This is a genomic window from Streptomyces albipurpureus (assembly GCF_023701525.1).
GTDB classification, from domain to species: domain Bacteria; phylum Actinomycetota; class Actinomycetes; order Streptomycetales; family Streptomycetaceae; genus Streptomyces; species Streptomyces albipurpureus.
The window spans coordinates 1-56233 of sequence record NZ_JAMQAW010000005.1 but is presented as its reverse complement, the minus strand read 5'-3'; the positions used below and the strand labels follow the sequence as shown (position 1 = coordinate 56233).

The following is a 56233-nucleotide window of genomic DNA, read 5'->3' as shown; positions in this document are numbered from 1 at the left end:
GCCTTTCAGCGCCGATGGTACTGCAGGGGGGACCCTGTGGGAGAGTAGGACACCGCCGAACAATCATTGTGTGAGGGCCCTGTACCAATTGGTACAGGGCCCTTTCGCGTTTACCTGGCCTCATCGCCGACGCTCATTCCACAAAAGGCCCTGCTCATCGCGGGGATAACCCTTGGACGCGCCATACCCCTGTGCCCTTCACCCTAGTGGCTGAGGCTAAGCTCAAGCAGTAACGTCAGCACGTTCCCCACAGGAGGCCCCCGGGTGGAGGTCCAAGAGACCCGCGTTCAGACGGACCGGGTACTCACCATCCCCAACATCCTCAGCATGGCCCGCCTTGCCGGCGTACCGCTCTTCCTGTGGCTGATCCTCCGCCCCGAGTTCGGTGGGCCGAAGAGCGATGGTTGGGCGTTGCTGGTACTGATGCTGAGCGGGATCAGTGACTATCTCGACGGGAAGCTCGCCCGGAGCTGGAACCAGGTCAGCAAACTTGGGCGCCTTCTCGATCCGGCCGCGGACAGGTTGTACATCCTGTCCACTCTCGTGGGTCTCACATGGCGCGACATCCTGCCCCTGTGGCTCACCGCGGCCCTTTTGGCACGCGAGGTGATGCTGTTGGTGATGGTGGGAATCCTCCGTCGGCACGGTTATCCACCACCCCAGGTGAACTTCCTCGGCAAGGCCGCCACCTTCAACCTGATGTACGCCTTCCCCTTGCTACTGCTGAGTGACGGAACTGGATGGCTTGCGTCACTCGCTGCTATTTTCGGATGGGCCTTCGCCGGATGGGGTACAACTCTGTATTGGTGGGCAGGGATGCTGTATGTGGTCCAGGTCCGCCGACTTGTCAAGGCGGACGCAATGGCCGATTGACCTCGTCGATGCGGAGCCGTGCAGTGTGGCCGGCCGCGCATGACGCCAAGAGGGCCTCTTTGGACGAGTGAAGTCGGCTGACCGTCGTCTCTCAAGGAGGACGCTTCCGACATGAAGGCCGTCGTAATGGCCGGTGGCGAAGGCACCCGGCTTCGCCCCATGACTTCAAGCATGCCCAAGCCACTCCTACCGGTCGTGAATAGGCCGATCATGGAGCATGTGCTGAGGCTGTTGAAGCGGCACGGGCTCACTGAGACCGTTGTCACCGTGCAGTTCCTCGCCTCCCTGGTGAAGAACTACTTCGGTGATGGAGAAGAGCTCGGAATGGAGCTCACCTATGCCAATGAGGAGAAGCCACTCGGCACCGCAGGCAGTGTGAAGAATGCCGAGGAAGCGCTGAAGGACGACACATTCCTCGTCATCTCCGGTGATGCCCTCACCGACTTTGATCTCACCGATCTGATCGCCTTCCACAAGGAGAAGGGCGCACTGGTCACCGTATGTCTGACCCGTGTACCCAATCCGCTGGAATTTGGCATCACCATCGTCGATGAAGCTGGAAAGGTCGAACGTTTCCTGGAGAAACCAACCTGGGGTCAGGTCTTCTCGGACACCGTGAACACAGGGATCTATGTCATGGAGCCCGAGGTCTTCGACTATGTCGAGGCCGATACCTCCGTTGACTGGTCCGGAGATGTGTTCCCGCAGCTCATGAAGGACGGCAAGCCGATCTACGGCTATATCGCCGAGGGCTACTGGGAGGACGTCGGCACCCATGAGAGCTATGTGAAGGCCCAGGCCGATGTCCTTGAGGGCAAGGTCGACGTGGAGATCGACGGATTTGAGATCTCTCCCGGAGTGTGGGTTGCCGAGGGCGCCGAGGTGCACCCCGACGCCGTACTCCGCGGGCCGCTCTACATCGGTGACTACGCCAAGGTCGAAGCCGATGTGGAGATGCGGGAGCACACCGTCGTCGGCTCCAATGTCGTCGTGAAGACCGGCGCCTTTCTCCATCGGGCCGTCATCCACGACAACGTCTACATCGGAGAGCACTGCAATCTGCGCGGTTGCGTGATCGGCAAGAACACCGACATCATGCGGTCCGCTCGGATCGAGGACGGCGCCGTCATCGGCGATGAGTGTCTCATCGGTGAAGAATCGATCGTGCAGGGCAATGTGCGGGTGTACCCGTTCAAGACGATCGAGGCCGGAGCCTTCGTCAACACCTCCGTCATCTGGGAGTCGAGGGGACAGGCGCACCTCTTCGGTACCAGAGGGGTCTCCGGGATCCTCAACGTGGAGATCACACCGGAGCTGGCCGTCCGTCTCGCCGGGGCGTACGCGACGACCCTGAAGAAGGGGTCCACCGTCACCACGGCCCGTGACCACTCTCGGGGTGCCCGAGCGTTGAAACGTGCCATGATCTCCGCGCTCCAGGCCAGTGCCATCGACGTAAGGGACCTGGAGAACGTGCCACTACCCGTGGCTCGCCAGCAGACCGCGCGCGGTAGCGCCGGCGGGATCATGATTCGTACCTCGCCGGGAGTCCCGGACTCGGTCGACATCATGTTCTTCGACGAGCGCGGCGCCGACCTCTCCCAAGGAGGCCAGCGCAAGCTGGATCGCGTCTACGCGCGCCAGGAGTATCGACGGGCCTTCCCGGGCGAGATCGGGGACCTGTACTTCCCGGCCAGCGTCTTCGATTCGTACACCGGCTCGCTGCTGCGCAACGTGGACACCACCGGTATCGCCGAGTCAGGGCTGAAGGTCGTCGTCGATGCCTCCAACGGCAGCGCGGGGCTCGTTCTCCCCAGTCTGCTGGGACGGCTCGGGGTTGACGCCTTGACCATCAATCCAGGACTCGACGAGGCCAGGCCCACCGAAACGGCGGAGACACGCCGTGCCGGTCTGGTCCGTCTCGGAGAGATCGTGGCGTCCGCCCGGGCCGCCTTCGGCGTACGGTTCGACCCCGTCGGCGAGCGGCTCTCGCTCGTGGACGAACGCGGCCGAATCGTCGAGGACGATCGTGCGCTGCTGGTCCTGCTCGACCTGGTCGCCGCCGAGCGACGCAGTGGGAGGGTGGCGCTACCGGTGACCACCACCCGCATCGCGGAGCAGGTGGCGGCCTACCACGGCACCCAGGTGGAGTGGACGACGACCTCACCGGACGATCTCACCAGGGTGGGCCGTGAGGAGACCACGATCTTCGGTGGTGATGGGCGCGGCGGATTCATCGTGCCGGAGTTCAGCAGCGTGTTCGACGGTACGGCGGCCCTGGTGCGGTTGGTGGGCCTGGTGGCCCGTACCCAACTCACGTTGAGTCAGATCGACGCACGGATTCCCCGTGCGCATGTCCTCAAGCGGGATGTCGCCACTCCATGGGCGGTCAAGGGGCTCGTCATGAGGAGCGTCGTCGAGGCCGCCGGTGAGCGACAGGTGGACACCACCGACGGTGTGCGCGTGGTCGAACCCGACGGGCGATGGGTGATGGTGCTGCCGGATCCATCGGAGGCTGTCACTCATTTGTGGGCAGAAGGCCCCGATGACGCTTCGGCCCAGGCACTCCTCAACGAGTGGTCCGCGGTCGTGGACAGCGCAGGTCAGTAACCGTGTGACCGGTATGTCGGGGGCTGCTGACCGGTGGCCCCCGACATACCCGTAGGGCCATTCGGCGGTAACCCGCACTCCGTGCGACGATGTGCGGCATGTCGCAGCAGCACCCTGTTCGGAGCACCGGCTCTCCACCCGTACGGCCGGTACGCCCTGATGCCTCGATGTCGCTGCTGACCAATGTCATGGAGCACAGCCTCGACGAGGGGTATGCGGAGGCCGCCGCGCGCAGGGAGGCGGACGGGCGGCTGCCACGAACGTTGCGGGCCAAGCTCGGGCTGGCCGCAGGGCTGGTGCTGGCGGCCATGGTCGTCACCGTCGGCGCGGCAGAAGCCCGGATATCGGCACCGGTGGTCGCCAAGGAGCGCGAGGAACTCATCGACCGCATCGACGCCGAGACGTCCGATGCGGATGCGCTGGAGCGCAGCGTCGAGGGACTCCGCGATGAGGTGGAGGAGCGACAGCGCAAAGCGCTGAACGCCAAGGGCGGCGACCAGGAGCGGCTGGTGGGGCTACTGGCCGGGGCGACCGATGTCGAGGGCCCTGGGATCAGCCTCGTCATCGATGACGCCAAGGGCACCGCCCAGGGCGGCGGCGGTCCCCGGGAAAGTAGCGGCTTCAGCGATACGGGCCGCCTGCGGGACCGCGATATGCAACGAATTGTCAATGGGTTGTGGGAGTCCGGTGCCGAGGCCGTGGCGATCAACGGGCAGCGGTTGACCGCCCTCTCGGCGATCCGAGCCGCGGGCGACGCCATACTGGTGGACAACAGGCCGCTGGTACCGCCCTACACGGTGCTGGCCGTGGGAGACGGCAATCGGCTGAGCACCACGTTCCAGGACAGCGCGGACGGCCAGTACCTCCACGCGCTGCGAGAGAACTTCAGTATCCGTTTCACCGTCTCCACCAAGGACAAGGTACGTCTGCCGGCTGCTCCGAGCCTGATCGTACGTACAGCAGAGCCGAAGACCGCCGACGCCCAGGGCCGTGGGCAGGGGACGGCGGAAACAGGGAAGGGCACATCGTGATCGCCGTACTGGGCCTCGTCGTGGGAGTCGTGGCCGGACTGTTGGTCCGGCCCGAAGTGCCGGCGGTGGTCGAGCCCTATCTGCCGATCGCCGTGGTCGCGGCGCTGGACGCCGTGTTCGGCGGGCTTCGGGCCATGCTTGACGGGATCTTCGTGGACAAGGTCTTCGTGGTCTCCTTCCTGTCGAACGTGGTGGTGGCCGCGCTGATCGTCTTCCTGGGCGACAAGCTGGGTGTCGGTGCCCAACTCTCCACGGGCGTTGTGGTCGTCCTCGGCATCCGGATCTTCTCCAACGCTGCCGCGATCCGCCGGCACGTGTTCCGGGCGTGAGGGGGTGAAGGGCGAGATGAACAGCGACCGCATGCCGCTGCCCGAGGAATCGGGTGAGCCTCGTGACCTGGGCACCGAACTGCCCCCGCCGCCGCGTGAACCAACTCAGCTGACAGGCCGTCAGCGGTTGATCGCCGGTCTCTGGCCGCCGAGGTTGACGCGTGCTCAATTGACTGTCGCCGTGCTGCTGTTTGTGCTCGGTCTGGGCCTGGCGATCCAGGTCCGCTCGAACAATGACGACAGTGCGCTGCGCGGAGCCCGGCAGGAGGACCTCGTACGCATCCTCGACGAGCTGGACAACCGCAATCAACGCCTTGAGGACGAGAAGCAGCGCCTGGGGGCGCAGCGCACGGAGTTGGAGAACAGCTCCGACCGCGCGGAAGAGGCACGCAAGCAGACGGAGCAGAAGGAGCAGCAACTCGGCATCCTGGCCGGGACCGTCGCCGCCCAGGGGCCGGGGATCACCCTGACGATCGAGGACGGTTCCGGCGCGGTGGAGCCTGACATGCTGCTCGACGCGATCCAGGAGCTGCGAGCCGCCGGAGCGGAGGCGATCCAGGTGAATGATCACAGAGTGGTTGCCGGTTCCTACTTCACCGGTGCGGGTGGTGACATCGAGGTGGACGGGAACCGGATTGCCGCGCCGTACATCTTCAAAGTCATCGGCAAGCCGCAGGATCTGGAGCCGGCGCTGAACATCCCGGGCGGTGTGGTGCAGACACTGGAGAAGGAGCAGGCCACGGCTACCGTGGCCCGCTCTGAGAAGATCATCGTGGATGTCTTGCGACGTGCCGAGCAGCCTGACTACGCTCGGTCGTCAGCGCAGTGAGCCGGGGGTGCATGAGGGCCCGCCGGCCAGGGCAAGACCTTGCAAGGGGTCGGCGCACCAAACCTGTGCCGCGTGGTGGAAACTGTCTGACGGTTACGGACGTTGTGAAGATGTCCGGGTCGGCAGGTGTGATCATTGAGGGTTCGTCCTGCCCCACGGGCGGGTCTATTTCGGTCAAGGGGAATCGCCCGTGAAGTTGTTTGCGAAGTTGTTCGGCAAGAGCGGACGCGAGGATGGCGGGAACGCCAGGCATCGCGCGCGTCGTCGTGGCCAGGAAGAGGAGCAGAGCGCGGAGCGCCCGCTCTTCCGGGACGAGGTGGCAGGTACGGGCGGCGGCGGTCAGGGCGAGTCGGTTGACCCTGCCGGTGCTGGACGCATAGGTTTCGGTGAATCATCAGCCTCAAGTACGGGTGGAGGGTTTACCCCCGACCCGTATGCGACCAACCCCCATGGGGGCCAGCCGCGGCAGGAGGATACGTCCATGTCAGCCGTGACGGTTTGTACGAGGTGTGGGCACCGCAACGCGGCGTCCAGCAGGTTCTGCTCGAACTGTGGCGCCCCGCTGCGCGGCGGTGCTCCCGCCGAGCGTCCTTCGGAGACGACGTCCACGATCTCCATCTCGGGGCTTGAGGCGTATGACTCCGAGGTGACGGGCCAGACGCAGCTCCCCTCCCTCTCCCCCGAGGCCCAGGCCGCGGTCGACGCCCTTCCGTTCGGTTCGGCTCTGCTGGTGGTGCGCCGCGGTCCTAACTCGGGAAGCCGCTTCCTGCTGGATGGCGAGCTGACCACGGCCGGTCGCCATCCGCAGAGCGACATCTTCCTCGACGACGTGACCGTGTCCCGGCGCCATGTGGAGTTCCGTCGTGGTCCTGACGGTAGCTTCAGCGTCGCTGACGTCGGCAGTCTCAACGGGACGTACGTCAATCGCGAGCGGATCGACTCGGTCTATCTGGCCAACGGCGACGAGGTCCAGATCGGCAAGTACCGTCTGGTCTTCTACGCGAACCAGCGGGGCGTGTAACCCGTCAGGGAAGGTACATGCGAACACCGACGGGCGGTGTCGGTCGCGACACCGCCACCGGGGACCGGCTGATGAGCATCGGTACGGTACTCGGTCAGCTGCGTGATGAGTTTCCTGAGATCACCATCTCCAAGATTCGCTTCCTGGAGGCGGAGGGGCTGGTCGAGCCACGCCGCACACCGTCCGGGTATCGGAAATTCAGTTCCGAGGACGTGGAGCGGCTGGCTCAGATCCTGCGGATACAGCGAGATCACTATCTGCCGTTGAAAGTCATCCGTGAGCACCTCGACGCGGTGGCCCGCGGTGAGCAGACACTGCTGCCCCCGCAGACCTCGCAGCGGGAGCAGCCTGATGCCTCGTGGGAGGCGGCTGTCGAGCCCCGTACGGCCGCCAGAGTGGGCCGTACGGAGCTTTTGGCTGCCGCCGGGGTGAGTGAGCAGGAACTGGCCGAGTGGGAGTCCTACGGCCTTCTCACGCAGGATGGCGATGGTGGGTACGACGCAGAGTCGGTCACTGTTGCCCAGCTTGTTGTCGAACTGGGCAGATTTGGTCTTGAGCCCCGGCATCTTCGCGCCATGAAGGCCGCGGCGGACCGGGAGGCCTCCTTGGTCGAGCAGGTCGTTGCACCCTTGCGGCGGCATCGCAATCCGCAGACCAGAGCGCATGCCGAAGCCACCGCGAATGAGCTGGCAACCCTGTCCGTACGGCTCCACGCGGCCCTGATGAGGACCGCTCTTGGAGTGCGCCTTCACTGATCTTGGACGTGCCCGACTACCCAAAGGGGTCGGGCACGTCCTAGGGTTGCTGTGTGAACGAGCTCGACGTTGTGGGTGTCCGGGTGGAAATGCCCTCCAACCAACCGATCGTGCTCCTGCGTGAAGTGGGAGGCGATCGGTACCTCCCCATTTGGATCGGTCCCGGGGAGGCGACCGCTATTGCGTTCGCCCAGCAGGGGATGGCTCCGGCCAGGCCGCTGACGCATGACCTCTTCAAGGATGTCTTGGAGGCGGTGGGGCAGGAACTCACCGAGGTCCGCATCACTGACCTGCGAGAAGGGGTCTTCTATGCGGAACTGGTCTTCGCCAGCGGAGTCGAGGTGAGCGCGCGTCCATCGGACGCCATAGCGCTTGCCCTGCGCACCGGCACGCCTATCTTCGGCAGTGACGGGGTGCTCGACGACGCGGGGATCGCCATTCCTGATGAGCAGGAGGACGAGGTGGAGAAGTTCCGCGAGTTCCTCGATCAGATCTCTCCCGAGGACTTCGGAACCAACAGTCAGTGACGCTCAAGCGGTGTTCTTCGTCGCTGGGCGGCACTGCCCTCACGAGAGGTGTCGCTTGGGTGGAGGGTCCGTCCAGAGAGCGGATTAACCATGGCATTTTCACACCATTCGAGTAGCGTTTCCCCGAATTGGGGCATGCGAAACCACTCTCAGGGTGATTATCACTCGGCGTGCCGAGTGTGGCGATCGTTGACGCACCCCTGGTGACTGCCTACCTTTCGAGTGGGCAGGTCAAGGAGGAGGTCGGCGTGAGAAGCAGCGGCGGCAGTGCGGTTGGGGGCGCCCTCGGCCGACGTCTGGGGGAGAGCGGACCGTATCCGCTCCGGGAGAGCGCGCCGGAGCCATCGGCGGAGGTGGTGGGGTACCGCGGGCCGACCGCGTGTGCCGCGGCGGGGATCACCTATCGACAGCTCGACTACTGGGGGCGTACCGGGCTGGTTGAGCCCAGTGTCCGTGCTGCCCCCGGGGCGGGGGCGCAGCGGCTCTACAGCTTTCGCGATGTGGTCGTCCTCAAGATCGTGAAGCGTTTCCTCGATACCGGTGTGGCCCTGCAGAACATTCGCACCGCGGTCCAGCACCTGCGTGCTCGGGAGGTCTGCGACCTGGAGCGCATGACGCTGATGAGCGATGGTGCGACGGTCTATGAGTGCTCATCGCCCGATGAGGTGGTCAACCTGCTCCAGGGCGGGCAGGGGATCTTCGGAATCGCCGTCGGTGTGGTCTGGTGCGATGTGGAGGCGGCTCTGTCCCAGCTGCACGGTGAGCGGATCGACACCGGAGAGACCCTCGTCGGCAACAACCCGGCCGATGAACTGGCCAGACGCAGACGGGATCGCGCGGTCTGATCCATCCGAGCCTGGGCGCCGCCACAGAGCGCCGCCCGGGCTTTTGTCATAGGCGTAGGGCAGCATCGAGGATGTGAGATCCACACCGACGATCCTCCATCTTGATATGGACGCCTTCTACGCCGCGGTAGAGCAGGCGGCCAAGCCGAGCCTGCGCGGAAAACCGGTGATCGTCGGTGGGCTCGGCCCGCGCGGAGTCGTCGCGACGGCGTCGTACGAGGCAAGACGGTTCGGGGCGCACTCCGCGATGCCGATGGCGTACGCCCGACGGCTCGCTCCGAACGCGGCGTATCTGGTGCCCCGGTTCTCGCTCTACCGCGCGGTGAGTGATCAGGTCATGGAGTTGCTGGGGCGACTGTCCCCGCTGGTGGAGCCCTTGAGCCTGGATGAGGCGTTCGTCGATCTGGAGGCGGGCGGTACGGCCGATGACTCACGGTCCGCGCGGGCGGCCGGTGAGTCGCTGCGCGCGGACATCCTCGCCGCGACCGGGCTGGCGGGGTCGGTGGGGCTCGCCGGTTCCAAAATGCTGGCGAAGATCGCGTCCGAGCAGGCCAAGCCGAACGGTCTGGTGCTGATAGAGCCGGGCACGGAGCGTGAACTACTGGGCCCCTTGTCGGTGCGCACCCTGCCCGGAATCGGCCCGGCGACCGGAGAGCACCTACGGCGGGCCGGGATCACGATCTGCTCCGAGCTCGCGGCGGCCGGTGAGGATGAGCTGGTGCGGCTGCTGGGCAGGGCACACGGCACATCACTCCATCGCATGGCGCTCGGCTATGACGACCGGCCCGTGGTGGCCGAGCGGGACACGAAATCGGTGTCGGTGGAGGACACCTTCGATGTGGATCTGCACGACCGGATCAGGATCAGGACCGAAGTGGAACGGCTTGCCGAGCGTTGTGTTCGGCGGTTGAGGGAGTCCGGGCACTCGGGGCGCACCATCGTGCTGAAGGTGCGCCGGTACGACTTCTCGACTCTGACCAGGTCCGAGACCCTGCGTGGGCCCACGGACGACACCGCGGTGGTTCGGGAGGCCGCAGGCCGGTTGCTGGAGGGTGTGGAGACGACCGGAGGGGTGCGCTTGCTGGGAGTCGGAGTGACCGGGCTCGCCGACTACACCCAGGAGGACCTCTTCGCGCAGGCCGCCACCGCCCGGGAGGAGCGCGAGCTCGATCGGTTGGGCACGGCCAGCCGTGGGCGGCGGAGGGAGAGCGACCCGCCATCGCACGAGAGCGGCCATCGGGAGCATCCCGTACAGCGGGCGCCCTTCGAACGGCACGAGGACGCCCAACGACGGCCCGGGCTCGTACCGCCAGATGGGCAAGGTGCGCGGACCGGTGAGGGCGTCCTTCGGCCGGATGGGGCCGATCGAGCCGGTATGAGGCAGGAGCCATCAGCGGCGGCACCGGCCGCTGTGGAGGGCGTACCCCCATCCGTCTCACCGTCTGCCGACGCGAGGACGGGGGCGGACGACAGCGCAGCCAGACCCGGCGATGGGTCTTCGGTTGGCCCGGGAGCCGCCGAGCCCGGGGGCGGGCCGGTGCCTGCGGCGGCGCGGGCGGAGACTCCGGGGGAAGCCGAAGATCCATCGCCGGCCGCGGCCGAGGGCCTGCCGGCCGCGACGCTCGCCGACCGGCGCTGGCAGGCCGGTCACGATGTGCGCCATGCCGAGTACGGGCCGGGTTGGGTGCAGGGCAGCGGCCTCGGCCGGGTCACCGTACGGTTCGAGCAGCCGGGCTCCCCACCCGGCCGGGTACGCACCTTCTGGGTGGACGATCCGGCCCTGGCGGGCGCTGAGCCGCTGCCGCTGGTTGGCGTGGTGCCCGGCGAAGACGGTGGAGGGAGCACTCACCGTGTTCCGCACGGTGCTCAGGGCGCTCGGGTGCCTCCTTCGTCCCGGCCTGCGACGCGACCGAAGGAACGGTCCGCCGAAGACTCCGCGGCGGATGGTTCGGACGGGGTGGCGGGCGACTCGGGCGCGGCGGAGAGTTCAAGCCCGTAGTGGTGGTAGAGCTGGAGCTCCTGCTCCGGAGACAGATGGCGGCCGACCCCGAAATCCGGTGCGTCCTTGATCAGGGAACGCTCATAGGGGACATGGAGGATGTCATCGGCGAAGGTGCTGGGCTCCAGCGGAACGAACGCGTCCCGGCTGAAGAGTCCGGTGCGGACAGCCGCCCATTCGGGTGTGCCGGTGGCATCGTCCAGATACACCTCGTCCACGGTGCCGATCTTGGCGCCCTGGCTGTCGAACGCCTTACGGCCGATCAGGCGGCGTGGATCGATATCGGTCTGCACGGGTCCTCCAGGAGTTAGCAAACTGCTCTATGGGCCACTAAAAAACACGAAAGTGCACAAATCCCTTGTCGGCCACTTGAGCGATGGCCGAGAAGGCGCGCTGGTAGGCTGACTAGCGGCTGCTGATCCCATGCGGGAGAGTCCACCGGGCAGGACGACGGTGGCGCCGAAGGAGCAAATCCTCCCCGGAATCTCTCAGGCACCCTGTACCGCATGGACGAGGTCACTCTGGAAAGCAGGGCGGGCGTCGGACGGCATCCGCTCTCACCGACGGTGAAAGCCGGAGCGCTGCGTAGTGGCGATCCGGTGAAGCTCTCAGGTTGAGATGACAGAGGGGGAGGCCGTCCAGGGCATCCTCGTGATGCCCCTCACAGGTCGTGTCAGACCAGGAGGCCTCCTACATGACCGCCAACCGCATTTCGCTCGCACAGCTGGAGCGAGGCACCCCCTTTGAGCAGCGCCACATCGGACCCGATGCTGAGGCGCAGGCCAAGATGCTGGCGCAGGTGGGTTACGGCTCGCTGGACGAGTTGACCGCCGCCGCGGTCCCCGACGTGATCAAGAGCACCGAGGCGCTGAACCTGCCCGATGGCCGCTCCGAAGCTGAGGTGCTGACCGAGCTGCGCAGCCTCGCCGAGCGGAACAAGGTGCTGGCGCCGATGATCGGCCTCGGCTACTACGGGACGTTCACCCCGCCGGTCATCCTGCGCAATGTCATGGAGAACCCCTCCTGGTACACCGCGTACACCCCGTACCAGCCCGAGATCTCCCAGGGCCGGCTTGAGGCACTGCTGAACTTCCAGACCGTTGTCGCCGACCTGACCGGTCTGCCCACCTCCGGCGCCTCACTGCTGGACGAGAGCACCGCCGCCGCCGAGGCCATGTCCCTCGCCCGCCGGGTCGGCAAGGTCAAGGGCGGCGTCTTCCTCGTCGACGCCGATACGCTGCCCCAGACGATCGCCGTGATCCACACCCGCGCGGAGCCGACCGGTGTCGAGGTCGTCACCGCCGACCTCAGCGACGGCATCCCCGCCGACATCGCCGAGCGCGGTGTCTTCGGCGTGCTGCTCCAGTACCCCGGCGCGTCCGGAGCGGTACGGGACATCGCTCCCGTCATCGAACAGGCCCATGGCCTCGGCGCGATCGTCACCGTCGCCGCCGACCTCCTGGCACTCACCCTGCTGACCCCGCCCGGTGAGCTGGGCGCCGACATCGCGGTGGGAACCACCCAGCGCTTCGGCGTCCCGATGGGCTTCGGCGGACCGCACGCGGGCTATATGGCGGTACGGGAGAAGTTCGCGCGCAGCCTGCCCGGGCGGCTCGTCGGAGTCTCCGTCGACGCCGACGGCAACAAGGCGTACCGGCTTGCGCTCCAGACCCGTGAGCAGCACATCCGTCGGGAGAAGGCCACCAGCAACATCTGTACCGCACAGGTGCTGCTGGCCGTGATGGCCGGTATGTACGCCGTCTACCACGGCCCCGACGGTCTGCGATCGATCGCCCAGCGCACCCACCGCTACGCCTCGCTTCTCGCCGAGGGGCTGAAGGCCAGCGGAGTCGAGGTCGTGCACGGCGCCTACTTCGACACCCTGACCGTGCGCGTTCCGGGGCGCGCCGCCGCCGCGGTGGCCGCCGCGCGTGAAGACGGCGTCAACCTGTACCTCGTCGATGACTCCCATGTCTCCGTCGCCTGTGACGAGACCACCACCCGGGCGCACGTCATCGCCGTGTGGGCGGCGTTCGGTGTGGACGCCGATGTCGAGGCCCTCGACGCCGCCACCGTGGACGCCCTACCGCGGGGGCTGCTGCGCACGAGCGACTACATGACCCACCCGGTCTTCCACCAGTACCGCTCCGAGACCGCGATGCTGCGCTATCTGCGCCGGCTCTCCGACCGCGACTACGCGCTGGACCGCGGCATGATCCCGCTCGGCTCGTGCACCATGAAGCTGAACGCGACCACCGAGATGGAGCCGGTCACCTGGCCCGAGTTCGGGCAGATCCACCCCTTCGCCCCGGTCGACCAGGCCGCGGGATACCTCACCCTCATCCGTGAGCTGGAAGAGCGTCTCGCCGAGGTCACCGGCTACGACAGCGTCTCCATCCAGCCCAATGCCGGTTCCCAGGGTGAACTCGCGGGACTGCTCGCGGTCCGGGCGTACCACCGTGCCAATGGCGACCAGCAGCGCACGGTCTGTCTCATCCCGTCCTCCGCACACGGCACCAACGCGGCCAGTGCGGTGATGGCGGGCATGAAGGTCGTCGTGGTGAAGACGTCCGACGACGGCGAGATCGATGTGGCGGATCTGCGTGCCAAGATCGAGCAGCACCGCGATCAGCTGTCGGTGTTGATGATCACCTACCCCTCCACCCACGGGGTGTTCGAGGAGCATGTCGCCGATATCTGCGCCCAGGTGCATGAGGCGGGCGGTCAGGTGTACGTCGACGGCGCCAACCTCAACGCACTGGTGGGGCTGGCCAAGCCCGGCAAGTTCGGTGGCGATGTCTCGCATCTGAATCTGCACAAGACGTTCTGTATCCCGCACGGTGGCGGCGGTCCCGGCGTGGGACCCGTTGCCGTCCGCTCCCATCTCGCCCCCTACCTTCCCAACCACCCGCTTCAGCCGACCGCGGGACCGGAGACGGGTGTGGGTCCGATCTCCGCCGCACCCTGGGGATCGGCCGGAATTCTGCCCATCTCCTGGGCCTATGTGCGGCTGATGGGTGGCGAGGGCCTGAAGCGCGCGACGCAGGTCGCGGTCCTCGCGGCCAACTACATCGCCAAGCGCCTGGAGCCGCACTACCCCGTGCTCTACACCGGCCCCGCCGGGCTGGTCGCCCATGAGTGCATCGTGGATCTGCGTCCGCTGTCGAAGGCGACCGGGGTCAGCGTCGATGACATCGCGAAGCGGCTGATCGACTACGGCTTCCATGCGCCGACCATGTCCTTCCCCGTCGCGGGGACTCTGATGATCGAGCCCACCGAGAGTGAGGACCTGGCCGAGATCGATCGCTTCTGTGACGCGATGATCGCCATTCGTGGCGAGATTGAGAGGGTCGCGTCCGGCGAGTGGCCGGCTGGGGACAACCCACTGGGGAACGCTCCGCACACCGCGGCCACCCTGGGTGGCGAGTGGGAGCACCCTTACAGCCGAGATGAAGCCGTCTTCCCGGCCGGAGTGAGCATCGCTGACAAGTACTGGCCGCCGGTCCGCCGTATCGACGGTGCCTTCGGTGACCGCAACCTCGTCTGCTCCTGCCCGCCCCTGGACGAGTACGACAACTAGGGACAGCCATGCTCTGTCGGGGCCGGTACGGAGGACACCCTCCGGCCGGCCCCTGGTCGTACGACGGCCGTGTCCCGCGCGCTGGTGCGGCGGGCGTAGCCGATGGTGGGAGATGTCTTCGCCGTAGGGGACGCCATGGGCGTATGCCGTACGGAGGCGACTTCAGGCGGCCGTCCTCGACTGGCGGTGCGGTGCGATGATCTGCCCGTTGGGCAGCAGCTCGCCGGTGTCCTCAAAGAGGAGCACGCCATTGCACAGCAGGCTCCAGCCTTGCTCGGGGTGGTGCGCCATCTGGCGCGCCGCGTCCCGGTCGGCTGAGTCGGATGTCGGGCAAGGCGGCTGATGCTGGCACATGGGCGGGTTCTTTCGCTGTGATGTGATGAGTGTCCTGCGGCTCGATGAGTTGTTCATGGCCGCCCCCCGTATCTCTCGGTCCGTTCCCAGTGTTGCCCGACTGACGCGAATCCGCAGGGATTTCGCGGCAGCTTGTCTCACTGGTTAAGGACGTATCACCCAGCCGGACGGTTCAGCCCAACTCCATTGTCCTTTCGGGTGGTTCGAAGTGGCCGGTACGGGCTAGTCCGGACGGAGCAGAATGCGCCCCGCGACCAAGTGGTCACGGGGCGCATTGCGTATCTCGGCCATCCGGGGAATGGCGGCCGACAGTTCGATCAGGCGGGCGAGGCGAGGAGCGGCGGGGGAGCGAGCCGAGAGGTCATCATGGGCAGGAGTTCGGCGACCTGGTGTGGCCGGTGTGCCGCTATGCCGGGTGGCGCGGGGGCCAACGGCACCAGGACGTCGGTGGGCTGTGGAGTGCCGGATGCCGCATCCGCTTCGGTGTCTCCATGGAGCCAGAGCGTGAACATGTACAGGGCGGGTATGGAGAGCAGTCGCGGCTGGAACGGCGTCTTCATCGACTCCGCCTGCCGTAATGCCCGTTCGGTAGAACTGATGTAGGGGCCTTCGAAGAAGTGCGAGAACGCCCAGCCGTCAGTGGTGAGTCGCGTCTCCGCGGCGGCAACGTACCGTTCGTCGGCGCGGATCAGCACCCGCCACCCGATGAGGCGGGTGGCGGGGGTGGAGGGGGTCGGGCTGATGTGGTCCAGTACATGGACCGGGAGTGGTGATTCTGGGCTCACGGGTCCCTGGACGGACCGGAGAGCAGGAGTGCGATCCTCGCTGACGGCGGCGGGGGAGCCGAGTGCCGCGAGGACGCTGCGCAGGACAGGCGCGGGAGCCGGGAGGGCATGCAGCGGCATGGTGGGTCGCCTCTCACTTGGGAGACACGGCGGAGCAGGGAGTGCGGACAGCGCTGTCGGCGTGCGGAGCCAGAGGGGCCAGGGGTCAGAGGGGGAACAGGGGCTGTACGGCACCCGGTGCCAACTCTCTGCCTCGATTGCGGAGTTTATACGACACGTGTTCACACAGTGATTCCACTAGCGCTCGCAGGTATTGCAGACAAGGCGTCTTCAGGTCCTTCTCGGACCGAGTTTCCGCTGCATTTGACCCGGAATATCCGCCCCGGCCTGGGCATTTGCCCGAGCGGCGGTAGGCTCAAAACCAATGGTGATTTGGTCGATCCCGAGCAGCTTTTACCGTGTGCGTCATCGTGCCGAGATGCCAGGCAACGAGGTCACGCGCGTCACACTACCGGTCGCTGAACGCCTCCGCCGCGTTATAGATCAGTCAGTCTGGGCATTATCGTCCGTGACGCGAGCGACGGATGCCGCGCGGGTGCCCAGTCGAGGAGGGACACTTCGATGGGGGAGAAGGTCGTGGCAGGCGGATTCGAGCTGTCCGATCGCCAGCGGTACCGGCGAAAGCTCCAGCAGTGCCTGGAGAGCCTGGGGCGACTGCTCGCAGAGGAGCGGTTCGACCGGCCGAAGAATCTCATCGGCCTGGAGATAGAGCTGAATCTCGCGGGCGCGGACGGGCTACCGCGGATGATGAATACGGAGGTCCTTGAGCGCATCGCGAGTCAGGATTTTCAGACCGAGCTGGGAATGTTCAACCTGGAAGTGAACATCGTGCCGCACCGCCTTGGCGGTCGGGTTTTTGACCAGCTCGCTGAAGAACTGCGTACCGGTCTCGGCTATGCGCACCGAAAGGCCCATGAGGTGGGTGCCGGTATCGTGATGATCGGCATCCTCCCCACCCTCACCCAGGACGACCTCGTCACGGCGAACCTCTCGGATGTCGAGCGCTACACCATGCTCAACGAGCAGATCGTCGCCGCCCGTGGTGAGGCCTTTGAGTTGGATATCGCCGGGGTGGAGCGGCTGAGCTGCAGCTCTGCCTCGATTGCCCCCGAAGCGGCCTGCACATCGGTGCAGTTGCACCTCCAGGTGACGCCGGATCGCTTCGCCGATGTGTGGAACGCGGCCCAGGCCGTGGCCGCGGTACAGATCGCGGTCGGCGCCAACTCTCCCTTCCTCTTCGGCAAGGAGCTCTGGCGCGAGTCACGACCGCCACTGTTTCAGCAGGCCACCGACACTCGGCCACCTGAACTACAGGCCCAGGGCGTACGGCCGCGCACCTGGTTCGGTGAGCGCTGGGTGGATTCCGCGTACGACCTCTTCGAGGAGAATCTGCGCTTCTTCCCCGCCCTCTTGCCGATCTGCGACGACGAAGAGGAACCGCTGCGGGTCATGGACGACGGCGGTGTCCCAGAACTCCAGGAACTCATCCTCCACAACGGGACGGTGTACCGCTGGAACCGTCCGGTCTACGCCGTCGCTGATGGTGTTCCCCATCTGCGGGTGGAGAACAGGGTGCTCCCCGCGGGGCCGACGGTCACCGATGTGATTGCCAATGCGGCCTTCTACTACGGGCTGGTCCGAGCGCTTGCCGAGGAGTCCCGCCCGGTGTGGACCCGGCTGCCGTTCACCACCGCCGCGGAGAACTTTGACACCGCGTGCCGCCATGGCATCGAGGCCGAGGTGCAATGGCCGCGTCCGGGCCGTGCGGGGGGACTGACCCAGGTCCCGGTGGTCAAGCTCGTACGCGATGAACTCCTGCCCCTGGCCGCAGCCGGGCTCGACGCCTGGAACATCGAGCCCGCGGACCGTGATTTCTACCTCGGAGTGATCGAGGAGCGGTGCAAGCGGCGGATGAACGGTGCCTCCTGGCAGTCGGAGACCTTCCACCGCGCCCTGGACGCCGGTCTCGGTCGGGACGCGGCACTCGCGGCGACCACCCGCCGCTACAGCGAGTTGATGCACAAGGGCGAGCCGGTGCACACCTGGCCCGTGGGCTTTCCCGGACAGGGCGGCTGAGGGCTGCCCGGCCGACGCCTGGGGTCAATCCCGTTTCAGCTGGGAGGACTGGCCCACCGCTGTGATCGCCTTGAGGATCACGGCCTGAACGTCGGAGGGGTCGCTGACCTGGTAGCCCGCGCCTCCGGTGGCTTCGGCGATCTCATCCAGCTCCTGCTCGTCGCCGGTGGGGCCGATGGCGATGGCGATCAGCGGCACCGGGCGCTTGGTGTCCCTGATTCCCTTGAGCCGGGAGATCAGTGTGCTTCGGGAGATGCTGTACCGGTCCTGGTTGGCTCCGTCGGTCAGCAGGATCAACGCGTTGAACTTGCCCCGTGCATAGCCCGCCTGCGCTGACTGATAGGCGGCGAGAGTGGAGTCGTAGAGCCCGGTCGCCCCATTGGGCACGGGCTTCAGCGCTGTGAACGCCTCGGTCAGCCGGGCCCGCTGGTTGGGCTTGCCGTTCACCGACGCGCCGAGTCTGGCCGTGGGCACGATTTCGCGGTAGTCACGCGGGCCGTCGAGTCCGGTGGCGAACTCCCACAGTCCGATCTCGTCCTCCTGGCTGAACTGGTCGATCACCCGCAGAAGGGATGCCCTGGTGGCATCGAGCCTGGTTTCACCGCCGCGTCCGGGCACCGCCGACTGCATGGACCCCGAGACATCGACGACCGTGGTCAGCCGCGCACTCTGCACGGTGACGGTCCACATCCCCAGCATCTCCTGGAGGAGGTCGCGTGAGACCGGATCGATTCCGGTGGCTGATCGGGCGTAGGGCTGGGGTGGGCGTCCGCCCGCGGTGTGCACCAGTACATACGGTGCTGTGCCCGTCGATGGGCGAAAGCCGTGACTGGTCAGGTCACGGACGGTAACGCTGTCTCCCAGCAGTGCCAGGAAGCGGGAGGCCGCACGGCTTTCGTCGAGGGTCAGATCGTCCGCGTCGACCAGGTGGTAGGGGTAGTCCAGCCGTAGTGCGCCATCCGTCGGATAGAAGAGATCCAGATCGTCCTTGTCACTGGCGGTGAAGTTGTGGGTGAAGGCGGCCTGCTCGGAGAGGAAGACCGCCTCATTGCGGGAACTGCCGGGTGCCGAGAGGGTGCGCAGGATCTGGGAGTCCGCCGGTGCCAGGCGCTGGGCGAGCAGACGCGCGGTGGCCGCGATCTTGGCATCGGCGTCCAGCGACGCGTTCGCGTCGCTGGTGCGCTCGGGTTCAGCCGGGCGTCGGGTGCTGTCTGTCGAGGGGGATCTGCCAGGTGCGGGCGACCCCTTCGGCTTCTTCGGCTTGTCCGTTGCTTTCGGGTTCTTTGTTGGCTTCGGTTTCGCGGTGCCGCTGGGGCCGGTCGGCTTCTTCGGGATCTTGGAGCGGTCGGGTACCGCTGACCGGACCGCTCTGTCGGGTTGGGGCGACCTCGTCGGCTTGCCCGGCGCGGGCGAAGCCTCGGTGTCGGTCCGGTCCTCCCAGGAGTCGCTGCCGCTCTCGCGTGCGTACGACGAGGCGATGCCCGCGAGCGCCAGAATTCCGGTGGCGCTGCGCGCTGGATCAGCGGTGCCCAGGTGCACGGTTTCCGAGGCGGTGGTGGCGGTGGCCAATTGCGACCAGGTGTAGGTCTTGCCCGGCCAGCCGAGTGAGGTGCCCGCCGAACGATCGGTCGCTATCCCGACGGGGGAGACCGCGACGCTACCCGCGGCGGTGAGCGGCACACCCCGGCCCAGTCCATCGGCCCGCACGGCCCAGATCGCGGAGTCGGGGAGCCAGGCCTCGTACTTCGGTTCCTTGTCATGGTCGGAGAGTTCCCGGGCGATCTCGTGGTTCTCCCGAGCGTCGACCCTGATGTCCATGCACCGCCCGTCGGAGGTCACCCGCTTGTCGCGGACACGGTGGGCGGCGGCACGGACGACCGGTGCGAGGTCAGGGGAGACAGCAAGATCCAAGCGCACCGCTGAGTCCTCACAGGACTCGGCGAACGACAGCAGCCCCGTGCTCGCCGCGATGCCCGTACCCGCCGCGAGGGTGAGAACGAGTGCGGTGGCGATCATGATCCGCCGACGTCGGGGCCCTGACCTGCCGGCGCCGTCTGTTCCGGCATCGGGCAAGCTGTGACGTTCCATGCGATGGTGCCCTCCTTGAATGACGAACAAGGAAATGGCGCCGCGTCACACGATGACGCAGACCCCCCGGCCTGTCGCGCTCTTCGTACTCGCATTCGAGACCCTAGCGGGACGAAGATGCCCATGAGGCGGGAACAAACAACTGGAGGCATGTGTGCAGATGGAGGCGGGACGCGTGGCTGACTCGCTGCCCCAAGAGACCAGATCACCGCAGTTGCTGAAGTCCGAGACACTCCTGGTGCTCGCTCTTTCGCTAGGGGCCAGTGCGGTGTCCGCGCTGATCAGCTTCACTGGCTCGCTGACGAAACCGGGCGGGCTCAAGGATCAAGCCGCCACCCTGAACGGCTCGTACGCGCCCGGGCGGCCCTGGCTCGACCTCTCCTGGCAACTCTTCGGGATCGCCACCGCACTGGTGCCGGTGCTACTGGTCGCGCATCTCTTGATACGGGAGGGAGCAGGACTCGGGTCCATCGGCTTCGACCGCCGTAGGCCCTGGTTCGACCTGGGGCGAGGCACCCTTGTCGCGGCCGGGATCGGCACCGCCGGGCTTGCGTTCTACCTGGTGGCGCGGGCCGCTGGGTTCAATCTGACCGTGGTACCCGAATCACTGCCCGAGGTGTGGTGGAAGTTCCCCGTACTGATTCTGTCGGCGATCCAGAACTCCGTGGTGGAGGAGGTGATCGTCGTGGGGTATCTGCTCCGCAGGCTGGGGCAATTGGGTTGGACTCCGATGGCCGCCCTCATGGCCAGCTCGCTGCTCCGCGGCTCCTACCACCTCTACCAGGGCATCGGCGGGTTCATCGGCAACATGGTCATGGGTGTGGTCTTCGTACTGCTCTACCGGCGCTGGGGACGGATCGGTCCGCTGGTGGTCGCCCATGCGCTGCTCGACATCGTGGCCTTCGTCGGATACGCGCTGCTGGCGGGGAGGGTGGACTGGCTACCCACCCCCTGACCGTCGATGGGCGGTCATGCTCAGGGGGCGGGGATCCCGGCGCTCTCCGGGGCGCCTTCCCAGCGACCCCGAGGCCTGACCGCTCACACCCCGACCAGCAACTCACCTTCGATCACGGTGATGGCACGGCCGGTCAGCAGGGTTCGCTCACCTCGTAGGGAGGTGTGGACCAGGCCGGACCGGGCTGACGCCTGGAGACCTGTGAGCTCGGTACGTCCTAGGCGCGCCGACCAGAAGGGTGCGAGCGCGGTGTGCGCGCTACCGGTCACCGGGTCCTCGTCGATCCCCATCCGTGGGAAGAAGCCGCGGGACACAAAGTCGTAGCGGCCCATCGCCCCGGCCCCGTCGCCCTGTCCGGCATCGACGGCTGCGGCCGCTGTGGCGATGACGCCGCGGTCGGAGTAGGCGGCCAGGGCGGGGATGTCGGGGGTGAGCGTGCGCACGGCTGCCTCATCGGCCAACTCGACCACCAGATCTCCGATGTGCGCACCTGTGTCGTGTGCGGAGAGCACCTCCGCGCCGAGTGCCTCGGCGACACCGTCCGGTACGGCGACGGGGGTCAGGGGCGAGGTGGGGAAATCGAGGGTGATGGCGCCGTCCGTTCCCACGGTGGCGGTGAGGATTCCGCAGCGGGCGGCAAAGCGGACCGTGTCGGAGGCAGCACCCGTGGAGTGCAGCACATGGGCCGTGGCGAGTGTGGCATGGCCGCACATATCGACTTCGGTGGTCGGTGTGAACCAGCGCAGTGCCCAGTCGGCATCGCCGCCCGCCGGGAGCGGATGGGCAAAGGCCGTCTCCGAGAGATTGACTTCCGCGGCCACTCGTTGCATCCAGGATTCCTCCGGGAACCCGGGGGCGCCCGACCAACTGCCCGCGTCCAGCAGCATGACTCCGGCGGGGTTTCCGGTGAAGGGGCGGTGAGCGAAGGCGTCAACGATGTGGATACGCATGGGGCGACCGTAGCCGGAGGGCGACGCGGCAGACCAAGGCCACTGCGCGAGCACTGGACCTGCTTCCGGGGTGAGCGGTGCGGGTCCCACCGCCGCCAGGCACAGGGGACTGGTGCGTTTCCGCCGTCCGACGAGGATCGGGGCGAAGGCGCCGTGGAGGTGCGGCACCCGTAGGCCTCCCCCGACGGCGAGGGTGCCGCTGATGAGGGCAGCACCGTGGCGATCTGGCACAGCGGGGACCGTGGTCGGTGGGCTTCCAGACCACCCCGAGCCCTTTCCCTCAGCGGGTCCGGTCACCGGACCTCCATGGGATCGGTGAGTCCTCGCTGGGACGGGTGTACCGGGTCCCCCTCTCCACGAGCTGCCCCCTAGAAGTCCGCGGGGCCGATGCTCCCGGCTCTTGTAGCGGCCGCCGCCTCCAGCAGGGGCCAGCCGTCGATCTCCACCGCCCGCCGCTGCCCACGCTGCCACCCGCGGGCCGACGCCATATCGAGCAGGGCCCGGACAGCGCCCGGTTCATGCAGGTTGAGAGAGCCGCCCCGGATGTACCCCACATCCCCGGAGCCCAAGGGCGCCCCACCCGGGACAAATCGGCCCGGGGCCCGCGCGAAGACGATACGCAGCGGGCCGCCGGTGCCGACCGGCTGCGGGTACAGCGTGAGCGTCTCGCGGCAGTCCGCTGTCCGGCCCGCCGTGGCTGTGGCGCAGCGTCCACAGATACAACCGCCCGTCGGCGATGAGCCGGCGGGCTTTCCTCGGATGGCGGGGCATGGAGCCGAGGGTACGCGGCCTGATGCGCAAGGCATCCCCGGCGGTGATCGAACTCCGCTGACCGGAACGGGACGGTCGCCGAACCTCGGTGAGACCAGCCGGGGCCGAGGAGGCGGGAACCCGGGGCAGTGAGCGCATCCTTGTCGAGCGAGCTATTCCGATATATCGTTGACGTATCGCGACAGATCAACGATGGAAGGAGCGTAGCGATGCGTTCACCAGGACAGGGACATGAGCACGGTCATGGTCACTGCGGGCCCGGGCATCGTGGCCGGGGTGGAGCCGACGGGCGCCGTGGAGCGTTCGGCCAGTTCGGACCGCCCTTCGGACCGCCTTTCGGGGGCGGCGGGCGCGGCCGTGGTGGTGGCAGGGGCAGGGCCAGGCGCGGCGATGTGCGCGCCTCGATCCTGGCGCTGCTCAAGGACCGGCCGATGCATGGATACGAGATGATCCAGGAGATCGGGGAGCGTAGTGGTGGGGCATGGAAGCCCAGCCCGGGCTCCGTGTATCCGACGCTCGCGCTGCTGGAGGACGAAGGCCTGATCACCAGTGCGAGCGAGGGCGGCAAGAAGCTGTTCACGCTCACCGACTCGGGTCGAGTCGAGGCTGAGGCAGGGCCGGAAGCTCCGTGGGAAGAGGCAGGCCGCGGGGTCGACTGGGAGACGGTCAACGAGATCCGGCAGGCGGGTTGGGGGCTGATGGAAGCCTTTGGCCAGGTCTGGAAGACCGGCAGTACCGAGCAGCGCCAGAAGGCGGTCGAGGTCATCAACGAGGCCCGCAAGAAGCTCTATCTGATCCTCGCCGATGAGCACTGATCCGCGGTGAAGGGGCGCACGCAGCTGAGGTGATCTCCGTGCGCCCCGTCCGCGGGACCTCCCTGACCCGGCGGATCGAGGGATTCTGGTAGGGCCGGGGCAGCGGGGCTGGGCGATGTGCCCGGCCTTCACGGGCCCTTGGGTCTTTGCCGCGCGGCCCGTCCGCTCTCCTCCTGCGGAGCCGTGGACCTCGGCGGTACCGGTAGGGGCGCGGGCCACCGGCGGTGAACCGCTGGCGAACGGATGTGGGACACCCGGTCAGCCGCTCCTCGGCGCCAGTGCCTCGCCGAGCCGACCCCATCCGATGCCGTGGACGCGGCCCTTCGCCAGCGCAGTGGAACGCGGCCCGGAAGGCATCCGCGGGCAGCGCTCCGCCCGATGCCCACACCCGCTGGACGTACTGCCGCCCCGCGATCGCCAGGAGGTCGGCCAGCCAGAACGCGACGAGCGGATGCGGATCGGCGGCCTGCGGTCGCCGGATGTCAGGCACCCCGGGCGGGCTGGAGAGCCGGGGGCGCGGAAGCGCGTGGTGGCGCCCCTGTGGGGGATGAAGTACCGCGATCTCATCCACAAGGAGGACAACCCGGCACCCGGTGCCCGACCTTCGTCGGATGGTGAAATGGGCCCGGATGGCGACGCCCTGGCCGGCTGAGACTGGTGGGGTGGAAGAGTGCCAAGTCCTACCCCTCGACTGCCTCGGCAGTCCACCGCCATCCGTGCCGAACGGGACGCCTCGCTCACCGTGGAGCTGGCTTCGGCGGTTGCGGGTGCGCGCCGCCGGGCGCTTCGCGACGGCGACCGCCAACTCGATACCGCTCATCTGCTGCATTCCCTGATCGAGACGGACCCCGAGGTGCGCACCGCCCTCGGGCCGGCGCCCAGAGTCGCTCGGGTGCTCGGCTATCTCGTCCAGCGCAGCATTGGCTACGGCCTGCGTTGGCAGGGCTCGGTTGAGGACTCCGGTGTGGTTCCCGTCGTCCGCAAGGACCGTTTCGACACCAACACCCGTTCCGATGTACGCACCCCGGGTCCCCGTCCCTCCGGTTGGTCGCCGTCGGTGCTCGCCGCCATGGCGGGCGCACAGCACCGTGCCGCGCTCGACGGAAGGGAGAGGGCCTCCGGTACCGATCTGCTCGCCGCAGTCGCTGCGAACCCCGGCTGCCGCGCGGTGGAGGTACTCGGCCGGGCGGGAGTGGACATCGAGGAGCTCAGTGGGCGTACGGGGGTCTGTTGAGCCCGCTGGCCCGCCCTCCATCTCGACATGCGTCTGGGGGTCGACGGTCCTGACCCGCGCTGGCATGATGTGCCGATGCATGTGTCTCAGCACAGGAGCGCCGGCCTGGGCATTGCCCTGGCCTCGGCGTTTGCCTTCGGTGGATCGGGTGTTGCGGCAAAGCCGCTCATCGAAGCCGGGCTCGACCCGCTTCATGTGGTGTGGCTGCGGGTGGCCGGCTCAGCGCTGATCATGCTGCCGCTGGCATGGCGCCACCGAGACCTCCTGCGCCGCAAGCCCGCACTGCTCCTGGGCTTCGGCCTGCTCGCCGTGGCTGGTGTGCAGGCGTTCTACTTCGCCTCCATCTCCCGACTGCCCGTCGGCGTCGCGCTGCTCGTCGAGTATCTCGGCCCAGCCCTCGTCCTTGGGTACATCCGCTTTGTGCAGCGCCGGCCCGTCACCCGCGCCGCGGCCCTGGGCGTGGTTCTCGCGGTCACCGGGCTCGCCTGTGTGGTCGAGGTGTGGGCGGGGCTGAGCTTTGATGTGCTCGGCCTACTGCTCGCCCTGGGAGCGGCCTGCTGTCAGGCCTGCTACTTCATCCTCTCCGACCACGGAAGCGACGGCGACGATCGCGCCGACCCGCTGGGTGTGATCGCCTACGGCCTGCTGATCGGCACTCTGGTACTGACCGTGATCGCCCGCCCGTGGGGGATGGACTTCTCGCTCCTGGGCGGCGATGTCGCGATGGGCGGCACACAGGTCTCAGCGGGGTTGTTGCTCGCCTGGGTGGTGCTGATCGCGACCGTCTTCGCCTATGTCACCGGGGTGATCTCGGTTCGCAGGCTCTCACCCCAGATCGCGGGTGTGGTCGCCTGTCTGGAAGCGGTCGTGGCGACCGTTCTGGCGTGGGTGCTGCTGGGTGAGCATCTGTCCCTGCCGCAGATTCTGGGCGGGGCGCTGGTACTGCTGGGGGCACTCATCGCACAGTCCCAGGCCCCGAAGGCCCCTTCCGGACCCATTGCCTCCGGGCCGGGCAAACCACTGGTCGGCCTGCCCGATCCGCTCCCACCCGTCGCCGAGGGGGAGTTGTCGCCCGACCGGGCCTGACCTACAGTGCGGATCATGCATTCGACTGCTCTCCCCCCTCCTGCCGCCTAGCGCGGGCGGTAGGACCTGACGAAGACCGGGCCCGGGTTCACCCCGGCTGGCTCGTCGCTGCCCGCTTGACGGAGTAAAGCGATCAGCCTTCCCGTTCGTCATACGGAGACGTCACGTGTCGAATGTTTCTGCTTCTGCTGTTGAGTTGCCCGCGCCGGCCGTGGCCCCCGCGCCGGGGCGCGTCGGGCGCAGCCTGCTCTATCTGATCGTCGCCGGCGCGGCCTGGGGCACCGCCGGCGCGGCCGCCTCACTCGTCTTCCAGGTGAGCGATCTGGGGCCGCTCTCCCTCTCCTTCTGGCGCTGCGCCGGAGGGCTGGCGCTGCTGCTCGGCGCGCTTGCCCTACGCGCGCGCCGAGGGGTGCCCGCCCGCGCGGCGGAGCCGAGGAAACGCACCTTGGTCCGCATTCTCGGGACGGGGATCGGGCTCACGGTCTTCCAAAGCGCGTACTTCGCCGCCGTACAACAGACCGGACTCGCCGTCGCCACCGTGGTCACCCTTGGCGCAGGGCCTGTCCTGATCGCCGTGGGGGCCCGGCTCACGATGGGGGAGCGGCTGGGGAGGGGCGGTCTGCTCGCCGTGCTGGGGGCGCTGGGCGGGCTGTTGGTCCTGGTGTTGGGCGGTGAGGGCGAGACGGTGCGCCCGCTGGGGATCGTCCTCGCCCTTCTCTCCGCCGCCGGGTACGCGGCCATCACCCTGCTGGCGCGATGGTTGGGGCGGGACGGCGGCGGGGATTCCCTGGCGACGACCGCCTGGGCCTTCGCGGTCGGCGCGGTGGGACTGCTGCCCATCGCGCTGGCTGAGGGACTGCTGCCGCACACCGAGGATCTGGCCCGGGTGGTCTGGCTGCTGCTCTATGTGGCCGCGGTGCCCACGGCGCTTGCCTATGTGCTCTACTTCGCCGGCGCGGCGGCGGTTCGGGCCGCCACGGTGTCCGTGATCATGCTGCTGGAACCGGTGAGCGCGGCGGTGATCGCCGTACTGCTCCTGGGGGAGCAACTGACGGGCGCGACGGTGTTGGGGACCGCGCTGCTGCTGACCGCGGTGGCAGGTTTGGCACTGACGGAGATGCGCGGGGTATGAGCCGTGCGCCTGGCCGTCCCTCTCGTTCGCCGGACCCAGGTCCTGCGGTTGTCGGTGCCGCCGCTGGTGTCGTCCACTCATCGTGATCCCACGGAGGGCGGACGACAGGTCCAACCGCCTCACCCGTCGGCCGGGTCGCCCGGTCGGTCCCCGTGGTCCTGGGCGCCTAGCGCTCGGCCAGATACTCCGGGACCTTGATCGTCGGTGCCAGATCCGGTGCCGGCTCGGGAGTTCCATGGATCGTCCGCACCGGGACGACTCCTGTCCAGTACGGCAGTTCCAGGTCTTCCGGATCGTCGTTCGGGGGACCGCTGCGGACCTTCGCCGACACCTCGGCCAGTTCCAGTCGCAGCACGGAGGTCGCCGCCAACTCCCTGGGGTTCGCCGGGCGCGAGTCCTGAGCGCGGCCCCGGACCACCTGATCGACCAGGGCGTCCAGGACCATGCTCTTCTCCGCCTGGTCGGTCACTTGACGCGCCGTGCCGTGGATCATCACCGACCGGTAGTTGATCGAGTGGTGGAAGGCGGACCTGGCCAGTACCAGACCGTCGATGTGCGTCACGGTCAGACAGACGGCGAGCCCGGGGTCCGGCCTGCCCGCCATCCGCAGCGGGCGGGAGCCCGTTGAGCCGTGGACGTACACCCGGTCGTCGATGCGGGTGTAGAGCGTGGGCAGCACCACCGGTGCCCCGTCGCGCACAAAGCCGAGATGGCAGAGGTAGGTCTCATCCAGCAGGGAGTGGATCAGAGCCCGGTCGTATGAGGCGCGTTCACGGGAGCGGGTGGGTATGGTCCGTTCGGTCGGCTCGTAGGAGTCCGGCATTGCATCCTCCATTGCACTAGTGCATAATCGCTTTTGTGCTAGGAGAGTATCGGATCGGTGGGCGGCGCGCATCAGACATCGCTGCCTCTATCGAGCAGGGCGTTGGCGCCGGGCAGTTGGAACCGGGGGCGCTCCTGCCGCCCATGCGCGAACTCGCCACACGGCTAGGGGTCAATCCGAACACCGTCGCCGCCGCCTACCGCACCCTGCGTGAGCGCGGAGTCATCGAGACCTCTGGCCGCCGCGGCAGCCGTATCCGATCCAGACCCGCCAGCACCTCGCGCGGGTCCATCGGAATCGACGCCCCACCAGGCGTCCGGGACGTGAGCGCGGGCAACCCCGACATCGCCCTTCTGCCGCCGCTGGGCGAGGCCTTCGCCGCCGCCGCGCTCCACCACGAGCGGGAGCCAGGGCTCTATGGACAGGCACCCGTGGACGAGGAGTTCGCCCGGCTCGCGCGGGCCGCGCTGGACGCGGACGGTGTGCCGGCCGGTCCCATCGCCGTCACCTCCGGCTCCCTCGACGCCATCGAACGAGTCCTCGCGGCACACCTACGGCCAGGCGACTCGGTCGCCGTCGAAGACCCCGGCTGGGGTGGACTGCTCGACCTGGTGCCCGCACTGGGACTCAAGCCCGTTCCCGTTCCGGTCGACGACGACGGCCCTCTCGCCGAAGCGGTGGAGCGGGCACTCGCCGACGGTGCCAGGGCACTGATCGTCACCGACCGTGCGCAGAACCCCACCGGAGCGGCCATCGGCGCCCTCCGCGCCCGTCAACTGCGCTCCGTGCTCACCCGATTCCCGCGGACCCTGCTGATCGAGGACGACCACGGCCACGCCATCGTGGACCAGCCCTTGCACCCCCTCGCGGGAACCACCGACAGCTGGGCGTTCGTGCGGTCCACTGCCAAGGCGTACGGGCCCGATCTTCGGGTGGCGTTCCTGACCGGGGACACCGTCACCATCGACCGGGTGACCGGCCGGCAGCGCCTTGGCCCCGGCTGGGTCAGCAGACTGCTGCAACGCGCTGTCGTCCACCTCTGGGCCTCGGGCGCGGTCAACGCTCAGGCGGTGGCCGATTCCTATGGCCGCCGCCGCGAGGCACTGATCCACGCGCTCGCCGAGCACGGGGTCGACGCCTACGGGCGCAGCGGGATGAACGTCTGGGTGCCGGTGCCCGATGAGACCGGGGCGATCACCCGACTGCTCCAGACCGGATGGGCGGTCGCCCCCGGTGCGCGCTTCAGGATGTCCGCGCCACCCGGGGTGCGCGTCACGGTCTCCCATCTCGCGCTGGATGACATCAACGCGGTCGCCGACGCGGTGGCATCGGCCGTGGGCCCGGCCCCGGCCCGCAGTTACGGCTGACCTGCCCGTCGCCCCGACCGGTCCCACGAGAGCGAGTCCGCACCCGCCCGGGAAGCCGTCGGGTCTACACCCGCAGCCACAGGGGCGCAGGTCAGGACCCCTTGGTATCCACTCGCAGAGCTGCGTTCCCGACGACGGGCTCACCGGCCAGCACGGCGGGAGACTCGCTCCGAGCCCCGGTTGAAGCACCGAGCGGCGCGCGCCCCTCGGTCTGGAGTCCCGCGCCCGGTTCGGCCACCAGTACCCGGGGGTCCGCCGACGCCCCGGTGATCGGGCCGCCCGGCGTCGGCGCCCCGCCACCGGGAGTCGCGCTGTTCGCCCTGGCCCGGCTCTGGGTGAGTGCCGCTCCGGCCAGCACTATCACCGCACCCACCGGGGTGTTCCAGTCCAACTGCTCACCGAGGATGGTCACTCCCGCCGCGGTGGCGATGACCGGAATGAAGTAGGTGACCATCTGCCCGGTGGTGGGGCCGACTTCGTCGACCAGGCCGTACTGGAGCAGGAGGGCGAACCCGGTCCCCAGTGCGCCGAGGGCGACCACCGCAAGGAGGGGCAGCGGCTCCAGGGAGTGCGGAGCGCTGGTGAACAGCGGGGTCACAACGGCCAGTTGTCCGGTGGCGAGCGCCAGTTGGGCGGTCGTCAGGGAGAGATGCGAATGTCCACCGCCCGCCAGTGTGCGCCGGACATAGATCCAGCCGATCGGGTAGCAGAGCGCCGCCAGCAAGGCCATGGCAGTGCCGCGGGCATCGAGTCCGGAGAACCCCTGCCAGGCGCCCAGGACGGTCAGCACACCCAGGAAGCCGATGCCGAGCCCGGCGACCCTGCGCCGGGTCGGCCGGTCCTCGGAGAGCGCGACCAGGGAGAGCGCCATCCCCCACAGCGGTGAGGTGGCGTTGCAGATGCTGGAGAGCGTCGAGGGGATGGCCTGTCCGGCGTAGGCGAACAGCGAGAACGGCAGCGAGTTCAGCAGGAACGCGGCAACCGCCAGATGTCCCCAGGTCCGAACCCCGCGCGGCAGCCGCTCCCGCCGTATCAGCATCGCCGCGGCGAGTACCGCAGCGCCGAAGAAGAGCCGACCGAAGGTGACCTGGAGCGGGGCGAAGCCCTCATTGCCCACCTTGATCAGCAGAAAGCTGAAGCCCCACACCACGGACAGTGCCGCAAAGCGGACGCGCCAGTCCAGCCGCGGCCGTCGGTCGGCTGAGCCGGTCGGCAGCGCGGGGGCGGGGGCGGGGGCGGGGGCGGGGGAGCGAGCGGCAGCGGGGGCGGTCATGGCCCCAGCCTCACTGTTCGTTTCTCTTAGCACAAGTGAGAATGTTTGCAGTCGTTCCTTTAGAGTTGCTTACATGTTGAACTTGGAGCGGCTTCGTACCCTCGATGCGCTTGCCCGCCACGGCTCGGTCAGTGGTGCGGCGGGAGGGCTGCACGTCACCACGTCCGCCGTCTCCCAGCAGCTGGCGAAGTTGGAGCGGGAAGTCGGCCAGCGGCTGCTGACGAAGAACGGGCGCGGGGTGCGGCTCACCGACGCCGGTCGGCTCCTCGCCGATCACGCCGCCCGTATCCTCTCCCAGGTCGAACTCGCCCAGGCCGATATCGAGGCGCAGCGGGGACAGGTCGTCGGTGAGGTCAGGATCGGTGCGTTCCCGACGGCTGCCCGTGGCCTCTTCCCCGGGGTGGTCTCCGCCCTGCGCTGCGATCACCCCGAGTTGCGGGTCCGCTCCCGCGAGTTGGAGCCCGAGCAGGGCATCACCCGGGTGATCAGGGGCGATCTCGATCTTGCGATCGTGCTCGACTGGAGCAACAAGCGGCTGCCGGTCCCCGGCGGGCTCGCCCAGGCCCATCTGCTGGACGACGCCGCCGATGTGGCGATGCCCAGTGGCCATGCACTCGCGGGCCGTGCCGAGGTGGATTTAGAGGACTTCGCCGATGACGAGTGGGTGTCATGGCCGGAGGGGGAGTTCTGCTACGAGTGGTTGGTGTTCACTCTGCGGTCCAGAGGAATCGAGCCGCGGATCTCGCACCTCGCCGGTGAACACCACACCCAACTCGCCCTGATCGCCGCGGGCCTCGGCGTCTGTGTCACCCCGAGGCTGGGGCGTGGACCGGTGCCCGACGGAGTCGCCCTGGTGCCCGTACGACAGGGGATGCGGCGGCATGTGTACGCGGTGTGGCGAACGGATGCCGATCGCCGGCCCTCCATCAGAGCGGCCGTGGAAGCCCTGCGCCGCGTTGCGGCGGAGCTCTGAGCTCCCTGGCCGCCCTTGGCATGTGCGCCTGGCCTGGACGCCGTCGACCGGTCGCACGGCGGGTCTCGCCCCGTACGACGTTGTGCGGCTGGTTCGCCGACTACCCGGCCGTGCTGGTGCGTTGTCCGCCTGTCCCATCGTCAGCAGCCCGACGTCAGCTCGTCATCAGCGACGATGTCATCGCCTGCGGGCGATGCGCCCGACCCGTCACGCCAACTTGATCAGACCGCCCTCCACGGTGATGGAAGCGGGTGGCAGCGGCGAGGTGGCCGGGCCGCCCTGCACACTGCCGTCGCTCGCGTCGAACCTGCTGTTGTGGCAGGGGCAGTTGATCATGTTGTTGGTGACGTCCTTCACCGCGCAGCCCTGATGGGTGCACTTGGACGAGAACGCCTTGAACTCCCCCGCCTTCGGTTGGGTGATCACCACATCCCCCACGACCTTGCCGCCGCCCTCGGGGATGTCGGCGACCTTGGCCAGTTCCGTACCCGCGCCTCCACCGCCCGGCGAGGTCCGCGGCGCGCTGGTCTCCTCGCCGCCGTCGGAGCCGCCACAGGCAGTCAGCGCGGCGGCGAGACCGACCCCGCCCACCGCGGCGACGACGGTCCGACGGGCGACGGTCGGGGATGGTCCCTGTGATCCGGTCATGGCTGACTCCCTCTGCTTGCGGTCCGATGCGGCCGGAGCACCCGCCCGGCCCTCCCTCTTGGGCAAGGACCGACCGAAGCTCCGGCCGGCCCCTCCCGATGGTGTACGGGACCGTACGCCGGAGCGTTCAGAGTCTCAAAGGTTCAAGGAATTTCTCAGAAAGGAGGCCTCCAGCAGCAGTAGTCCGCTGGCCTGGTCCGTACCAGTGACCAGATGTGTTGCGCCGGACAGCGGCAACACGGTGTGCGGACGGCCCGCCGCGACCAGCGCGGCGGAGAGGCGCAGGGTGTGGGCGACATGCACATTGTCATCGGCGACCCCGTGCACCAGCAGCAGGGGGCGGGAGAGGAGATGCGCGTCGGGAACGAGCGAGCTGCGCCGGTACGCCTGCGGGAACACCTCGGGGTGTCCAAGGAATCGCTCCTCCCAATGGGTGTCGTACAGGCGCCGGTCGGTGGGGGTGCCGCCCGCCACCGCCGCGTGGAACACCTCGGGGTGCCGCAGTACCGCACCCGCCGCCAGATATCCGCCGTAGGACCAGCCGCGGATGGCGACCGCGGTCAGGTCAAGATCGGGATACTGCTCGGCCGCTGCGTGCAGGGCGTCGATCTGGTCCCGCAGGGCGGGTGTCAACCGATCGCCTCGAATGGCCTTCTCCCACTCCCGGCCCCGTCCCGGAGTGCCCCTGCCGTCGGTCACCAGCACGGCGAATCCCTGCTCGGCGAACCACTGCGAGACACACGTCCACCACTCACGCGCCCGCACGACCAATTGCATACCGACCCCCGAGTAGGGGTTGAGCAGTACGGGAAGTCGACCCGAGCCCTGCTCGTACCACGACGGAAGGTAGAGCTGGCTGCGCAGTTCGCGTTTGCCCAGGGAGTGATGGATGGGCTGGGGGGTGACCACCGGCTCCTCCGTGAGCACGGCGATTCGCCCCCTCTCCACACCGTGGTCGCTGACCGTCACCGACCGCCCCGACTGAGTCCGGCTGTCCAGCACAACGGTGTCGCCGCCCACGGCGACCGCGTACACTCCCGGGCCCTCGCTGACCCTGGTGAAACCGTCCGCGGGGTCATAGCGCCAGACATGGACCTCCGTAGGCTCCTCGTTGGCGAGGAAGTGGATGCGCTCATCCGACACTGCCGTGACCTCGCGGACGTTCAGCCCTCGGGGGGTGCGCACCCCGTCGAGGGACAGGCCCGTGAGACCGTCGTCGCAGATGAACGTGCGCAGCACTGCTCCGGACGGCAGCCGGCGCGGAGCGCCTGGAACCAACTCCACCCACGCCGGATCGTGCCGGATGTCCAGTGACTCGGTAGCCCCCGTGTTGGCATCGATGGCCAGGAGTTGGACCGTGCGCTGGTCCCGGGTCTGCACCTGGGCGAAGGGACCCAGTCCATCCCAGCCCGCGACCGGGATGTACTCAAAGGACGTATCGGTCCACTCACCTTCGGGGTGTGTCTCCTCAGGGGCGACGGTCGGCAGCCGCACCTCCACCGGGGCTCTTCCCGCGGTGTGCACCAGATGCAGGGAGACCTTCGCGTTGGCGGTTCCCGCCTGCGGATAGGCGACCGCGGTGGGTTTCTTCGTCGGATCAGCGGGGTCGCAGATGTACCAGCGTTGGACGGGAGAGTTGTCCACACGCGCCACGAGAAGCGCCACCCCGTCGGGCGACCACCAGTAGCCGTGCAGCCGCCCCATCGACTCCGCCGAGGCGTGGTCGGAAAGCCCGTAGGTCACCTCGGCGGACTCGGGCGCTGCCAGGGCCCGGTCGTCGGTCCCGTCGATCCCCACGACATGGAGTGCGCCCCCGGTGACATAGGCGATCCGGCTGCCGTCCGGGGATGGGCGGGGGTCCACCACCGGCCCCGCGGTGGGAATCCGGCGCGGCTCACCCCTGTCCGTCCGTACCGTCCACAACTCGCCGTTCAGCGCGAAGACGGCGATCAGCGCGTCGTTGTCGGTTGCGTACGACACCACCCCGGACGAGGCTTCGCGAGCGCGCTCACGACGGACTCGCTCCTCGTCGGGGATGCTGTCCGTGGTGTTGCTCAGCGTCAGTGGGTCGGCGAGGAGGCGTTCGTCGCCGTTCTCATGGAGCCAGAGTCTGCTGACCGGGTCGGCGCCGCTGGTGCCACGGATGAAGAGCACCCGGCGGCCGTCGGGGGAGACGGTGAAGTGCCGGGGGAGACCGAGGCTGAAACGGCGGGTACGGGCGAACTGCCGGGGGAACCGCGGGACCGCGACCGAGGCATCCGCGGTCCGTTCGGTGACCTTGTCCTCGCCGGATGCTGAGGGGGCGACGCTCCGACGACGGGCGCGCCCTTCGGCGGCGATCCCATGGCCGGAGGTCTGGGGGTGTCTGCCGTGTTCACTCATGGGGAATCGTTCGCATCCACGGTGGGCACTTGGCAAGCGAGTATCGCCAGGACCGACCTACTCGGACCAGTTCCGGACAGGGTGTCACCACCCCCACCGCGGGTCCGGTCGGACGGTCGGCAATCCCTCCGGGTACTCACCAACTCCGCAACCCACCCCATGGCAGCCCTACGACACCACCTAGCAAAGCACTACTAGCCCGCCCCCATGAACAGCCCAACGACCGCCCCACCCCGGAGAACACGGTCGTGACCAACCGCGGCCGAAGGCGCCCGGCCTGCCCGGGTGCGTACGGCCGTTGCCCGCGGCTTCGGACGATCCCCTGCCCAGGCGCCGGACCGGCCGCTACCATCCCGTACATGGAGACACCGGAGGGGGACCGGGCATCCCTGGACCCGGCGGAGGAGCGCGAAGCCGCAGCGGACGTGCTGACCGAGATCGTCGGACTCGTACTGCCGCCGAAGGTCTGGGCCCTGGTGGCGCACAGGCTGGACGCGATGGAAGCGGCAGTCCGCGCCGGGGACGTCGAAGCGCTGGCCGAGGCGGCCGGGCAACTGGAACTCATGGGGCTCACCAGGATCCGCAAACGGCCCGACGACGAGGGCGAGTCAGCCGCGGCGGACCTGGTCGACCGGATCGGCCCGCTGGTGCACGAGTTGCGGAGCGAGACCAGTGCCGAGGAGCACACGGACGACGAACCGGCCGGTGGGTGAACCTCACCGACCAGTCACTCGTCGTCCACCTCTTCGTGGCCGCGACCGGGCCGCGCCGATCCGGATCGTACCGGCGGCTGCGTGAGGTGTGGGCGGCGTGCGGACCGGCCCTCGGCATGACACAGCCCGTCGCGGCGATCGCGGTACCCGGCACACTCCCGGAGGACCCGGGGGAACTGCCGCAATCCGGGGCGGTTGCGGCCATCCGCAGCCAGGACGGTCTGTGCCAGGCGTTCCTGCGGCGCCACCACGACCTGCTCTGTCTGTCGGTGGCCCTCTCACCCGCGCCTGGGGAAGCCGGATCCTGGGCCGCATGGGAACAGCGCTGGACCCAGGTCGGCGGGACGGCCGGCGAGTGGGCGGTGGGAGAGGCACGGCTGTTCGTCGCCTACGCGAACAGCGCCGACCCCTCGGCGGTCGGCTCGCGGGACACCGAGGAGTCCCTGCGGTCCGCGCTGCCCGCCGACGCGGCGCCCTCGCGGCTGGGACCGCGCGTCGAGGTGGCCGACCCGCCCGTCGTCCTGTGGGAGATGGCAGGGGAGTCCGGGGACCGGAGTTCCCGCCGCTTCGCGGCCGTGGCCGCCGACCACGAGAACGTGCCCGACGAGGTCGAGCGCTGGCTGTGGAGCCAGGGCGGCGGTACACCACCGCCGTTCGCCCGGTATCTGGCCGCCGCCGCCGGAGTCCGTTACGAGATGCGGGTGCACGCGGCCCAGCAGGCCGACAGCGGCACGGGAGCGGTCGTGGACAGTGCTCTCGCCGCCTTGGAGGAACCGCCCGCCTCTCCGGACGGCCATAGCGAGGAACTCGTCCGGTGGCGGACCCGCCTGCTGGCGCTGATCGCGGGCTCCGCGGGACTGACCCAGCGGATCACCAGACTGCGGGAGATGAGCAACACCGTGCGGATCGGCGAGGCCAACATGCGGGCCCACCGGGACGCGGCGGGCGTCACCGAGGGCGCGCCTGGCCCGTTCGCCGAGGACCTCGCCCTGGCGGGCCGGTTCACCCAGCGACTCAGCGACGACCTCGTGTATCTGGAGGCGGACCGCGAACGCGCCCGTGACACGCTGTCCGCGCTCACGACCGAGGCCGAGAACGCGCTCCAGCGGCGACGGGAACACACACAACAGCAGGAGGCGCTCCTCAACCGCCGCCAGAGCACGGTGAATCTCCTCCAGGGCGCCTTTCTCGGCGCCGTTCTGATGGTTCTCGCCGCCGTCCAGGCACTGTCCTACAAGGTCTCCTTCCTGCCCCGACCCGCCGTCCCCGCCCTCATCTCGCTCCTCGGAGCCCTCGCCCTGCTACTGGCCACCCTGGTGCTCTGGCTGGCGGCGCCACCGCAGGAACGGGGCGCCGGGGGACTCGGGCCCGTGTTCGCCGGACTGGCCGGTGCCACCGCGGGCTGGCTGACCGTCACCACCATCACGCACGCGATCACCGGCCACGGCTCGTCGACCCTGCTGACCTGGGCGGTCGCACTGCCCTGCTTCGGTGCCGGATGGCTCTTCACCCGTCTTCGACTGCGCGCGGCCGACCAGGGGTGAGGGTCCGCACAGCGGGCCGTCACCGACCCGGGCCCCAGGTCCCACCTACGCACCCACATGGACATGAGCGCTCCACAGCCCGGGCAATCCCGGTCTCCTCATCCGGAGCCGGTCCACCGCGTGCTGGAGCGCGTACGCCGCCCCGGCCACCGAACCGTCCGCCAACGCACCGCCCGTATCCGCGTCCGCCACGGGGGCGTTTCCGGTGCCCTCGGCGAACATCCGCCGGTGGAACGCCACCGAGACGGCCCGCGCGGCCGAGTCCTTGACCGGCCAGAGGGTCCCCACCACACCCGCGAACCCGGCAAGCAGGAAGGCGGCTGTGACATGGACCGCCTCGTCGCCGTACCGGGCGGCGGTCTCGGTCGTGCTGCACGCCGAGAGATAGGCGAGTCGGGCCTGCGCGAGGTCCTGCCGGACGATGGTCGCGACATCGAGCGGAGCGATCAGGTGGTCGTCCAGCAGCAGTCTGCTGGTGGACGGATCCCCGGGTTCGCTGACCCCGTGACAGGCGAAGTGGGCCACCGGGTGCCGGTACAGCGCGCCCAGAACGGCCTCGCGGGTCGCATGCCGGCCCCGCAGGACTTCCGCGTCCGCTACGGCCGCCGTGATCTCCGCGACTTCCTTGTCCACACCGAGCAGCGATGACTCCCCGGGAGTCTCGGGCATCGCCACGACCAGCAGACTCCCGCGCTCCTGCGGCGGGGACACCCGCCGGCCCTCGTGTCGCGCGCCCGAAGCGGCTCGCCTCGCGTGCCCCAGCGCCCGGACGGTGGGCGTGTACGAGGAGACGACGCGGTCCATCACCGTACGCCCGTACCGCCGTTCCGCGTCACCGCGGTCATGGTGACCGGCCGCGTGCAGCGGCAGGAAGGTGAACGACCCGGTCGCGCACCACCACAGCCGGGGGCGCTGTTCCAAGGGCATGGGCCCGGTGTGGCCGAGCGCGGACAGCACCGGTTCCGTGACCCGGTCCCACACCCAGCGCAGCACCTCAGCGATGTCCTGCCCCGCCTCCTGCGCGTCGCGCAGCCGCACGACCTGCTCCGCGACCGACTGCTCCGTGACACCGGCCAGCGGCACACACCGCACGGGACGGTCGGGATCGTCGGCGAGGATCAGCGCCGTACACCCGTGCACACCGGAGTTGAGCAGCACCACCGGTCCGGCGGCTGCCTCGCGCCGTAGCCCGGCGACCGCCGGGCGGCCGAGGAAGTCGCCGAAACCCTCGATCCCGCGGACCCGGCCCAGCACACCGTGCCACCGCTCCTCCAGCCGCGCCCGCCCCTGCTCCGCGGGCCTGGTTCCGGGCGGTACGGGTGGTGTTCTCCCCGACCGGTCCCCGACCGCGTCGGCGAGGCCCGGCAGACGGAGCCCCTCGTCCGCCAGGTCCAGTAGTACCCGCAGACGCTCGAACTCGGCCGCCAGCCCGGGATCCACCGCGGCGAGCCGGGCGGTCTGGGACCGGGCGCCAAGCCGCTCCTCGATCAGTACACCTCGTGCCTGTTCGAGGAGTTCCACCGCCGTCTCGGGCGCTCCCGCGGCGAGGGCCGCGCCAGCGGCCTCCGGGCCGAGCCCGGCGATCCTGCCCAGACCCGACTCGCGGTCCATCCGCTCCAGCCGCCGGGGAGCCACCTGCGGCAGCGATTCGACGGCGGCCCGGTAGGAGTCCAGCGCGGCCCCTGGGTCGCCCAGGGCCATCCCCACCCGGCCCAGCAGCCGCAGTGCGGTCACCCGCTGCCAGGGCAGCGCGGACGGCATCGACGCTGCCTCCGACGCGTGCCTCCGGGCTTCCCCCAGTACTCCCGGATCACCGCTGTGCCGGTGCTCGTGCAGCAGCGCGAGGGCGAGTTCAACGAGGTGATCGGTTCGGTGAAGCGATGTCTCGGTGGTCTGGGCGACCAGGTGCCGTCCGGCTTCCACGAGTTCCCGCAGGAGGTCGGCGCTGGGTTCGATCTCGTACTCGGCCCGCAGTGCCTTGGCCAGATTGCTCAGGTACACGAACCGCTGCGGGTGGTCGTCCCCGGCCGCCTCGCAGGCCCGCGCGGCCTCCGCCCGCGCCCCGGCGAGCGCTTTCTGTCCGCCGCCGCCCAGATACCGCAGCATCATGGCCATGCTCAGGGCGTTGTGGAGGGCGGGCGGCGCGAGTGCGCCCGACTCCAGGGCGAGCGCCTCACCGGCCTTGCCGATGGCCTCGTCGAGATCCTTCTCCTCGCCGCTTCGGCCGTACAGCTCCAGCAGCGTGGAGACCAGGGTGTGGAGGACCGCCGACCGCAGGGCGTGCCCCGGCGGTATGGCCTCCGCGGACACCCGGGAGAAGCGGACCGCCTCCTTCAGATCAGCGGTCCGCCCGGTCCGCCCGTAGCGGGTCAGCAGCGCGGAGGCGAGCGTGTTCGCGTGCAGTGCCCTCTTCGGGTGCCCCGGTGGGGCGGCCTTCAGGGCGCGCTCGGCGGCGTCGATGGCGCCGAGTAGGGCGTCGTCGTCGGAGGTGGCCCGGTGCAGCAGCAGCCGTGCGTTCGCCAGCGTGTTGAACGCGGACCCGCCGTCCGATCCCGGCGAGGCCGATCGGGTCGCCGGCTCGGCGCGCAGGGCGGCCTCCCGGACCGCCGCCACATCGCCGGTGACCTGGTGGCGCAGCACCAGCGCGTTGACCAGCACGGTCTGTGCGGCGCCCTGGTGCGGATGGCCGCCGCCGGTGACCGCCACGGCCTCGCGCGCGGTGGCCTCGGCCTCGGCGAGTAGATCCGGCTCCCAGGTGCGCTCGGACTCCAGGCGGAGCACCACGGCGAGGCTGATCAGGTACGTTCCGCGGTACGGGTCGTCGAGCGGGACGGCGACCGCCTCCCGGCCCACCGCGATCGCCGTCCGCAGGGCGTCCGTGTCACCGGTCGCCAGGTACTGGGCGCGCAGTGTGCCGCAGAGCGTGTTCAGCAAGCCCGCCCGAGCGGCGTGGCCCGCAGGGGCGTGCTCCAGCGCCCGGCGGCTCAGGGCGACCGCCCGTTCGAAATCGGTGGCCGAACCGGTCCGCTCGGCCTCGCCGCGTGCCGCGCGTGCCTTCAGTTCGAGTTCTAGGATTTCGGACCCGATCACATCGGTCCCCCCTTCCCCGCGCCGCCGGTCTCCCCGGGGCGGCTGTCGTGGTGAACGGCCGGAAGTCCATATGCCGAAGTGGCGGGACCGAGCGTGTCCCGGACCCTCCCGGCGGCTTCGGCGTACCCACGCTCGCCGAGGACGAAGACCAGCGCCGCGCCCGATTCCGCCATGTCGGGTTCCGGCTCCAGCCCAGAGCGCCCGAGGCGCTCCGCCCCCTCCAGCGCGCGGGAGGCCGCGCTCCGCGCGTCGTCGAGCAGCAGAAGCAGACGGGCCTCGTTCCACAACTCCGCGGCGTGCCGCAGCACATCCCGCGCGGAGTCCCGGTCGGCGAGGCCAGCGCAGATCCGCCTGGTCTCGGTCAGGTCCCGCTCGGCGGCGGTGAGGTTTCTGGCCAGGTGACGCAGCAGATTGTCCGAGACATAGGAGGTGAGGGTCTCCACCGCGGACTCCGCCACTTCGGTCCACGAACCCCAGAATCTCGTGTCGATCTCGGCGACTATGCGCTCGCCGCTACTTTCGGCCAGCAGGATCAGTTCACCCACCGCCGGGCTGCCGAAAAGAGTGGTCTGCCGAACGTGCCGCACAAACCACCCCGTCGCGGCCAGGGTTCCGGCCCGGTGCACCCGCTTCACGCTCCCGGTCACCAGCGGAGGAACTACCAGCAGGTCGCAGCGGAGAACCTTGAGGCCGGAACTCCTTCCGACCCTGGCCTCAAGGGTGAACTCACCCCGCATGGAGGTGAGCGAAGGACGTTGCGCCCCGCTCAGCCCGCCAGCAGCCAGATGCCCACCGCGACCAGCACCAGCAGCATCACCGCCGCCGCGGACATCGCCCTCCATCGGCCGCGCTCGCCCCGGGGGATCTCCGGGGCGGACGCTTTTCCCCCGCTCACCCCCACCGCGGACGACGGAACAACGGGTGCCGCCCGCAACGGCTGGATCTCCCGTAGCTCGCTGTCGTGGAGCAGTACGGTCACCGCGCCGGAGAGCGCCTGCGCCGCCCGCTGCGCACCCTCCACAGAACCGACGGCATGCGTGGTGAAAGCGACGCCGGGGCGAGTCTCCCCGAGCAGCAGACGGGCCCTGGCCCCGAAAAGCTGCCGCGCCACCGGATCCTGCACACCGCCCACCCAGGGACCGGGCCTGTCCTTGTGCTCCGAGGTGGCCGGGGCCGCTGTGACGCCCGCCCGGAGGATGGACAGCAACCGCCCCTCGACCTCCCCGGCGAGGCCCTCCTGTGCGGAGCCGTCCCCGGTGGACGCCCCGCTGTCCCTCAGGAGGGCGTCCACGTACTCCGGCTCGAAACCCTGGTCCAGCGCCTGGCCCAGCCGCTCCCGGTCCGCGTCCGCCAGGCCGCACCGCACCAGCCAGTCGGCGAGCGCCGGGTCCTCGTGCACATCGTCCACCACGACGGTGTAGCGGATCCTGGTACCGATCACATCCCGCCGCTGCGACGGAATCCCGCTCAGCAGCAGTCCTGTCGCCCCTCCTGGCAGACGGCTCACGACGAGTTCCGCCGCCTCAAGGACCAGCCACCTGCCGATGCTCTGCCACCACCGCAGGGGCGGGGACTCGCCGAGGTAGGCGTAGTCCAGCCGCCGCTCGGTGCCCCGGGTCATCAGATACGCGCGCATCCGACCGTCACCACTCTTCCACTCGGGGGTCGGCAGGGGTCATGGCGATGTTGCGCAGCGACTCGGCCAGCTTGGCGCGGCGCCCTTCGGCTGTTGTCATGGCCTTGTGGCTGCTGAGCCGGGTGCTCTTGTTCTCGCTGGCCTCGCCGGAGAGGTGGTAGTCGATTGCTCCCCAGAACCCCTTCGGCTCGGCCTTGCGTTCCAGCGCCTCGTTGTACGTCGCCTTGGCCGCGGCGGCCTGCTGCTGCTCCACCCGGTCCTGCCCGGAGATGACACAGCGGCACAGTTCCTGCATCACGGTGCCCGCGGCCTTCACCTTGATCCTGGGAGGGATCTCCCGGAACCGGTAGTGACCCTTGAAGTCGAGCGAGGCCTCACCGTCCGCGTCGATCCGGTCGGTCCACTCTCCCTCCATCAGGTCCACACAGCCGTAGGTGTCGATGGGGGCGTAGACCACCCGGACCGTCCGGTTCTTCGTCTCCTCCAGGACGATATCGAGCATCGACCGGTACTTCTCCCGGACGAGCTGCCTCAACCGCGGGGCTTCCCGGCCCTTGCCCCCGTTGTCATCGAAGTACTTCTCGCACTTCAGCGGGGCGATCACCAGCACGGCCGGTTCCTCCCGGTGCTCGGGGAGATTGCGCGCCCGGGCCCACTTGCGGGCCATGGCCTCGACATCCTCGAAGCCGAGCAGATCGGCGACCGCCCTCCGCTGCACCGGAGTGACCGCCTCCATCAGTACCGCCGCCTCCACCGGCACCAGGAGCATCAGGCTCTCCGTGATGTGTGCCTCGCACTCGGGCCAGTTCTCCCTGGCCTCGGGTCTCCGGCTGCGCTCCGCCGGGTCCAGCCACGCCCCCGGGTAGTCGAGAATGCTGAACGGAATGCCCTGCACGCGGTCTCCCGCCGCCCTGAGGCTCACGTTGTAGCGGACCATGGACTGGCTGCCCTCAAGCGATGCCGAGTCGAACTCACGTGCCTCGATGGCCCGGCGCAGTTCCTTGCGGTTCCGACGGATCCGCATCTCCGTCTCCTCGTCCGGAACGAGGTCGATCTCGGTCCCGGAGAGCATGGTCTCGGTCTCCGCGAGGATGGCGGTCAGCAGGGTGGTCTTGCCGACCCTGCTCGGGCCGACCATGGAAGCCTTGAACGAAAGCGTCAACGCCCTTTCCTTTCCCCAACTGTGCGCGACCGCTCGTCGGCGATCGAGCCCCGCAACTCCGTGGTCAGCCGGCGAACACGTCGCAGTCCCTCAGCCGCGGCATGTGGTCCGGTTCCCTCCCCTGGCCACAGGAGGTCATGGAAGGCGGCGACCAGGCGGCGGAACTCCGCCTCGGACGAGTCCGAGCGCACGAAGGCGTCCTCGAACTGCTCACCGTAGGCGAACAGCACCTGGGCGGTCGTTCTCGGCTCCTGAGCCAGGACAGCCTGCGCGTCGTACGCGGCCTGCCGGGCCAACTGCGTGACCCGGCCGTACAGTTCCGCGCTGCCCTCGGCCGTGCGTGGCACCGCGAGCAGGGTGGTTGCCGTGCTGCCGCTGCCCGGGTCGTCGTCCTCCGGGAAGAGTACGTCCAGTGCCCGGCGCAGCCGGGGGAGCACCCGGGTGCGGTAGTCCAGCCGGACGTCCAGGGCGAAGCCGAAGGTCTCCGCCAGTGCCGGACACGGATCGGGGGCATCCCGCAGGACCGCCGCCAGAGCGGTGATCGCCTCCTGCGGTCCCGTGTCACGGCCGTCGATCAGCGCCGCGAACCGGGGACCGAGCGCGGCCACCAACCCCGCCCAGTACTCATTGCGGCGCTGGAGCAGCAGATCGTCGACCGCCGCGAACCGGCGGGCCATCTCCACCCGTATCCTGTTCAACTCGGCGGAGGCGAAGGGCAGGGACGCGCGGTCCACCCGGAACCGGTTCAGCGCCCGTTGCTGCCACTCCTCGGCCCCCTCGCCGAAACCGCTCAACACCCAGTCGCGGACGGCTTGATGGACCTCGGCGACCCGTTCGTAGAACTCCGTGTCCTCGTACTCGTTGTCCGCGCGCGTCCGCAGCTCGTCCACCCACTCCTGGAGCGAGGCGGCGACCTCCGCGCGGAGCGACTCGGCCCGGGCGATCGTCTGCTCGGTCGAAGTGGGCACACTCAGGGCGCGGACCGCCGACGACACCCTGTCCAGTTCCGCGGTGATCCGGTCCAGCCGGTCACGGCACACCGCGACCGTGTCGGCGATGACGGCCTCGTCCATCCGCGGCAGGACCGACGCGAGATGTTCCAGGACCGGTTTGAGGATCTGCTCACGGACGGCGTCACGATCGGCTCCGTCGGCGAGGATCACCCAGTAACCCCGGCCCTGCGCGGGGTCGTTCAGCCGGTTGCGGAGGTCGGAGTGGAGCGCCTCGATGTTCTCCGCGAGACACTCCCCGGTGTTGACCAGGATCAGGGCGAAGTCCCTCGGGTCGGCCACCTCGCAGGCGCTGCCGATCAGTTGCAGCGCGCGGGCGTCCTCCTCGGCCCACATGGCATTGGTGTCCGTGGGCCGTTTGACGGTGATCGCGAAGTCGATGTCGTTGCGCAGACCCGCCAGGTGGTGTGCCTCGGCGCCCGGGGTCAGTTCGCCGAGGCCCGGCAGATCCACCAGCCCGAGCGCGGTCACATCCTCGATGGGGAAGGCGCAGGTGATCTGCGCGTCCCGGACGGCGAGATACGGCCGTCGGTCCGGCTCCGCGTCGGCCTCCGGGTACGCCACCCACTGCCTGATGCCGGCGAGATCCTCGGTGCGGGTGCCGCCGGTGAGGAACTCGCGGTAGGAGGCCAGCGCCTGCTGGGCCTCGCGCACCCGGGCCAGCATCGGGCCCAGTCTGGGCTGGTCGGCGTCCCTTCCGTCCGGTCCGTCGGCCACCCCTGGATAGGAGTGCCGGGAGAAGGCCGACAGGTCCCGTGGCGCCGGTCCGAGCCCCAGCTCCGCGTGGTAAGGGGCGATCACCTCGTCCAGGAAGGACCGCTCCGTGTGCATCGTCAGACGCGCTCCGCGTTCCGTGCGCGAGTGGTAGATCCGGCTGCGGACCGCGGTCACCGGTTGTCCACGGCCGCTGGGGATCTGCTGGTCGTCCAGCCCCGAGAGCGACTGCAGCAGGGTGCTCTTGCCGTTCCTGGCCCGGCCGCTCACCCCGATGTTGACCGTCCCGCGGTTCACCCTGCCGCGTACGGTGGCGAGCGCGTCCAGGGAGTCCCGGGCCGCCCGGGCCATCCCCGCCAGGTCCAGTGCCCCCAGCCGTTCGGCGATGTCACCACCGGGATCGACGGCCTGTGTCCCGGCCACCGCGTCGCCCAACTCCGTGGTCAGTTGCAGGATCCGCCGCCATCGGTCGATCTGCTCGTCGACGACGGGCAGAAGCTCGTGCCTCCTGCGCAGCACCGCGTCGAGCCGTTCCTCATTGTCGCCCACTGTTTTGCAACCCCCTCTGCAGCCGTGTCCGAACCCCATGGCCGTCGGCTGCCCCGTTGTCCCCAGCACGCCGACCGGTGTTCTTTCGTGACCGGTAGTTTTCCCCATATGTGCGCTCGTTGGAGCGATCTCCCGCAATGAGCCGGGCGGCCGACCGGCGGGCGGCGGGACGAACGCGGCCGTCGAAGCAGCTCCCGGGCCGTGACCCACCTTCGGGGCCTGGTATTTGTTCCGCTCGGCGGGTGCGGGGCGTCAGGATCGCCACCGGTCCCCGCCGACCGGCCGGGCCCGGGACCGATGAGTGACCTGAATGTCCTGCGTGTGCCGTAGTACACATGGAATCCGGCCGCCTGGGTGCCCGGCCCTGTGCCGCCAGCCCCGGGTCCTGGTCGATCGCACCGGGGTACGGCGTCGGTGTACGCGGTGTCGTGTCGTGTCGTGCGGTGGCGTGGGGGACCTGGCCGTGGCGCTGGAGCCGGACGCCGTCGAGGGGCGGGAGGAGATCGATCGGCTCCGCGAAGCCGCCGTCGGGAAAGCCGAGGTCAACTGCCTCCCAGCACCGCGAACCACGACACCGGGTCCCGTTGCTGAAATGCCCCCTGACCGAGCCGACCCGCATCCCCGTTCACCCGGCTGCCAGCTCGCTCGGACCGCAGCCGAATCAGGACGCCACGTACTGGCGCAGAGCCTCCCGCCCTCCCGGAACGAAGCACCATTCATCGATGACTTCGCGCAGTTCGGCCACTGTCAGCCAGTCATGCCAGTCGATCTCATCCGAGTCCGGGACCAGGACCTCCGATACGACGGCCTCATGCACCCCGAGCCAGATGGGGCTGATCCCCTCCTGGAAATGGAGCTTGAACAAGAAACGCACCGGCGCACGAACGCCCAGTTCTTCAGCCAACTCGCGGACCGCCGCCTCTTCATACGACTCGCCCACGTCCACGGCTCCGCCGACCATCGCGTCGTAGTAGCCCGGAAATCGGGACAACGTCGCGGCTCGCCGTAGTACCAGGATCCGGCCTTCGCGGTCACGGCAGATCGTCGCCGCAATGCGATGCAGCCAGTTCTCACGCACCGCCTCATCCCGCTCGACGATCCCCAACACGCGGTCGTGCTCATCGACATGCTCAACCAGTTCGCTCACAGACACACGATCTCAGCCACCCCTGACAACCCGGCCCCGTGGGCACCAGCGATGGGTGAGCCGCACCACAGGAGACCCTCTGCGGAATGCGGCGCACTCAGCGATCCGGGGTCGCGAAGGCGGCCTCGCCCCTGACCCGCTCAATCGCAACACGGGCTCATCCGCACACTGCCTCCGCGGGAACAAGACACACCACCACCGTGTGGCGGATCCCCGTTGCGGCGGCCACGATGCGGTCTTCGCCGACCTCACCGCCGCTGGCACCGCAGCGGTGACGCAGGCATCAGGTGGTAGGCACGCTCCGGTCCCGATACGCGTTCAGCGCTCGGAGCCGCTCGGAGCCGCTCGGAGCCGCTCGGAGAACGTGGAGGGAACGCGGGGAGCCGCCTGGGGAACGCCGTCTCGGGCTCGCCGCGTGTACCGTCCCGCGCGCCGCCGAACCAGCGGTGGTGGAGCGGCGAACCCCGTCAGACCGACATGGCCACCAGAACGCGGCGCGGTCCGGTGAACGGCCGGCGACCGTGCGCGACCAGGGTGTTGTCGATGAGCAGCAGATCTCCCGCCCGCCAGTCGACATCAACTGCCAGACGAAGACCCGTCTCCTGAATGTGAGTGATGTACTCCGCAGGTATGGGGCTGCCGTCGGCAAAAGTGACCGATTGTGGGATCTCGTCGGAGGAAAGCACCTCGGTGAGTGCTGTCGCGTCGTCGCCCAGACCAGCGGGGTGGAACTGGTCGGCTTGGTTGAACCAGACTTCGATGCCCGTCACGGGATGGCGCGTGGTCGCAGGACGGAGCTGGCTGATCCAGAGCGTCCCGTCGTCCCGCCACTTCCAGTCGGCGCCCGTACCGGTCAGGAAGGCTTCAACGTCGGAGGGATCACCGGTCTCGAAGGTGTCCTGCCAGCTCTTGCCGAGCCCGTAGCCGTCATGAAGGTTCTGGATGTAGCGGACCCCTCCGCCGAAGGCGGCGCGCACCTCGGGGTCGAGAGACTCAAGCCAGAGCTCTCCGTCAACTATGGGTGTGGCACCACCCGTTGTGGGCGCGTGCTCGCAGTAGAACAGCAGCCGTCCGGGCCAGGCATGAGCGTACGACATCTCGTTGTGCATCGAGATGACCAACTCGGGTGGATACTCGGTCGAGGTGTAGACGTTCTGGCCCACCTTGGTGCGCGGCGAGTTGCCGTGCACGTATGCGAGCCGCTGAGGCAGTAGGGCATCGGCCGCAGAACCGTGCGTCTCGGGGGTGACATTGAACCCTCGAAAGACGATTGCCTTCTCCTGCACCAGCAGCTCGCCCAGCTCAAGCATGCCCAGCAGATCGATGAGCCCGGCTGGGCTCGAATCCACGCTTCCACTTTCAGGTGTGAGTTCTCTGGGGTGCCAATTCGGAGCTATCAACAGTCGGTCCCTTTCTGCCTTGGATGCTGAACCAAGCCGTCAGTTGACGTGTTGTCAGTGTGCTCTGAGGTCCGACTCTGCGGGGAACCCTCGACCTTACTGGAGTGGCAGCGAAGGCGATCAAAACCCCCTTCGTCATTGCGAAGGTGGGTGCAGTCACCCTCTAATCGGTAGGGAAGGAGAGAAACGGGACATTATTGTGCCGCTCTATGCGCCGCCGCTATTGGCATAGGATCATTTGCCGCAAATCATCAGTTTCGCCTGAAGTTGACACGGTGTTCCTTAGTGATCTTCGCCACTAAAGTGCGTGCTTCACTGTGGGACGGGGCGGGAGGAGAGCAGGATGAGTCAACCGGCCCCCAGTTCAGGCCACGTTGAGGGTGCGCTGAGGTGCGCCCTCTCTTGGCTGCCCACCGTGAGCCCTCTGGTCGTATTCCTCGCGACTCTTTACTACTAGGGATGGGTGACAGGGAATGTCCTATTCTGAGCAAGAGGCCAAGGTTCGTGAAGTCCTTCACGACATTCTCGGAGTGGAAGCACCAGAGCTCACTCGCACCAGTCTGCTTATTGATGATCACGGCGCCGACTCGCTCGCCGCAGTCGAGGTACTCTCCCACCTCGAAGTCGCCTTTGACGTGGAGATCGACCCCAAGGCCGGACCTCGAATGGTCAACATCGATGCGATTCTCGAAGTGCTGGATGAATGTGGGGCGAAGTAGGTTTGCCCGCTGGCAGCGCCGAACGACCCCGTCGGAGAGTGGTACTCAGCGGGGCAGGCGTACTTTCCAGTATCGGAATCGGTGTTGCTGAATTCGCCGCTTCCTTGCGTGCCGGCCGTGTAGGCACGGGGCCTATAACGCTCTTTGACACCACAGGTTTCAAGTACGCCCGAGGCCATCAAGTTGCCGACATCGACCTGCGGAAGTGGGTTCAGCGAATCCAGCTCGACCAGCTCGGACGGGCATCGCAGTTCTCCGTCGCGGCGGCCAGGATGGCGATTGACGACGCTGGGATCAGTGCGGACTCACTGCGCGCCCGGAAGGGCCTCATCGCCATTGGCACGACAGACGGCGAGGGGCACGACCTCGACCAGATGGCAGCCACGATGCTCTATGAAGGACTGGAGAGCGTCGAGCCGGAGCATGCCCGCCGTGTGCCAGCGGTAAGGATCTCAACGGCGATTGCCAGGGAGTTGGGCCTCTGGAACGTCGAGGTATCCACCATTCCCACCGCTTGCGCAGCCGGCAACTACGCCTTGGGCAGCGGCTTCGACGCCGTGCGTTCCGGAGAGGTGGACTTCGCCCTCGTCGGAGGTTCGGACGCTCTCTGCCGCAAGAACTTCGCGGGGTTCTACCGGATCGGCTTGATCTCTCCCGATGAGTGCCGACCGTTTGACGCGGAGCGCGACGGCCTGCTCACCGGAGAGGGCGCTGGCGTCATGCTGATCGAGAGCGAAGAATCCGCCCTGGCTCGGGGCGCGCACATATACGCGGAGATCCTCGGCTATGGATTGAACTGCGATGCGCATCATCCGGTCGCACCCGAGGAGAACAGCGTCGCCCGGTGCATGGAGCTTGCGCTGACAGACGCGAACGTCGCTCCCGGCGACGTCGACATGATCTCCGCGCACGGGTCCGGAACCAAGATGAACGACGTGACCGAGGCCCGGGCGATAAACCAGGTATACGGAGAGAGCCGGCCGCCGGTCATCGGCATCAAGTCCATGACCGGCCACACCATGGGCGCGGCAAGCGCACTCGGCTCGATCGCCAGCGCGCTCGCTATCAAGCACGGGTTCATTCCGCCGACGGCCAACCATCACACGACTGATCCCGAGTGCATCGTGGACTGTGTGCCGAACCGGGCGATCGAGGCAGACGTGCGGATCGCGCAGAACAACGCCCTCGCCTTCGGCGGAAACAACTCCGTGGTCATACTGGGCAGATACGACGCGGCCGAGGCAGGTGACGGCCATGAGTGATGCCACCCGGAGTACACAACGCACATTCATCTATGACTGGTCGGCTGTCTCACCTTTCGGTATCGGCAGAGCGGCACTCTCCGAAGGGCTGCGCGCCAGACGCAAGGCGATTGCCGACCAGTGTGATGATGGGGCTCCGGTCGGACTCCGCCGAGTACCGGACTTCGATGTTCAGCAAGTCCTCGGCGCGGCCGGTACCCGTTACCTCGCCCGGGAGAGCGCGATGGCAATCGCCGCGGCTCGGGAGCTCATCGAGGCACCCCGGCCCGGGGTGACTATGGCGGCCGGGCGGGGAACGTCCATGGTCCTCGGCACGACCACCGGTACGCCACAGGGCTATATGGACTTCACCAAGGCGTCTTTGGAAGGCGCCAGACCGCATCATGTGCCGGCCGCCCTCGCGCCCAACATGGCGATGAACCGGGCCGCCTCGGCCAGTGCCATCTGGTATGGGCTTCAAGGCCCCAACAGCACCATTGCCGGCGGTAGGGCCGCCGGGTTGCTGGCATTGAGTTACGGGCGGCGGTTGCTCGACCATCAGCGGGCCGACCAGGTACTGTGCGGCGCCGTTGAGGAGAACGCGCCTGCTCGCTCCTGGATGGAGTACCACCGAAGCCGAGGCCAGGTCACGACTCTGGGCGAAGGGTGCGTGCTACTCCTGCTGGAGGGGGGAGATCCCTCCGGTCGTCAACGCGCGCCGCTAGCCGAAATCCTGGCACTCGATTGCCGATTCGACGCCGTAGGCAACGATCCGGTCGGCACTCTCGAAGCCTGCGTGGAAGGTGCTCTGTCCACGGCCGGCGCCACACCGAAGCACGTATGGGCCGCTGTACCGAGCGGTATTGCCGGTGAGGCCGGTGACGATGAGACAAAGCTGTTCGACCGGCTATTCGGGACGGCCGTGGTTTCGCGGGTCCCCGTCGCTTCACTGACGGGCGACACCTCCGCGGCCTCGTCGATGTTCGCCATAGCGGGCATGTTGAGCGCGGCGGAAGGACACCGGGAGGCCGAAGGCCGCCTGGGGGTCGTCACATCGATCGATCCGGATGGTTCTGTCGCCTGTGGAGTCCTGCGATTCCTGGAAGGTTCCTGGACTCCTTGACCAACCCGAGAGAACGAGAAGAGGAATGTCGTGGCTAACCCGTTCGAGGACGCCGACGGAGAGTATCTGGTTCTGGTCAACGACGAGGGGCAGCACTCCCTCTGGCCTACCTTTGTCGAGGTACCGTCTGGCTGGGCAACTGCGCATGGCAGTGACTCCCGGCAGGCATGTATCGATTACATCAATGAGCACTGGATCGATATGAGGCCTCGAAGCCTTGTGGAGGCCATGGACGAGGGTGCTTCCTAAAACGTCTTCAGGCACTCTTCCCGCTGATCGTTAAACCCTTGCGTTTTCTGCTGCCTCCCCTGCTGAGGGGTCGGGCAGTAGCTACGCAGGGTTTTTCACTTCCATCGGCTGCATCTCGCACCTTAATTCAACGCTGCCCGAGATCGGCCAGACTCAAAGTTTAGCGATATCTCGGAATGTCAAGCGATTCAAGGTGAATACGAATGCCTGAAGGCCAGCACGTGCGTCGAGAGCTGTCAACGGCTCAGTCGGGTATTTGGTTCGGCCATAAGTTCGATCCAACCGGTCATATATATAATGTCGGTGAGTTCGTAGAGATTCATGGCGATATCGATGTCGCGATATTCGAGCGGGCATTCAGATTCACATTCTCCGAGGTTGAGACCCTACGGCTTCGTTTCTCCGAAGAGGGAGGCCGCGTCTGGCAGTGGGTTGATGACTCGATAGAGCCCAATCTTACTGTCCAGGATTTCTCGACCGGGCAAGATGGGCCCGCTCAGGAGGACGCCAAGGCCAAGGCGATTGCCTGGATCAGGGCGGAGTTCGCTCGACCGGTCGACCTCATGACGGGTGCCCTTTCCTCCTTCGCCCTGCTCAGGATCTCTGCCGACCTCTCCCTCTGGTATGCGAGATCGCATCATATCGCCGCGGACTCCTACGGTGGGGTGTTGTTCCAGCGCCGGTTCAGTGAGATCTATTCGTTGCTGATGCAGGGAATGCCTTACGAATCCCGAGCTGCCGGCTCACTCGACGCCCTTCTGGACGAGCAGGGAAGTCAACGCGATTCTGAGAAGTTCGCCAAAGACCGGGAGTACTGGCTGGGGAAGTTCCCCGACCTCCCCGAGGCAGTTTCCCTGACGGGACGCACGGCGAAGTCTTTTGGGGATTTCCTTCGCCTCGCGGATGCGCTTCCAGCCGACGATATCGATCGGCTGCTGGGCGTCGCGAAACGCGCTCGAACCGCCTGGTCCGTGGTCACTATCGCGGCAATTGCCGCATATCTTCACAAAATATCGGGCCGTCGAGACATAATCATTGGCCTCCCGGTTACGGGGCGGACGAGCCAAACGGCTAGAAGTACCCCGGGAACAGCTTCAGATGTGCTGGCCCTTCGCTTCGATATCAAGCCCGCCGAGACCTTCGAAGAACTCACAAAGAAGGTGTCTCGCGAAGTTCGGTCAGCGTTGAGGCACCAGAGCTATCGCTCGGAGGACCTTGTTCGTGAGTTGCGGTCCAGGGGGCGTGATCAGCCTCTCTGGAATGTGACAGCGAACATCATCACGTTTGATGAGGATATCGATTTCACGGGCAGCCCTACCATTGCTCACAATCTTTCCAACGGGCCTGTCCGGGATCTATGCATTGTGGTGAGAGGGGCTAGTGACGGATCCGGCCTTTCTGTCGAGTTCGACGGAAATTCGAATATTTATGAGGCTTCGGAGCTGAAGCGCCATCATCGTGGCTTTATGACCCTCTTCAGGAATTCGATTCTGAACCCTGATAGGCTGATCGGTCGAATTGATGTTCTCGATGCGACTGAGCGCGAGCGAATCCTGGGGGAACGAATCCTGGGGGAACGGCAACGCGCCGAACGCCAGGTGCCGAACGCGGTGTTGCCGAAGCTGTTCGAGCGGCAGGCGGCGGCGCGTCCGGATGCGGTGGCGGTCGTCTTCGAGGACCAGCAGCTCACCTACCGGGAGCTGAATGAGCGGGCGAACCGGCTGGCTCGGTATCTGATCGGTCAGGGTGCGGGGCCGGAGGGGTTGGTGGGGTTGGCTCTGCCGCGTTCGGCGGAGCTGGTGGTGGTTTTGCTGGCGGTTCTGAAGTCGGGGGCCGGATACGTACCCATCGATCCGGAGTATCCGGCGGACCGTATCGCCGCCATGCTCGACGACGCCCAGCCCGTCCTGCTGATCACCGACACAGAGACCGCCTCCGCCCTCCCCAACACGGACGGAGTGTGCAGGGTACTGCTGGACGAGGTGGCAACGATGGAGGCGGTCGGTCATCTGTCCGCCGCCGATGTGACGGACGCTGACCGTTCCGGGGTACTGCTGCCTCAGCATCCCGCCTACGTCATCTACACCTCTGGCTCCACCGGCAAGCCCAAGGGCGTCTCGGTCCCGCACCGTAACGTCGTACGGCTCTTCTCTTCGACGCAGCAGTGGTTCCACTTCGGCGACGCGGACGTTTGGACCATGTTCCATTCCTATGCGTTCGACTTCTCGGTATGGGAGACCTGGGGTCCACTGCTGCACGGCGGTCGTCTCGTGGTAGTCACTCATGTGACGAGCCGTTCGCCCGAATCCCTGCTGCGGCTCGTGAGGGACGAAGGCGTCACGGTCCTCAACCAAACACCCACCGCCTTCGCTCAGTTGATGCAGGCCGACTCGCGATCCGATGACGCGGATTGGGCCTCGTCACTGCGGTTCATCATCTTCGGTGGCGAAGCGCTCGACGCAAGGCGTCTAGCCGATTGGTACGAGAGCCATTCGGCTGATGGACCGACTTTGGTGAACATGTATGGCATCACCGAGACCACGGTTCATGTCACCTGTGCGCCGCTCGGGAAGGAGTCGCCGACCGAGGAGATCAGTGTCGTTGGTCGGCAGATACCAGACCTCCGGGTGTATGTGCTGGATGCGGGTCTGTCTCTGGTGCCGGTGGGTGTGGCGGGTGAGTTGTATGTAGCGGGGGCTGGTCTGGCGCGTGGTTATGTCAACCAGCCTGGTTTGACCGCGGAGCGGTTTGTGGCGGATCCGTTCGGTGGTTCGGGTGGGCGGATGTATCGGACCGGGGATGTGGTTCGGTGGCGTGCGGATGGTGTTTTGGAGTTTGCGGGTCGTGCGGATGCGCAGGTGAAGGTACGCGGTTTCCGTATCGAGCCCGGTGAGATCGAGGCGGTTCTGGCCTCACATGACTCGGTGGGCCAGGCGGCGGTCCTGATCCGCGAGGACCGGCCGGGCGACAAGCGTCTGGTCGCGTATGTGGTTCCCGCCCAGCTGAGCATTAGCTCTGTCTCGGTTGTGGATGCTGATACTTCCCTCATTACCGGGTCCGGTTCCGATACCAATACCAGTACCGACTCTGGTGTTGTGTCGGTGGTTGATGTGTCGGTGTTGCGGGGTGTGGTGGGGGAGTGCCTGCCGGACTATATGGTGCCGTCCGCTTTTGTGGTGCTGGATGCTTTGCCGTTGACGCCGAACGGGAAGCTGGATCGTCAGGCTCTTCCCGCTCCCGAGGTCGCTGCCAAGGTCTCTGGTCGTGGTCCGCGTAGTCCGCGGGAGGAGGTGTTGTGTTCGCTGTTCGCCGAGGTTTTGGGCGTGGGCAAGGTCGGGATCGATGACAGTTTCTTCGATCTGGGTGGGCACTCGTTGTTGGCGACTCGGTTGGTGTCGCGGATTCGTAGTGTCTTGGATGTTGAGGTGTCGATTCGGGCATTGTTCGAGGCGCCGACGGTGGCTGGTTTGGCGTCGCATGTTGATGGTGCTGCGGGTGCGGTGCGGGTACGGCTGGCAGGGGGGGTGCGTCCGCAGTTGGTTCCGGTGTCGTTCGCGCAGCGCAGGTTGTGGTTCCTGGGCGAGTTGGAGGGCCCGTCGGCGACCTACAACATTCCTCTGACAGTGCGGTTGCGTGGCGCGCTGGATGTGGGGGCGTTGCGGGCGGCGTTGGTGGATGTCGTGGGTCGGCATGAGAGCCTGCGCACCGTCTTCCCGCAGGTGGACGGTCGTCCGTATCAGCACATCCTGAGTGAGTGGGATGAGGATCGCGCTGCTGGGCTGTTGCGGGTTGGTGAGGTGGATGCGTCGGGGCTTGGTGGGGTGTTGGCGGCGGAGGCGTCTGCCGGGTTCGATCTGTCGGTGGATCTGCCGCTGCGGGTGCGATTGTGTGTGGTGGGGCCGGATGAGTTCGTGTTGATCGCGGTGGTGCATCACATTGCCGCGGATGGCTGGTCGATGGCCCCGTTCGCCCGGGATCTGTCCCTGGCCTATCAGGCCCGTTCCCGAGGTGAGGCGCCCGCCTGGTCGGTGCTGCCGGTGCAGTACGCGGACTACACCCTGTGGCAGCGCGAGGTTCTCGGCAGCGAGGACGACCCCGACAGCGTCATCTCCCACCAACTGAACTACTGGACCAACGCGTTGGCCGGAGTACCGGAGCAGTTGGAGTTGCCGACGGACTTCCCACGCCCCTCAGTGGCCTCGCATGCTGGTGACACCGTCCCCATCCACGTTCCAGCCGACGTCCATGAGCGCCTGATTGCTCTGGCGCGGGAGAGCAGCACCAGTCTGTTCATGACGGTGCAGGCCGCGCTGGCGGTGTTGCTCCAGCGTATGGGCGCGGGTGAGGACATCCCGATCGGGACGCCGGTGGCGGGGCGTACGGATGACGCGTTGGACGAGCTGATCGGGTTCTTCGTCAACACCCTGGTCCTGCGCACCGATACTTCCGGTGATCCCTCCTTCCGTGAACTGCTCGGACGGGTACGGGAGACGGATCTGGCGGCGTTCGCCAACCAGGACGTGCCCTTCGAGCGTCTGGTGGAGGTCCTCAACCCGCAGCGTTCGATGGCCCGGCATCCCCTCTTCCAGGTGATGCTGGCCTTCCAGAACAACGCCCAGCCCACCCTCGACCTCCCCGGCCTCCACGTCGAACACCAGACGTTGGACGGTGCGGTGGCGAAGTTCGACCTCACCCTCAACCTCGGCGAACACCACACCCCCGAAGGACAACCCGACGGACTGACCGGACGCCTGGACTACCGCACCGACCTCTTCCACCCCACCACCATCGAAACCCTCGCCACACGCCTCAACCAGGTCCTGGCCACCGTCGTCACCACGCCTGACCTTCCTATCGGACAAGTCGATGTCCTCACCCCCACCGAGCGTGATCAACTGCTGGTGGAATGGAACGACACGGCGAGGGATGTTCCCGAGACGGTACTACCTCAACTGTTTGAGGCTCAGGTGATGGCGACGCCGGATGCGGTGGCGGTCGTCTTCGAGGACCAGCAGCTCACCTACCGGGAGCTGAACGCGCGGGCGAACCAGCTAGCCCGGTATCTGATCGGTCAGGGTGCGGGGCCGGAAGGGTTGGTGGGGTTGGCCCTGCCGCGTTCGGCGGAGCTGATCGTGGCCCTGCTGGCGGTTCTGAAGTCGGGGGCCGGATATGTGCCCATCGATCCGGAGTACCCGGCGGACCGTATCGCCTTCATGCTCGCTGATGCCCAACCCGTCCTACTCATCACCGACACAGATACCGCTTCCGCCCTCCCCAACACTGAGGGAGTGTGCAGGGTACTACTGGACGACGAGGCAACGATCGAGGCGATCGGTCAACTGTCCGCCGCCGATGTCACCGACACCGACCGTTCCGGCGCGCTACTGCCGCAGCACCCCGCCTACGTCATCTACACCTCCGGCTCCACCGGTAGGCCCAAGGGTGTCACCATCACCCACCAGGCGTTGGTCAACTATGTGGTGCGCTGCCCGGAGGCCTATCCGCATCTGCGGGGTACGAGCGTGCTGCATGCCTCGGTGTCCTTCGACGCCGGTGTCACCGTGCTGTACGGGGCACTCATCTGCGGCGGCCGGGTGCGGGTTACCGCCCTCGACGCCACCACCGCCACACAGCCTGGACCAGGTGACACGGTCACCTTTATGAAGCTCACCCCCAGCCACCTACCCCTCCTCCAGAACACCGCCCTCGAACCCACCGGCCAACTCATGCTCGGTGGCGAAGCGATACCCGGCGAAGCAGTAACCCGC

General features: G+C 67.8%; 43 protein-coding genes, 1 pseudogene and 1 riboswitch. Of the genes and pseudogenes, 27 read left to right on the top strand and 17 right to left on the bottom strand.

Going from position 1 to position 56233, the window contains the following annotated elements; genetic code table 11:
- Positions 1 to 264 precede the first annotated feature (264 nt).
- The 10 genes and pseudogenes from clsA to NBG84_RS05130 all read left to right on the top strand — a co-directional run.
- Entirely contained in the window at positions 265 to 873 is a 609-nt protein-coding gene (gene clsA / locus NBG84_RS05175) for a cardiolipin synthase ClsA (RefSeq protein ID WP_250918064.1), read from the top strand.
- A gap of 111 nt (positions 874 to 984) precedes the next feature.
- Positions 985 to 3480: a sugar phosphate nucleotidyltransferase gene (locus NBG84_RS05170; RefSeq protein WP_250918063.1), complete on the top strand. Its 2496-nt coding sequence runs from the start codon at positions 985 to 987 to the stop codon at positions 3478 to 3480.
- A gap of 98 nt (positions 3481 to 3578) precedes the next feature.
- A complete protein-coding gene (locus tag NBG84_RS05165; RefSeq protein WP_250918062.1) occupies positions 3579 to 4511 on the top strand; it encodes a DUF881 domain-containing protein in 933 nt (310 codons plus the stop codon).
- Entirely contained in the window at positions 4508 to 4840 is a 333-nt protein-coding gene (locus NBG84_RS05160) for a small basic family protein (protein ID WP_006376801.1), read from the top strand. The genes NBG84_RS05165 and NBG84_RS05160 overlap by 4 nt, the downstream gene beginning before the upstream one ends.
- 16 nt (positions 4841 to 4856) lie before the next feature.
- Positions 4857 to 5669, top strand: a complete 813-nt coding sequence (locus NBG84_RS05155) for a DUF881 domain-containing protein (RefSeq protein WP_250918061.1) — start codon at positions 4857 to 4859, stop codon at positions 5667 to 5669.
- Positions 5670 to 5817: 148 nt separating this feature from the next.
- Positions 5818 to 6690 (top strand): double zinc ribbon and FHA domain-containing protein, encoded by an 873-nt coding sequence (locus NBG84_RS05150; RefSeq protein WP_250918069.1) that lies wholly within the window; start codon positions 5818 to 5820, stop codon positions 6688 to 6690.
- 17 nt (positions 6691 to 6707) lie between these two features.
- Positions 6708 to 7445, top strand: a complete 738-nt coding sequence (ftsR, locus tag NBG84_RS05145) for a transcriptional regulator FtsR (protein WP_250918060.1) — start codon at positions 6708 to 6710, stop codon at positions 7443 to 7445.
- A gap of 53 nt (positions 7446 to 7498) precedes the next feature.
- Entirely contained in the window at positions 7499 to 7972 is a 474-nt protein-coding gene (locus NBG84_RS05140) for a bifunctional nuclease family protein (protein WP_005475662.1), read from the top strand.
- 248 nt (positions 7973 to 8220) lie between these two features.
- The gene (locus NBG84_RS05135; protein WP_250918059.1) at positions 8221 to 8817 is read left to right on the top strand and encodes a MerR family transcriptional regulator; all 597 of its coding nucleotides are present in this window, start codon (positions 8221 to 8223) and stop codon (positions 8815 to 8817) included.
- Positions 8818 to 8890: 73 nt separating this feature from the next.
- A pseudogene (locus NBG84_RS05130) lies at positions 8891 to 9977 on the top strand (DNA polymerase IV); the annotation flags it as partial.
- A gap of 706 nt (positions 9978 to 10683) precedes the next feature.
- Here NBG84_RS05130 and NBG84_RS05125 read toward each other — a convergent pair.
- A complete protein-coding gene (locus tag NBG84_RS05125) occupies positions 10684 to 11109 on the bottom strand; it encodes a PRC-barrel domain-containing protein (protein ID WP_308312008.1) in 426 nt (141 codons plus the stop codon).
- Positions 11110 to 11232: 123 nt separating this feature from the next.
- Positions 11233 to 11331: riboswitch (glycine riboswitch) on the top strand.
- A gap of 179 nt (positions 11332 to 11510) precedes the next feature.
- On the opposite strand from NBG84_RS05125, the gene gcvP reads away from it, so the two are divergent.
- Positions 11511 to 14396, top strand: a complete 2886-nt coding sequence (gcvP, locus tag NBG84_RS05120) for an aminomethyl-transferring glycine dehydrogenase (protein ID WP_250918058.1) — start codon at positions 11511 to 11513, stop codon at positions 14394 to 14396.
- Positions 14397 to 14558: 162 nt separating this feature from the next.
- Here gcvP and NBG84_RS05115 read toward each other — a convergent pair whose 3' ends face one another.
- Positions 14559 to 14750, bottom strand: a complete 192-nt coding sequence (locus NBG84_RS05115; RefSeq protein WP_285366379.1) for a DUF5999 family protein — start codon at positions 14748 to 14750, stop codon at positions 14559 to 14561.
- 317 nt (positions 14751 to 15067) lie between these two features.
- Positions 15068 to 15655, bottom strand: a complete 588-nt coding sequence (locus NBG84_RS05110) for a hypothetical protein (protein ID WP_250918056.1) — start codon at positions 15653 to 15655, stop codon at positions 15068 to 15070.
- A gap of 501 nt (positions 15656 to 16156) precedes the next feature.
- On the opposite strand from NBG84_RS05110, the gene NBG84_RS05105 reads away from it, so the two are divergent.
- Positions 16157 to 17671, top strand: a complete 1515-nt coding sequence (locus NBG84_RS05105) for a glutamate-cysteine ligase family protein (protein ID WP_250918055.1) — start codon at positions 16157 to 16159, stop codon at positions 17669 to 17671.
- Between the two features lie 24 nt (positions 17672 to 17695).
- On the opposite strand, the gene NBG84_RS05100 is transcribed toward NBG84_RS05105, so the two are convergent.
- Positions 17696 to 19759: a VWA domain-containing protein gene (locus tag NBG84_RS05100; protein WP_250918054.1), complete on the bottom strand. Its 2064-nt coding sequence runs from the start codon at positions 19757 to 19759 to the stop codon at positions 17696 to 17698.
- Positions 19760 to 19934: 175 nt separating this feature from the next.
- Between NBG84_RS05100 and NBG84_RS05095 the strand changes: the two genes are divergently transcribed.
- Positions 19935 to 20714: a CPBP family intramembrane glutamic endopeptidase gene (locus NBG84_RS05095; protein WP_250918053.1), complete on the top strand. Its 780-nt coding sequence runs from the start codon at positions 19935 to 19937 to the stop codon at positions 20712 to 20714.
- An 83-nt stretch (positions 20715 to 20797) separates the two neighbouring features.
- Here NBG84_RS05095 and NBG84_RS05090 read toward each other — a convergent pair whose 3' ends face one another.
- On the bottom strand, positions 20798 to 21664 hold the full coding sequence (locus NBG84_RS05090; RefSeq protein WP_250918067.1) for a PhzF family phenazine biosynthesis protein: 867 nt from the start codon (positions 21662 to 21664) through the stop codon (positions 20798 to 20800).
- A gap of 368 nt (positions 21665 to 22032) precedes the next feature.
- Entirely contained in the window at positions 22033 to 22218 is a 186-nt protein-coding gene (locus tag NBG84_RS41010; RefSeq protein ID WP_308312007.1) for a hypothetical protein, read from the bottom strand.
- Between the two features lie 426 nt (positions 22219 to 22644).
- Here NBG84_RS41010 and NBG84_RS05080 point away from each other — a divergent pair, with 426 nt between their 5' ends.
- The 5 genes from NBG84_RS05080 to NBG84_RS05060 all read left to right on the top strand — a co-directional run bounded on the left by NBG84_RS05080 (position 22645) and on the right by NBG84_RS05060 (position 26702).
- Positions 22645 to 23250 carry a PadR family transcriptional regulator gene (locus tag NBG84_RS05080; RefSeq protein ID WP_250918052.1) on the top strand — a complete coding sequence of 202 codons (606 nt, stop codon included), beginning with the start codon at positions 22645 to 22647 and terminating at the stop codon, positions 23248 to 23250.
- Positions 23251 to 23554: 304 nt separating this feature from the next.
- Entirely contained in the window at positions 23555 to 23902 is a 348-nt protein-coding gene (locus tag NBG84_RS05075; RefSeq protein ID WP_250918070.1) for a hypothetical protein, read from the top strand.
- Positions 23903 to 23920: 18 nt separating this feature from the next.
- Positions 23921 to 24484, top strand: a complete 564-nt coding sequence (locus NBG84_RS05070; protein WP_250918051.1) for a Clp protease N-terminal domain-containing protein — start codon at positions 23921 to 23923, stop codon at positions 24482 to 24484.
- Positions 24485 to 24559: 75 nt separating this feature from the next.
- Positions 24560 to 25570 (top strand): EamA family transporter, encoded by a 1011-nt coding sequence (locus tag NBG84_RS05065; RefSeq protein WP_250918050.1) that lies wholly within the window; start codon positions 24560 to 24562, stop codon positions 25568 to 25570.
- A gap of 196 nt (positions 25571 to 25766) precedes the next feature.
- Positions 25767 to 26702, top strand: coding sequence for an EamA family transporter (locus NBG84_RS05060; RefSeq protein WP_250918066.1), 936 nt, complete (start codon positions 25767 to 25769; stop codon positions 26700 to 26702).
- A gap of 166 nt (positions 26703 to 26868) precedes the next feature.
- Here the strand turns inward: NBG84_RS05060 and NBG84_RS05055 are convergent, their stop codons facing one another.
- Positions 26869 to 27525, bottom strand: coding sequence for a pyridoxamine 5'-phosphate oxidase family protein (locus NBG84_RS05055; protein ID WP_250918049.1), 657 nt, complete (start codon positions 27523 to 27525; stop codon positions 26869 to 26871).
- 35 nt (positions 27526 to 27560) lie between these two features.
- On the opposite strand from NBG84_RS05055, the gene NBG84_RS05050 reads away from it, so the two are divergent.
- Positions 27561 to 28892 carry an aminotransferase class I/II-fold pyridoxal phosphate-dependent enzyme gene (locus tag NBG84_RS05050; RefSeq protein WP_250918048.1) on the top strand — a complete coding sequence of 444 codons (1332 nt, stop codon included), beginning with the start codon at positions 27561 to 27563 and terminating at the stop codon, positions 28890 to 28892.
- Positions 28893 to 28983: 91 nt separating this feature from the next.
- Here the strand turns inward: NBG84_RS05050 and NBG84_RS05045 are convergent, their stop codons facing one another.
- Positions 28984 to 30165 (bottom strand): DMT family transporter, encoded by a 1182-nt coding sequence (locus NBG84_RS05045; RefSeq protein ID WP_250918047.1) that lies wholly within the window; start codon positions 30163 to 30165, stop codon positions 28984 to 28986.
- A 73-nt stretch (positions 30166 to 30238) separates the two neighbouring features.
- Here NBG84_RS05045 and NBG84_RS05040 point away from each other — a divergent pair, with 73 nt between their 5' ends.
- Entirely contained in the window at positions 30239 to 31138 is a 900-nt protein-coding gene (locus tag NBG84_RS05040; protein WP_250918046.1) for a LysR family transcriptional regulator, read from the top strand.
- A gap of 207 nt (positions 31139 to 31345) precedes the next feature.
- Here the strand turns inward: NBG84_RS05040 and NBG84_RS05035 are convergent, their stop codons facing one another.
- A complete protein-coding gene (locus tag NBG84_RS05035; protein WP_250918045.1) occupies positions 31346 to 31786 on the bottom strand; it encodes a Rieske (2Fe-2S) protein in 441 nt (146 codons plus the stop codon).
- Between the two features lie 135 nt (positions 31787 to 31921).
- Complete coding sequence (locus NBG84_RS05030) at positions 31922 to 34168, bottom strand: prolyl oligopeptidase family serine peptidase (RefSeq protein WP_250918044.1); 2247 nt, start codon at positions 34166 to 34168, stop codon at positions 31922 to 31924.
- Positions 34169 to 34527: 359 nt separating this feature from the next.
- Here NBG84_RS05030 and NBG84_RS05025 point away from each other — a divergent pair, with 359 nt between their 5' ends.
- Complete coding sequence (locus tag NBG84_RS05025) at positions 34528 to 34881, top strand: CATRA system-associated protein (protein ID WP_250918043.1); 354 nt, start codon at positions 34528 to 34530, stop codon at positions 34879 to 34881.
- A complete protein-coding gene (locus NBG84_RS05020; protein WP_250918042.1) occupies positions 34878 to 36425 on the top strand; it encodes a CATRA conflict system CASPASE/TPR repeat-associated protein in 1548 nt (515 codons plus the stop codon). The genes NBG84_RS05025 and NBG84_RS05020 overlap by 4 nt, the downstream gene beginning before the upstream one ends.
- 45 nt (positions 36426 to 36470) lie before the next feature.
- Here the strand turns inward: NBG84_RS05020 and NBG84_RS41005 are convergent, their stop codons facing one another.
- The 7 genes from NBG84_RS41005 to NBG84_RS04985 all read right to left on the bottom strand — a co-directional run bounded on the left by NBG84_RS41005 (position 36471) and on the right by NBG84_RS04985 (position 47082).
- Complete coding sequence (locus NBG84_RS41005) at positions 36471 to 39515, bottom strand: CHAT domain-containing protein (RefSeq protein ID WP_250918041.1); 3045 nt, start codon at positions 39513 to 39515, stop codon at positions 36471 to 36473.
- Complete coding sequence (locus NBG84_RS05010) at positions 39512 to 40252, bottom strand: hypothetical protein (RefSeq protein WP_250918040.1); 741 nt, start codon at positions 40250 to 40252, stop codon at positions 39512 to 39514. The genes NBG84_RS41005 and NBG84_RS05010 overlap by 4 nt, the downstream gene beginning before the upstream one ends.
- A gap of 29 nt (positions 40253 to 40281) precedes the next feature.
- Complete coding sequence (locus tag NBG84_RS05005; protein ID WP_250918039.1) at positions 40282 to 41151, bottom strand: hypothetical protein; 870 nt, start codon at positions 41149 to 41151, stop codon at positions 40282 to 40284.
- Positions 41152 to 41158: 7 nt separating this feature from the next.
- Complete coding sequence (locus tag NBG84_RS05000) at positions 41159 to 42313, bottom strand: hypothetical protein (protein WP_250918038.1); 1155 nt, start codon at positions 42311 to 42313, stop codon at positions 41159 to 41161.
- Positions 42310 to 44586 (bottom strand): hypothetical protein, encoded by a 2277-nt coding sequence (locus tag NBG84_RS04995; RefSeq protein WP_250918037.1) that lies wholly within the window; start codon positions 44584 to 44586, stop codon positions 42310 to 42312. The genes NBG84_RS05000 and NBG84_RS04995 overlap by 4 nt, the downstream gene beginning before the upstream one ends.
- A gap of 661 nt (positions 44587 to 45247) precedes the next feature.
- Positions 45248 to 45733 (bottom strand): NUDIX hydrolase, encoded by a 486-nt coding sequence (locus NBG84_RS04990; RefSeq protein ID WP_250918036.1) that lies wholly within the window; start codon positions 45731 to 45733, stop codon positions 45248 to 45250.
- A 467-nt stretch (positions 45734 to 46200) separates the two neighbouring features.
- Entirely contained in the window at positions 46201 to 47082 is an 882-nt protein-coding gene (locus tag NBG84_RS04985) for a TauD/TfdA family dioxygenase (protein WP_425608572.1), read from the bottom strand.
- 524 nt (positions 47083 to 47606) lie between these two features.
- Here NBG84_RS04985 and NBG84_RS04980 point away from each other — a divergent pair.
- The 5 genes from NBG84_RS04980 to NBG84_RS04960 all read left to right on the top strand — a co-directional run.
- Positions 47607 to 47852 (top strand): acyl carrier protein, encoded by a 246-nt coding sequence (locus NBG84_RS04980; RefSeq protein WP_250918035.1) that lies wholly within the window; start codon positions 47607 to 47609, stop codon positions 47850 to 47852.
- Positions 47837 to 49114, top strand: a complete 1278-nt coding sequence (locus NBG84_RS04975; RefSeq protein WP_250918034.1) for a beta-ketoacyl-[acyl-carrier-protein] synthase family protein — start codon at positions 47837 to 47839, stop codon at positions 49112 to 49114. The genes NBG84_RS04980 and NBG84_RS04975 overlap by 16 nt, the downstream gene beginning before the upstream one ends.
- Positions 49107 to 50216, top strand: a complete 1110-nt coding sequence (locus NBG84_RS04970) for a beta-ketoacyl synthase N-terminal-like domain-containing protein (protein ID WP_250918033.1) — start codon at positions 49107 to 49109, stop codon at positions 50214 to 50216. Before NBG84_RS04975 ends, NBG84_RS04970 begins: the two co-directional genes overlap by 8 nt.
- 30 nt (positions 50217 to 50246) lie before the next feature.
- On the top strand, positions 50247 to 50465 hold the full coding sequence (locus NBG84_RS04965) for an MbtH family protein (protein WP_250918032.1): 219 nt from the start codon (positions 50247 to 50249) through the stop codon (positions 50463 to 50465).
- A 203-nt stretch (positions 50466 to 50668) separates the two neighbouring features.
- A partial coding sequence (locus NBG84_RS04960) for a non-ribosomal peptide synthetase (protein ID WP_250918031.1) occupies positions 50669 to 56233 on the top strand: 5565 nt, incomplete at its 3' end.

Coding starts and splice junctions, on each gene's coding strand:
- NBG84_RS05090 (WP_250918067.1), bottom strand. CDS start 21,664: ATGCGTATCCACATCGTTGACGCCTTCGCTCACCGCCCCTTCACCGGA.
- NBG84_RS04975 (WP_250918034.1), top strand. CDS start 47,837: ATGTGGGGCGAAGTAGGTTTGCCCGCTGGCAGCGCCGAACGACCCCGT.
- ftsR (WP_250918060.1), top strand. CDS start 6,708: ATGCGAACACCGACGGGCGGTGTCGGTCGCGACACCGCCACCGGGGAC.
- NBG84_RS05030 (WP_250918044.1), bottom strand. CDS start 34,168: ATGAGTGAACACGGCAGACACCCCCAGACCTCCGGCCATGGGATCGCC.
- NBG84_RS05065 (WP_250918050.1), top strand. CDS start 24,560: ATGCATGTGTCTCAGCACAGGAGCGCCGGCCTGGGCATTGCCCTGGCC.
- NBG84_RS05005 (WP_250918039.1), bottom strand. CDS start 41,151: ATGCGCGCGTATCTGATGACCCGGGGCACCGAGCGGCGGCTGGACTAC.
- NBG84_RS04970 (WP_250918033.1), top strand. CDS start 49,107: ATGAGTGATGCCACCCGGAGTACACAACGCACATTCATCTATGACTGG.
- NBG84_RS05075 (WP_250918070.1), top strand. CDS start 23,555: ATGCCGTGGACGCGGCCCTTCGCCAGCGCAGTGGAACGCGGCCCGGAA.
- NBG84_RS05025 (WP_250918043.1), top strand. CDS start 34,528: ATGGAGACACCGGAGGGGGACCGGGCATCCCTGGACCCGGCGGAGGAG.
- NBG84_RS05080 (WP_250918052.1), top strand. CDS start 22,645: ATGCGTTCACCAGGACAGGGACATGAGCACGGTCATGGTCACTGCGGG.
- NBG84_RS05105 (WP_250918055.1), top strand. CDS start 16,157: ATGGGGGAGAAGGTCGTGGCAGGCGGATTCGAGCTGTCCGATCGCCAG.
- NBG84_RS05040 (WP_250918046.1), top strand. CDS start 30,239: ATGTTGAACTTGGAGCGGCTTCGTACCCTCGATGCGCTTGCCCGCCAC.
- NBG84_RS05035 (WP_250918045.1), bottom strand. CDS start 31,786: ATGACCGGATCACAGGGACCATCCCCGACCGTCGCCCGTCGGACCGTC.
- gcvP (WP_250918058.1), top strand. CDS start 11,511: ATGACCGCCAACCGCATTTCGCTCGCACAGCTGGAGCGAGGCACCCCC.
- NBG84_RS05055 (WP_250918049.1), bottom strand. CDS start 27,525: ATGCCGGACTCCTACGAGCCGACCGAACGGACCATACCCACCCGCTCC.
- NBG84_RS05010 (WP_250918040.1), bottom strand. CDS start 40,252: ATGCGGGGTGAGTTCACCCTTGAGGCCAGGGTCGGAAGGAGTTCCGGC.
- NBG84_RS05045 (WP_250918047.1), bottom strand. CDS start 30,165: ATGACCGCCCCCGCTGCCGCTCGCTCCCCCGCCCCCGCCCCCGCCCCC.
- NBG84_RS05110 (WP_250918056.1), bottom strand. CDS start 15,655: ATGCCGCTGCATGCCCTCCCGGCTCCCGCGCCTGTCCTGCGCAGCGTC.
- NBG84_RS05115 (WP_285366379.1), bottom strand. CDS start 14,750: ATGTGCCAGCATCAGCCGCCTTGCCCGACATCCGACTCAGCCGACCGG.
- NBG84_RS05100 (WP_250918054.1), bottom strand. CDS start 19,759: ATGGAACGTCACAGCTTGCCCGATGCCGGAACAGACGGCGCCGGCAGG.
- NBG84_RS04980 (WP_250918035.1), top strand. CDS start 47,607: ATGTCCTATTCTGAGCAAGAGGCCAAGGTTCGTGAAGTCCTTCACGAC.
- NBG84_RS05155 (WP_250918061.1), top strand. CDS start 4,857: ATGAACAGCGACCGCATGCCGCTGCCCGAGGAATCGGGTGAGCCTCGT.
- NBG84_RS05165 (WP_250918062.1), top strand. CDS start 3,579: ATGTCGCAGCAGCACCCTGTTCGGAGCACCGGCTCTCCACCCGTACGG.
- NBG84_RS05170 (WP_250918063.1), top strand. CDS start 985: ATGAAGGCCGTCGTAATGGCCGGTGGCGAAGGCACCCGGCTTCGCCCC.